The sequence below is a fragment of the Pannonibacter sp. Q-1 genome (genome assembly GCF_054073275.1).
Map to the genome: position 1 here is coordinate 508,423 of NZ_JBSXNB010000002.1, position 56,138 is coordinate 564,560.

Annotated in this window: 54 protein-coding genes and 1 tRNA gene (2 of these 55 only partly in view); 13 read left to right on the forward strand and 42 right to left on the reverse strand. The window is 62.9% G+C overall.

Going from position 1 to position 56,138, the window contains the following annotated elements; genetic code table 11:
* From ACVNHC_RS06300 to ACVNHC_RS06340, 9 genes are all read right to left on the reverse strand, one after another.
* Positions 1–53 carry the start of a DUF5615 family PIN-like protein gene (locus ACVNHC_RS06300; protein WP_058900118.1) on the reverse strand. Its footprint begins 373 nt before the window's first position, so the window shows 53 of its 426 coding nt (coding positions 1–53); its start codon is at positions 51–53; its stop codon lies off the left edge, out of view.
* The gene (locus ACVNHC_RS06305) at positions 50–700 is read right to left on the reverse strand and encodes a DUF433 domain-containing protein (RefSeq protein ID WP_457166751.1); all 651 of its coding nucleotides are present in this window, start codon (positions 698–700) and stop codon (positions 50–52) included. Before ACVNHC_RS06305 ends, ACVNHC_RS06300 begins: the two co-directional genes overlap by 4 nt.
* Before the next feature lie 204 nt (positions 701–904).
* Positions 905–1,186: a type II toxin-antitoxin system ParD family antitoxin gene (locus tag ACVNHC_RS06310; protein ID WP_050471823.1), complete on the reverse strand. Its 282-nt coding sequence runs from the start codon at positions 1,184–1,186 to the stop codon at positions 905–907.
* 194 nt (positions 1,187–1,380) lie between these two features.
* Complete coding sequence (locus tag ACVNHC_RS06315; protein ID WP_457166752.1) at positions 1,381–2,781, reverse strand: L-serine ammonia-lyase; 1,401 nt, start codon at positions 2,779–2,781, stop codon at positions 1,381–1,383.
* Positions 2,782–4,047, reverse strand: coding sequence for a serine hydroxymethyltransferase (gene glyA, locus ACVNHC_RS06320; protein ID WP_457166753.1), 1,266 nt, complete (start codon positions 4,045–4,047; stop codon positions 2,782–2,784).
* A gap of 73 nt (positions 4,048–4,120) precedes the next feature.
* Entirely contained in the window at positions 4,121–4,657 is a 537-nt protein-coding gene (locus ACVNHC_RS06325; RefSeq protein ID WP_122519865.1) for a sarcosine oxidase subunit gamma, read from the reverse strand.
* A 10-nt stretch (positions 4,658–4,667) separates the two neighbouring features.
* Positions 4,668–7,658 carry a sarcosine oxidase subunit alpha gene (locus ACVNHC_RS06330; protein ID WP_457166754.1) on the reverse strand — a complete coding sequence of 997 codons (2,991 nt, stop codon included), beginning with the start codon at positions 7,656–7,658 and terminating at the stop codon, positions 4,668–4,670.
* Positions 7,655–7,954 (reverse strand): sarcosine oxidase subunit delta, encoded by a 300-nt coding sequence (locus ACVNHC_RS06335; protein ID WP_123194057.1) that lies wholly within the window; start codon positions 7,952–7,954, stop codon positions 7,655–7,657. Before ACVNHC_RS06335 ends, ACVNHC_RS06330 begins: the two co-directional genes overlap by 4 nt.
* A gap of 10 nt (positions 7,955–7,964) precedes the next feature.
* A complete protein-coding gene (locus ACVNHC_RS06340; RefSeq protein WP_457166755.1) occupies positions 7,965–9,218 on the reverse strand; it encodes a sarcosine oxidase subunit beta family protein in 1,254 nt (417 codons plus the stop codon).
* A 95-nt stretch (positions 9,219–9,313) separates the two neighbouring features.
* Between ACVNHC_RS06340 and ACVNHC_RS06345 the strand changes: the two genes are divergently transcribed.
* A complete protein-coding gene (locus tag ACVNHC_RS06345) occupies positions 9,314–10,324 on the forward strand; it encodes a GlxA family transcriptional regulator (protein ID WP_457166756.1) in 1,011 nt (336 codons plus the stop codon).
* Here ACVNHC_RS06345 and ACVNHC_RS06350 read toward each other — a convergent pair.
* From ACVNHC_RS06350 to ACVNHC_RS06375, 6 genes are all read right to left on the reverse strand, one after another.
* Positions 10,308–11,381 (reverse strand): hybrid-cluster NAD(P)-dependent oxidoreductase, encoded by a 1,074-nt coding sequence (locus ACVNHC_RS06350; RefSeq protein ID WP_058900125.1) that lies wholly within the window; start codon positions 11,379–11,381, stop codon positions 10,308–10,310. The two genes, ACVNHC_RS06345 and ACVNHC_RS06350, sit on opposite strands and share 17 nt — an antisense overlap.
* 7 nt (positions 11,382–11,388) lie before the next feature.
* Positions 11,389–12,627 (reverse strand): aromatic ring-hydroxylating oxygenase subunit alpha, encoded by a 1,239-nt coding sequence (locus tag ACVNHC_RS06355; protein ID WP_058900864.1) that lies wholly within the window; start codon positions 12,625–12,627, stop codon positions 11,389–11,391.
* A 461-nt stretch (positions 12,628–13,088) separates the two neighbouring features.
* The gene (locus tag ACVNHC_RS06360) at positions 13,089–15,650 is read right to left on the reverse strand and encodes a GcvT family protein (protein ID WP_457166757.1); all 2,562 of its coding nucleotides are present in this window, start codon (positions 15,648–15,650) and stop codon (positions 13,089–13,091) included.
* A gap of 98 nt (positions 15,651–15,748) precedes the next feature.
* Positions 15,749–16,651, reverse strand: coding sequence for a bifunctional methylenetetrahydrofolate dehydrogenase/methenyltetrahydrofolate cyclohydrolase FolD (gene folD / locus ACVNHC_RS06365; RefSeq protein WP_457166919.1), 903 nt, complete (start codon positions 16,649–16,651; stop codon positions 15,749–15,751).
* Between the two features lie 5 nt (positions 16,652–16,656).
* Positions 16,657–17,589 carry an electron transfer flavoprotein subunit alpha/FixB family protein gene (locus ACVNHC_RS06370; RefSeq protein WP_457166758.1) on the reverse strand — a complete coding sequence of 311 codons (933 nt, stop codon included), beginning with the start codon at positions 17,587–17,589 and terminating at the stop codon, positions 16,657–16,659.
* Positions 17,590–17,606: 17 nt separating this feature from the next.
* A complete protein-coding gene (locus tag ACVNHC_RS06375) occupies positions 17,607–18,356 on the reverse strand; it encodes an electron transfer flavoprotein subunit beta/FixA family protein (RefSeq protein WP_457166759.1) in 750 nt (249 codons plus the stop codon).
* Positions 18,357–18,576: 220 nt separating this feature from the next.
* Here ACVNHC_RS06375 and ACVNHC_RS06380 point away from each other — a divergent pair, with 220 nt between their 5' ends.
* Complete coding sequence (locus tag ACVNHC_RS06380; protein ID WP_058900129.1) at positions 18,577–19,611, forward strand: GlxA family transcriptional regulator; 1,035 nt, start codon at positions 18,577–18,579, stop codon at positions 19,609–19,611.
* 51 nt (positions 19,612–19,662) lie between these two features.
* On the opposite strand, the gene ACVNHC_RS06385 is transcribed toward ACVNHC_RS06380, so the two are convergent.
* Entirely contained in the window at positions 19,663–21,198 is a 1,536-nt protein-coding gene (locus tag ACVNHC_RS06385; protein WP_244284763.1) for a BCCT family transporter, read from the reverse strand.
* A 603-nt stretch (positions 21,199–21,801) separates the two neighbouring features.
* Between ACVNHC_RS06385 and purU the strand changes: the two genes are divergently transcribed.
* The gene (purU, locus tag ACVNHC_RS06390) at positions 21,802–22,686 is read left to right on the forward strand and encodes a formyltetrahydrofolate deformylase (RefSeq protein WP_457166760.1); all 885 of its coding nucleotides are present in this window, start codon (positions 21,802–21,804) and stop codon (positions 22,684–22,686) included.
* Between the two features lie 92 nt (positions 22,687–22,778).
* Here purU and clpA read toward each other — a convergent pair whose 3' ends face one another.
* The 3 genes from clpA to ACVNHC_RS06405 all read right to left on the reverse strand — a co-directional run bounded on the left by clpA (position 22,779) and on the right by ACVNHC_RS06405 (position 26,596).
* Positions 22,779–25,211 carry an ATP-dependent Clp protease ATP-binding subunit ClpA gene (gene clpA, locus ACVNHC_RS06395; protein WP_050474740.1) on the reverse strand — a complete coding sequence of 811 codons (2,433 nt, stop codon included), beginning with the start codon at positions 25,209–25,211 and terminating at the stop codon, positions 22,779–22,781.
* Positions 25,212–25,224: 13 nt separating this feature from the next.
* The gene (gene clpS, locus ACVNHC_RS06400; protein WP_026355966.1) at positions 25,225–25,554 is read right to left on the reverse strand and encodes an ATP-dependent Clp protease adapter ClpS; all 330 of its coding nucleotides are present in this window, start codon (positions 25,552–25,554) and stop codon (positions 25,225–25,227) included.
* Positions 25,555–26,263: 709 nt separating this feature from the next.
* Positions 26,264–26,596: a phasin family protein gene (locus ACVNHC_RS06405; protein WP_050474739.1), complete on the reverse strand. Its 333-nt coding sequence runs from the start codon at positions 26,594–26,596 to the stop codon at positions 26,264–26,266.
* Positions 26,597–26,950: 354 nt separating this feature from the next.
* Here ACVNHC_RS06405 and ACVNHC_RS06410 point away from each other — a divergent pair, with 354 nt between their 5' ends.
* Positions 26,951–28,573: a serine hydrolase gene (locus tag ACVNHC_RS06410; RefSeq protein ID WP_457166761.1), complete on the forward strand. Its 1,623-nt coding sequence runs from the start codon at positions 26,951–26,953 to the stop codon at positions 28,571–28,573.
* 15 nt (positions 28,574–28,588) lie between these two features.
* Here ACVNHC_RS06410 and ACVNHC_RS06415 read toward each other — a convergent pair whose 3' ends face one another.
* Positions 28,589–29,272 carry a DnaJ domain-containing protein gene (locus ACVNHC_RS06415; protein ID WP_186393702.1) on the reverse strand — a complete coding sequence of 228 codons (684 nt, stop codon included), beginning with the start codon at positions 29,270–29,272 and terminating at the stop codon, positions 28,589–28,591.
* Between the two features lie 110 nt (positions 29,273–29,382).
* The gene (locus ACVNHC_RS06420) at positions 29,383–29,817 is read right to left on the reverse strand and encodes a DUF1489 family protein (protein ID WP_122519855.1); all 435 of its coding nucleotides are present in this window, start codon (positions 29,815–29,817) and stop codon (positions 29,383–29,385) included.
* Positions 29,818–29,969: 152 nt separating this feature from the next.
* Between ACVNHC_RS06420 and ACVNHC_RS06425 the strand changes: the two genes are divergently transcribed.
* Positions 29,970–30,887: an NAD-dependent epimerase/dehydratase family protein gene (locus ACVNHC_RS06425; protein WP_457166762.1), complete on the forward strand. Its 918-nt coding sequence runs from the start codon at positions 29,970–29,972 to the stop codon at positions 30,885–30,887.
* A gap of 89 nt (positions 30,888–30,976) precedes the next feature.
* On the opposite strand, the gene ACVNHC_RS06430 is transcribed toward ACVNHC_RS06425, so the two are convergent.
* Positions 30,977–31,111, reverse strand: coding sequence for a hypothetical protein (locus ACVNHC_RS06430; RefSeq protein ID WP_256387621.1), 135 nt, complete (start codon positions 31,109–31,111; stop codon positions 30,977–30,979).
* 263 nt (positions 31,112–31,374) lie between these two features.
* Between ACVNHC_RS06430 and ACVNHC_RS06435 the strand changes: the two genes are divergently transcribed.
* The gene (locus ACVNHC_RS06435) at positions 31,375–32,133 is read left to right on the forward strand and encodes a DUF599 domain-containing protein (protein WP_186393704.1); all 759 of its coding nucleotides are present in this window, start codon (positions 31,375–31,377) and stop codon (positions 32,131–32,133) included.
* Here ACVNHC_RS06435 and ACVNHC_RS06440 read toward each other — a convergent pair.
* Entirely contained in the window at positions 32,016–33,260 is a 1,245-nt protein-coding gene (locus ACVNHC_RS06440; RefSeq protein ID WP_457166763.1) for an adenylate/guanylate cyclase domain-containing protein, read from the reverse strand. The two genes, ACVNHC_RS06435 and ACVNHC_RS06440, sit on opposite strands and share 118 nt — an antisense overlap.
* A 96-nt stretch (positions 33,261–33,356) precedes the next feature.
* On the reverse strand, positions 33,357–34,235 hold the full coding sequence (locus ACVNHC_RS06445) for a YdcF family protein (protein WP_348769915.1): 879 nt from the start codon (positions 34,233–34,235) through the stop codon (positions 33,357–33,359).
* Positions 34,236–34,425: 190 nt separating this feature from the next.
* On the opposite strand from ACVNHC_RS06445, the gene ACVNHC_RS06450 reads away from it, so the two are divergent.
* Positions 34,426–34,833 carry a globin domain-containing protein gene (locus tag ACVNHC_RS06450; protein WP_122519852.1) on the forward strand — a complete coding sequence of 136 codons (408 nt, stop codon included), beginning with the start codon at positions 34,426–34,428 and terminating at the stop codon, positions 34,831–34,833.
* Between the two features lie 71 nt (positions 34,834–34,904).
* Here ACVNHC_RS06450 and ACVNHC_RS06455 read toward each other — a convergent pair whose 3' ends face one another.
* The 12 genes from ACVNHC_RS06455 to ACVNHC_RS06510 all read right to left on the reverse strand — a co-directional run bounded on the left by ACVNHC_RS06455 (position 34,905) and on the right by ACVNHC_RS06510 (position 43,351).
* Complete coding sequence (locus tag ACVNHC_RS06455) at positions 34,905–35,519, reverse strand: ATP-dependent Clp protease proteolytic subunit (protein WP_174235459.1); 615 nt, start codon at positions 35,517–35,519, stop codon at positions 34,905–34,907.
* 149 nt (positions 35,520–35,668) lie between these two features.
* On the reverse strand, positions 35,669–36,919 hold the full coding sequence (locus ACVNHC_RS06460) for a GGDEF domain-containing protein (protein ID WP_457166764.1): 1,251 nt from the start codon (positions 36,917–36,919) through the stop codon (positions 35,669–35,671).
* Between the two features lie 161 nt (positions 36,920–37,080).
* A complete protein-coding gene (locus ACVNHC_RS06465) occupies positions 37,081–38,253 on the reverse strand; it encodes an isovaleryl-CoA dehydrogenase (RefSeq protein WP_457166765.1) in 1,173 nt (390 codons plus the stop codon).
* 36 nt (positions 38,254–38,289) lie between these two features.
* On the reverse strand, positions 38,290–38,739 hold the full coding sequence (locus ACVNHC_RS06470; RefSeq protein WP_050474729.1) for a GNAT family N-acetyltransferase: 450 nt from the start codon (positions 38,737–38,739) through the stop codon (positions 38,290–38,292).
* 25 nt (positions 38,740–38,764) lie between these two features.
* Positions 38,765–39,211: a PaaI family thioesterase gene (locus ACVNHC_RS06475; RefSeq protein WP_050474728.1), complete on the reverse strand. Its 447-nt coding sequence runs from the start codon at positions 39,209–39,211 to the stop codon at positions 38,765–38,767.
* 26 nt (positions 39,212–39,237) lie between these two features.
* The gene (locus ACVNHC_RS06480; protein WP_094462906.1) at positions 39,238–39,636 is read right to left on the reverse strand and encodes a MerR family transcriptional regulator; all 399 of its coding nucleotides are present in this window, start codon (positions 39,634–39,636) and stop codon (positions 39,238–39,240) included.
* A 91-nt stretch (positions 39,637–39,727) separates the two neighbouring features.
* A complete protein-coding gene (gene mgtE, locus ACVNHC_RS06485) occupies positions 39,728–41,143 on the reverse strand; it encodes a magnesium transporter (RefSeq protein ID WP_058900141.1) in 1,416 nt (471 codons plus the stop codon).
* Positions 41,144–41,374: 231 nt separating this feature from the next.
* On the reverse strand, positions 41,375–41,692 hold the full coding sequence (locus ACVNHC_RS06490) for a YARHG domain-containing protein (RefSeq protein WP_050474725.1): 318 nt from the start codon (positions 41,690–41,692) through the stop codon (positions 41,375–41,377).
* A gap of 191 nt (positions 41,693–41,883) precedes the next feature.
* A tRNA-Leu gene (locus ACVNHC_RS06495) sits at positions 41,884–41,968 on the reverse strand.
* 168 nt (positions 41,969–42,136) lie between these two features.
* The gene (locus ACVNHC_RS06500) at positions 42,137–42,706 is read right to left on the reverse strand and encodes a PIN domain-containing protein (protein WP_457166766.1); all 570 of its coding nucleotides are present in this window, start codon (positions 42,704–42,706) and stop codon (positions 42,137–42,139) included.
* Complete coding sequence (locus ACVNHC_RS06505; RefSeq protein ID WP_050474753.1) at positions 42,703–43,167, reverse strand: helix-turn-helix domain-containing protein; 465 nt, start codon at positions 43,165–43,167, stop codon at positions 42,703–42,705. The genes ACVNHC_RS06500 and ACVNHC_RS06505 overlap by 4 nt, the downstream gene beginning before the upstream one ends.
* A 19-nt stretch (positions 43,168–43,186) precedes the next feature.
* The gene (locus tag ACVNHC_RS06510) at positions 43,187–43,351 is read right to left on the reverse strand and encodes a hypothetical protein (protein ID WP_457166767.1); all 165 of its coding nucleotides are present in this window, start codon (positions 43,349–43,351) and stop codon (positions 43,187–43,189) included.
* Here ACVNHC_RS06510 and ACVNHC_RS06515 point away from each other — a divergent pair.
* Positions 43,314–43,523 carry a pentapeptide repeat-containing protein gene (locus tag ACVNHC_RS06515; RefSeq protein ID WP_457166920.1) on the forward strand — a complete coding sequence of 70 codons (210 nt, stop codon included), beginning with the start codon at positions 43,314–43,316 and terminating at the stop codon, positions 43,521–43,523. The genes ACVNHC_RS06510 and ACVNHC_RS06515 overlap by 38 nt on opposite strands.
* Here ACVNHC_RS06515 and ACVNHC_RS06520 read toward each other — a convergent pair.
* Positions 43,462–43,728, reverse strand: a complete 267-nt coding sequence (locus ACVNHC_RS06520) for a FliM/FliN family flagellar motor switch protein (protein ID WP_050474723.1) — start codon at positions 43,726–43,728, stop codon at positions 43,462–43,464. The genes ACVNHC_RS06515 and ACVNHC_RS06520 overlap by 62 nt on opposite strands.
* 143 nt (positions 43,729–43,871) lie before the next feature.
* Between ACVNHC_RS06520 and lipB the strand changes: the two genes are divergently transcribed.
* The 3 genes from lipB to ACVNHC_RS06535 all read left to right on the forward strand — a co-directional run bounded on the left by lipB (position 43,872) and on the right by ACVNHC_RS06535 (position 47,717).
* Positions 43,872–44,600, forward strand: a complete 729-nt coding sequence (gene lipB / locus ACVNHC_RS06525; RefSeq protein ID WP_457166768.1) for a lipoyl(octanoyl) transferase LipB — start codon at positions 43,872–43,874, stop codon at positions 44,598–44,600.
* Positions 44,601–44,756: 156 nt separating this feature from the next.
* Positions 44,757–46,772, forward strand: a complete 2,016-nt coding sequence (locus ACVNHC_RS06530) for a bifunctional metallophosphatase/5'-nucleotidase (protein WP_457166769.1) — start codon at positions 44,757–44,759, stop codon at positions 46,770–46,772.
* Positions 46,773–47,072: 300 nt separating this feature from the next.
* The gene (locus tag ACVNHC_RS06535) at positions 47,073–47,717 is read left to right on the forward strand and encodes a hypothetical protein (protein ID WP_457166770.1); all 645 of its coding nucleotides are present in this window, start codon (positions 47,073–47,075) and stop codon (positions 47,715–47,717) included.
* Between the two features lie 179 nt (positions 47,718–47,896).
* Here the strand turns inward: ACVNHC_RS06535 and ACVNHC_RS06540 are convergent, their stop codons facing one another.
* The 5 genes from ACVNHC_RS06540 to ACVNHC_RS06560 form a co-directional block, all read right to left on the reverse strand.
* Positions 47,897–49,315: an aldehyde dehydrogenase gene (locus ACVNHC_RS06540; protein WP_457166771.1), complete on the reverse strand. Its 1,419-nt coding sequence runs from the start codon at positions 49,313–49,315 to the stop codon at positions 47,897–47,899.
* Positions 49,316–49,330: 15 nt separating this feature from the next.
* On the reverse strand, positions 49,331–49,765 hold the full coding sequence (locus ACVNHC_RS06545) for a GlcG/HbpS family heme-binding protein (protein ID WP_050474718.1): 435 nt from the start codon (positions 49,763–49,765) through the stop codon (positions 49,331–49,333).
* Between the two features lie 62 nt (positions 49,766–49,827).
* Positions 49,828–50,490: a glutathione S-transferase family protein gene (locus tag ACVNHC_RS06550; RefSeq protein WP_457166772.1), complete on the reverse strand. Its 663-nt coding sequence runs from the start codon at positions 50,488–50,490 to the stop codon at positions 49,828–49,830.
* A gap of 63 nt (positions 50,491–50,553) precedes the next feature.
* A complete protein-coding gene (locus tag ACVNHC_RS06555) occupies positions 50,554–52,041 on the reverse strand; it encodes a carotenoid oxygenase family protein (RefSeq protein WP_050474716.1) in 1,488 nt (495 codons plus the stop codon).
* A 32-nt stretch (positions 52,042–52,073) separates the two neighbouring features.
* Positions 52,074–53,255 (reverse strand): MFS transporter, encoded by a 1,182-nt coding sequence (locus tag ACVNHC_RS06560; RefSeq protein WP_457166773.1) that lies wholly within the window; start codon positions 53,253–53,255, stop codon positions 52,074–52,076.
* A 318-nt stretch (positions 53,256–53,573) separates the two neighbouring features.
* On the opposite strand from ACVNHC_RS06560, the gene ACVNHC_RS06565 reads away from it, so the two are divergent.
* Together ACVNHC_RS06565 and ACVNHC_RS06570 are read left to right on the forward strand one after the other, a co-directional pair.
* Positions 53,574–54,497 (forward strand): LysR family transcriptional regulator, encoded by a 924-nt coding sequence (locus ACVNHC_RS06565; RefSeq protein WP_457166774.1) that lies wholly within the window; start codon positions 53,574–53,576, stop codon positions 54,495–54,497.
* Positions 54,498–54,707: 210 nt separating this feature from the next.
* A protein-coding gene (locus ACVNHC_RS06570; RefSeq protein WP_457166775.1) for a methyl-accepting chemotaxis protein crosses the window boundary here: on the forward strand, positions 54,708–56,138 show its 5' portion. The gene runs 531 nt beyond the window's last position; only the first 1,431 of its 1,962 coding nucleotides appear in the window; it begins with the start codon at positions 54,708–54,710; its stop codon lies beyond the right edge, outside the window.

Sequence of the window (56,138 nt, forward strand, 5' to 3'; positions counted from 1 at the left end):
CGCGCGATTTTCGCAAGTTCCGGGCTCAGGCATTCATCGACAAGCAGCTTCATCCCGCCTGCCTGCGGGGCATGCGGCGGTCGGTAACAATGGTGGCGCCCTCCGGCAGGGCACCGGACATGCGCGGGCGGCCCCGCAGCGGGTTGGCCTGGGCATAGATTGCGGCGAGGCGGACTTTTTCAGCATCAAGGCTGGGCCAGGCTTCGAGAACGCGTTCCATCGTCTGTCCTGCCTTGACTGATGCTGCAACATCATGGACGGGAACACGGGTACCACGGATGACCGGCGTGCCGCCGAGGATCTCCTGCGAGACCGTGACATTCTCCCGGGCTGCCACCAAATCCTCGAGCCGCTCACCGGTGGCCTTGATGAAAGGCAGAAGATCAATCGTCAGGAAGCCGTCGCGCATGGTCCAGTCCTCCTCCAGCAGCGCAGGCCAGCCTTCCTCCCGTAAGCGCTCCAGACGATGGCCTGCAGCCTTGATTGTGAGCAGCCGCTCCTCGGAAGTGAGCCTGCCCGCGCTCTCGAAATAGAAGGAAATCAGAAAGCAGGCAGCTTCAAAAACACGCCGTCCGTTTTCAAGCGAAACAGAGCCTTCCGGCAGTATGTGCTCATCAATGACACGGTTCACATCGCGCAGGCTGACACGCGCCACCACCGCAGCCTCACTCGCCCTGAGCATTCCGGCAACCGCAGGCATGTGACCCTCACGAAATATTCCGACCCACCGGAATATATATCCGGATATACCGAAATACAAGCTGAGGCTCGGCGAAAGCCGACCCAATCAGACACCCATGGCTCAGAGCAAAACCGCAAAATCCCGACGGCTTGTGGCTGCTCTCGGCCTATACTCACAAATATGGCTTTCACATCGGCCCGGGCTTTTGGTGTCCAGACAAGCCTAGCCGCCATGGCGCTTGCTCAGAGCCAGTTCCTCGCGAGCCTCGGCAAGCATGCCGTCGAAGTCCATGTCAGAGGCGCTGCCGCTGGCCTTGCCCTCCTGCCAAAGGCTTTTCAGGTGCTCGATATCGCCGCGCCGCTGTGCCCATTTGGCGGACCAGTCGCGCAGGGCCTCGCGGATGACCTCACTGCCGCTGGCATAGGCGCCGCTGGCAACAGCTTCGCGCAGCAGGTCGGCCTGCTGCGGCGTCATGGAAACGCTGATTTTTTCGACATTGGCCATGAAGCATCTCGCCGTTGGATTGGTGGTAAAGATTACCACCGCACATGGCAGGCTTCAAGTTTCCACACATGAGGGATGGCAAGACTCCCGACCTTGAAGGATAGCGCCTCGCAAAGGCTCACAGCCGCAAGAAGATGCCGGTTCCCGGGGAGCTGGCCCGTCCGGGAACCGGAAGACTGCAAGCCATCAGCCGGTCAGCATTCCGGCAAGTTGACGGCGATGCCGCCCTGGGATGTTTCCTTGTACCTGTCGTTCATGTCCCGGCCGGTATCGCGCATCACGCGGATGCAATTGTCCAGCGGCAGGAAATGCGTGCCGTCGCCGCGCAAGGCAAGGCTTGCGGCTGAGACGGCCTTGATCGCGCCGAGGGCATTGCGCTCGATACAGGGAACCTGCACGAGGCCTGCGGCAGGATCGCAGGTCATGCCGAGGTGATGCTCCAGCGCAATCTCCGCCGCATTCTCGATCTGCGCATTTGTGCCCCCCAGAACCGCACAAAGGCCCGCCGCCGCCATGGCCGAAGCCGATCCGACTTCTCCCTGGCAGCCGACCTCGGCGCCCGAGATCGAGGCATTGTGCTTGATCAGGCCGCCGATGGCGGCTGCCACCAGCAGATAATCCCGGATCTTCTGCTGGTCCGCCCCGACGCAGTGGTCGATATAGTAGCGCCCCACCGCAGGCACGACGCCGGCCGCACCATTCGTGGGCGAGGTCACAACCCGGCCACCGGCCGCATTCTCCTCGTTGACGGCCATGGCATAGACGCTGAGCCAGTCATTTGCCTGATGGGGCTGGCTGAGGTTCTGCCCGCGCTCCCCTTCCAGCTGCCGGTGGATCGAACGGGCTCTGCGGCGCACCTTGAGGCCGCCCGGAAGGATGCCCTCCTGCGTCAGCCCGCGGGTGATGCAGCCGTTCATGGCGGCCCAGATCACGTCGAGCTTCTCGTCCAGCTGCGCGCCAAGCCGAGTCTCCTCGTTGGCGCGCTTCATCTGGGCGATCGTCTTGCCGGAAGCAGCGCCCATCTCCAGCATCTGTGCCGCCGTCTCGAATGGGAATGGCACGGCAGCACCGTCCTGGACGGGCGCTTGCCCCGCCTGGGCCGCCTCCAGCTCGGCGCTGGTGACGACGAAGCCGCCGCCAATCGAGTAATAGGTCTGCTCGTGGCAAACCTCCCCCTCAGCATCAAAGGCCTTCAGGATCATGCCGTTCGGATGGCCCGGCAGTGCCGGGCCATAGTCGAAGACGAGGTCACGGTCCGGCTCGAAGACCAGGCTGCCAAGCCCCTCGGAGCTGACACGGCCAGTGCGGCGCACCTCAGCCTCAATCCCGTCGGCGCTGTTGGGGTCCATCGTGTCCGGACGCAGCCCGCACAGGCCCAGGATCACCGCACGGTCCGTCGCATGCCCCTTGCCGGTGAAGGCCAGGCTGCCATGCAGGCTTGCATAAAGCCGGTGCGGCCGGGCCGTGCCGGAGATCTTCCCGGCCCCGCCGCGCAGGTCGTCGAGGAAGCGCGCAGCGGCAGCCATCGGGCCCATCGTATGCGAGGACGACGGGCCCATGCCGATCTTGAAGATGTCAAAGACCGAGAGGAACATTCATGCCCCGTAGATTGGAAAGCGGTCGCACATTGCCTTGACTTCGGCACGGATGGAAGCTTCGAGAGCCGCGTCCCCCTCCGGATTTTCACCCAGAGCGCGCAGGACACGCAGGATCATCTGCCCGATCTGCCGGAACTCGGCCTCGCCAAAGCCGCGCGTGGTGCCGGCCGAGCTGCCGAGACGGATGCCCGAGGTCACGAAAGGCTTTTCCGGATCAAACGGAATGGCGTTCTTGTTGCAGGTCAGGCCCGCCCGCTCCAGGGCGATTTCTGCCGCCTTGCCGGTGACGCCGAGCGGGCGCAGATCGCACAGGACCATGTGGCAGTCCGTTCCGCCCGAGACGATGCCGACACCACCCTCAATGAGCGCATCAGAAAGCGCGCGTGCATTGGCGATGACCGCCTTCGCATAGTCCTTGAACGAGGGCTGCAGCGCCTCGCCGAAGGCAACGGCCTTGGCCGCGATCACATGCATCAGCGGGCCGCCCTGATTGCCGGGGAATACGGCGGAGTTGAACTTCTTCGCCAGATCGTCGTCATTGGTCAGAATGACGCCGCCGCGCGGGCCGCGCAGGGTCTTGTGCGTGGTCGACGTGGTCACATGCGCATGCGGCACCGGGTTCGGGTACTCGCCCGCAGCAATCAGACCTGCGTAATGGGCCATATCCACCATCAGATAGGCGCCAATCTCATCCGCAATGGCGCGGAAGGCGGCGAAATCCATGTGGCGCGGATAGGCAGAGGCGCCCGCCACGATCAGCTTCGGCCGCTCGGCCAGCGCCTTATCACGGACCTTGGCCATGTCGATGAGATGCGTGTCTTCTTCAACCTCGTAGGAGACGACGTTGAACCACTTGCCCGACATGGTGACCGGCGAACCGTGGGTCAGGTGCCCGCCATGAGCCAGCGACAGGCCCATGATCTTGTCCCCCGGCTGCAGCAGCGCAAGGAAAACGGCCTGGTTGGCCTGAGCGCCGGAATGCGGCTGCACGTTGACATGTCCGGCCCCGAACAGCTGCTTCAGGCGGTCGCGGGCGATATCCTCGACCTCGTCCACGAATTCGCAGCCGCCGTAGTAGCGCTTGCCGGGATACCCTTCGGCGTATTTGTTCGTCAGAACAGACCCCTGAGCCACCAGAACGTCAGGCGAAACAATGTTCTCCGAGGCGATCAGCTCGATCTGATCCTGCTGGCGCACCAGTTCGCGGGAAATGGCACCGGCGATGGCCTTGTCCGAAATCGCCTGGATATTGGTGTCGAACATGCGAAATCCTTTCTAGAGAGCGTGATGGCCCGCGGCCGGCAGGCCGCAGAAGCACATGTCAATGTGGTACGGCTCAGAGGCCGGCCTTGAGCTCGGCCGAGACCTTCGCCAGGATCGCCCGGACATGGGGCAGGAAGCTGCGCCACACGTCCATGCGGAAACTGTCCGGCCCGTCGCGCCACAGGATCACGGTCGCGCTGTCGAACAGCGTGCGCACAGCGCGGCCGGCCGGCAGCGCATCCACGTCACGCGGACAGGCCGCCGTCAGTGCGGTCAGCGCCTGCGGCCCGGACAGGCGCAGCGTGATCTCGCGGTCGCTGATCTCGACGAGGCTGTGCGGGATCCGGGCATAGGCCTCAGCTCCTGCGGCAATCAGGGCCTGGCGCCCGGCTTCGGGCACAAGGATCACCCATTCGTCAGGGCCGGTGCACAGAACCTCGGTTCCCCCGGCACCGGACTTGTGGCTGACACGGTCCGGCAGCTCCAGCCCGAGGGCCGCAGCAAGAGCCGCGCGGTTCTCCTGCTTGACCCGCAGGGAGAACCGGGGAGACGAGCCCAGCTCTTCCAGCAGGAAAGGTCCGTTGGTGAAGTCATGGCGTTGTATGGTCATGTCGCGCTCCTCAGGCCTTCAGCCGTTCGCCTTCAGGGTCGTAGAAGTCCGTCGAAGTGATCGTAGCGCGCACCGTGCCATGCGGCATCGGAATATGCACCGTCTCACCCATACGGCCATGCCCGCCCGCAATCAGTGCCATTGCAATGGGCCGCCCGAGCGCAACCGAGTCGTAGGATGAGGTGACGTGCCCCACCATCGTCATCGGCAGCTTCTGGTTCGGATCCAGCACGATCTGCGCGCCCTCTTCCAGTCTGGAGCGGTCCTCGGTCAGAAGACCGACCAGCTGCTTGCGGTTCGGCGCGACGATGTCGGGACGGGCGAGCGAGCGCTTGCCGACAAAGTCCTTCTTGGCCTTGCCAACGGCCCAGTCGAGGCCCGCATCCTGTGGCGTGACCGTTCCATCCGTGTCCTGCCCCACAATGATGTAGCCCTTCTCGGCACGCAGGACGTGCATCGTCTCCGTGCCGTAGGGGCAAATGCCGTAAGGCTGCCCGGCCTCGAAGATCGCCTTCCAGAGCGCCAGCCCGTGGCGGGCGGGAACGTTGACTTCAAACCCAAGTTCGCCGGTGAAGCTGACGCGGAAAAGACGCGCCGGGAAGCCTGCGACGGTGCATTCGGCCACCGACATATGCGGGAAAGCCGCGTCGGACATGTCCAGCCCCTTGACCAGCGGCTCAAGCACCTTGCGGGCATTCGGGCCGTTGACCGCAACGGTTGCCCATTGCTCGGTCGTGGAGGTCAGCCAGACGTTCAGGTCCGGCCACTCGGTCTGAAGGTAGTCCTCCATCATGTTCAGGACACGGGCGGCACCGCCCGTGGTGGTGGTGACGTGGAACAGATCATTCGAAAGCCGCCCGATCACGCCGTCGTCCCGGATGAAGCCATCCTCGCCCAGCAGCAGGCCATAGCGGCAGCGGCCCGGCTGCAGCTTGGTCCAGGGGTTGGTGTACATGCGGTTCATGAACTCCACCGCATCGGGGCCAGCGACCTCGATCTTGCCGAGGGTCGAGGCATCGAACATGCCGGCGGAGGCCCGTGTCTCGCGGCATTCGCGTGCGACGGCGGCGTGCATGTCTTCGCCCGCTTTCGGGAAGTACCAGGCCCTGCGCCACAGCGAGACCGGTTCGAACACCGCGCCTTTCGCCTCGGCCCAGGGATCGATGGGCGTCTTGCGGGTCAGCTCGAAGGTGTCACCCTTGTGATAGCCCGCAAAGGCACCGAAGCTCGTCGGCGTATAGGGCGGACGGAAGGTGGTCAGCCCCACCTCGGGCGGCGCCTTGCCCAGCGCATCGGCGGCAATCATCAGGCCGTTGATGTTCGACATCTTGCCCTGATCGGTTGCCATGCCGTTCGTGGTGTAACGCTTTACATGCTCGATCGAGCGCATGCCCTCCCGGACGGCCAGACGGATGTCCTTGGCCGTCACGTCGTTCTGGTAGTCGACGAAAGCCTTGGCCTTGCCCGCACTGCGGTCGGTCGGAAGCTCGGTCTGGCTGGAGCCTGTTCCAGGACGGTCGCCCTCGACCCTTGCCGCCAGCGGCTGGCCGGTCCGGCCCAGCGCCTCTGCCACGGCAAGCCCGGCGCGCGCGCCGTCTTCCAGCACCGGGCCGTAGCCCCAGAGCCCGCGTCCCGCACCTGCGATCTGGCAGGCTTCGGTCTTGTGGCCCGGCAGGAAGGTGCGGCTCTCCTTGTCCCAGCTCAGCGAGCCTTTGGTGTGGGAGAAGAGATGCAGCGAGGGCGTCCAGCCGCCTGAAATCAGCAGAGCATCACAGGCAATCTTGCGGCCAGCTCCGGCCTTGCCATTGTGGACCGGGTTCACGCGCACGCCGCTGACGCGCAGGCGGCCATAGGTGGCGGTGGCGGTGTGGCCGGTCAGCACCTCAATGCCACGGCGGCGGGCGGCCTCGACAAGGTCGGGACGGATCTGGTCACGCGTGTCGGCAATGGCGGCAATCCGGCAGCCTGCCTCCGCCAGATCGAAGGCGGCATACCAGGCGCTGTCGTGGCTGGTCACCACGGCGGCGCAATCACCCACCTTCACGCCATAGCGGTTCAGGTAGGTCTGTGCAGCGCCTGCCAGCATGACGCCCGGGCAGTCGTTTCCGTCAAAGACCAGCGGCTTTTCCAGCGCGCCCTGCGCCAGCACGACCTGACGGGCGCGAACCCGCCACATCCGCTCGCGGGGAGCCCCTTGCGGAGGCTGGTCCAGATGATCGGTCAGCCGCTCGGCCAGACCAACCATGTTCTGATGATAGTAGCCGATGGCCGTTGTCCGCGTCATCAGCGTGACACCCGCCGCACGCAGCTGCGAAAGCTGCTCGGAGAGCCAGGACCAGGCGCTCAGCCCTTCGATCTGCACGGCAGGATCCGACAGCAGAGAGCCGCCCATTTCCGGGTTCTCGTCCACCAGCACGACCTTGGCGCCGGACTTCGCGGCGGTCAGCGCTGCCGCGATACCGGCCGCACCGCCACCGACAACAAGCACATCCGTATGCAGATAGCGCGAGGCATAATTGTCCGGATCCGGCTCGGACGGCGATTTGCCGAGGCCGGCGGCCGCGCGGATGAAGGGCTCGTAGACCTTGTCCCAGAAGCTGCGCGGCCACATGAAGGTCTTGTAGTAGAAGCCCGCGGAAAAGAGCATGTAGGCGCGGTCGTTCACCGCCCCGATGTCGAACTTCAGCGACGGCCACTTGTTCTGGCTTTCCGCCACCAGCCCTTGGCGCAGTTCCTGCACGGTGGCGCGGGTGTTCGGCTCGAACCGGCCAGGACCGCGCGAGGTGCCGATCAGGGCGTTCGGCTCTTCGGAACCGGCGCTCACCGGTCCGCGAGGCCGGTGATACTTGAAGGAACGGCCCATCAGATGCACGCCATTGGCCAGCAGCGCCGACGCAACCGTATCACCGCGAAGACCTTCATAACGGCGGCCGTCAAACGTGAAGCTGACAGGCTCGGCAGGATCTGTCCGGCCCAGGCCGGGGACGCGATAGCGGCTCATTCCACGCCCTCCAGTTCGGTCTCTGCCGGACGCTCTTCGCCGGCCTTGTAGGTCTTCAGGAACCTGTCGCTAACCGTGTCGCGGCAGGCGTTGAAAAAGCGGCCGCAGCCATGGACATGGCGCCAGCGTTCAAAGTGCTTGCCGCGCGCATTCGTGCGGATGAAGAGGAAATCACGCCATTCCTCGTCCGAGAGGGCCGAGGGGTCTGCCGGGCGCGCGATATGGGCCTCTCCCGCATAGGCAAACTCGAGCTCGGGCAGGGTTTCGTCGCAATAGGGACAATGGATCAGAAGCATCGGAAACCTCTCAGTGCGCGACGGCGGCGGCAGCGGCCTCGTCGATCAGACGGCCGGTGGTGAAGCGTTCCAGGGTGAAGGGTGCATTGACCGGATGCGGCTCATCCTTGGCCACGGTCCAGGCCAGCGTGTGGGCAGCGCCCGGCGTCGCCTTGAAGCCACCGGTGCCCCATCCGCAGTTCACATAGAGCCCCTTGACCGGCGTCTTGCCGAGGATGGCGCTGCGGTCGGGCGTGACGTCCACGATGCCGCCCCACTTGCGCAGCATCCGCATCCTGTTGAAGATCGGGAAGACCTCGCAGATTGCCGCCACCGTGTGCTCGATCAACGGCAGGCCGCCGCGCTGGCTGTAGCTGGTGTACTGGTCGGTGCCCGAACCGATCACCAGCTCGCCCTTGTCGGACTGGCTGATATAGGCGTGGACCGTGTTCGACATGACAACGCACGGGAAAATGGGCTTGACCGGTTCGCTGACCAGAGCCTGCAGCGGGTAGCTTTCCAGCGGCATCCGCACACCGGCGCTGTCCATGACGACACTGGTGTGACCGGCGGCCGAAATGGCGACCTTTTTCGCCTTGATGAAACCCTTGGCAGTTTCCACCCCGATGACGCTGCCATCCGGCCCGCGGCGGATCGCGGTCACCGGGCAGTTCTGGATGATATCCACCCCGCGCGCTGCCGCCGCCCGCGCATAGCCCCATGCCACCGCATCGTGCCGCGCAGTGCCCGCCCGCATCTGCAGCGCCGCACCCATGACCGGATAGCGCGCGTCCGGGCTGATGTTCAGTGGCGGACAGAAGGCCTTGGCTTCGGCCGCCGTCAGCCAGCGGTTGTCCACCCCGTTGAGCCGGTTGGCGTGAATGTGGCGCTGGAAGGACTGCACGTCATGAACATTGTGCGCCAGCATCATCACGCCGCGCTTGGAATACATGACGTTGTAATTGAGTTCCTGGCTGAGGTTCTCCCACAGGTCCAGGGCATGATCGTAAAGCCGGGCGCTTTCGTCATAGAGATAGTTGGAGCGGATGATGGTCGTGTTGCGTCCGGTGTTGCCGCCGCCCAGCCACCCCTTGTCGATCACCGCGACATTGGTGATGCCGTGTTCCTTGGCAAGGTAATAGGCCGCGCCCAGACCGTGCCCGCCTGCCCCGACGATGATGACGTCATACTCGGCCTTGGGCTGGCTGTCCGGCCATTGTTCGCGCCAGTTCTTGTGGCCTGTCAAAGCGTTCTCGAGCAGGGACAAGGCAGAGAAACGTTGCATGGCGGGATCCTCTTAATCGCAGCTGAGTGTCACATTATGGTCTTGGATCGCACCTTGAATGTAGATTTGCGCCAGGTGTCATGTAGGATCGCGTCATGACAGCTGCCCGCACCATCCCCCCTGCCCGCCTGCGTGTTGCCTTCCTGCTGGCCGACCAGTTCACCCTGTCGGCCTTTGCCAATTTCGTGGATGTCCTGCGGCTGGCGGCGGATGATGCGGACAAGTCACGGCCGATCTTGTGCGACTGGACCGTGCTGGCCGACCGGATGGATCCGATCCGGTCCAGCTGCGGCGTCCGGGTGCAGCCGGACACGCCGCTACGCCGGGCGGCGGCCTTCGATTACCTGGTGGTGGTCGGAGGGCTGATCAGCGACCGGGCAGCCTTTGGCCCGCAGGCGCTCGCCTTCATCGCGGAAACGGCGGCGCAGGGCGTGCCGCTGGTCGGGCTTTGCACCGGCGTGTTCACGCTGCAGGCTGCGGGTCTGCTGCAGGGCTACCGGTGCTGCGTCAGTTGGTTCCACCATCAGGACTTCATCGACCGTTTCGACAATGAAACACCGATCTCGGATCAGATCTTCGTGGTGGACAGGGACCGGCTGACCTGCTCGGGGGGGCACGGCGCGGCGCATCTGGCGGCGTTTCTGGTCCAGCGCCACGTCGGGCAGTCTGCCGCCACGAAAAGCCTCAACATCATGATGATCGAGGATGCGCTCAGCGGCCAGCGCGCCCAGCCCGGCCAGATGCTGGCAAGGCAGGCAAGGGACGAGCTGGTCAAGCGTGCCGTCTTGAAGATGCAGCAGAATATCGAGCAGACGCTGAGCATCGACCAGATCGCAGCTGCGCTCGGGACGGCCCGCCGCACGCTGGAGCGCCGGTTTCAGGCCGATCTGGGCCAGTCGCCCCGGCGCATCTATCTGGAAATCCGGCTGGACCGCGCCTCGGCCCGGCTGCGCCGGACCGAACAGTCAGTGACAGAAATTGCGCTCGCCTGCGGCTTCTGCGACGCGCCGCATCTGGCGCGTGCACTGAAGACTGAGCGCGGGCTCACACCCGGTGAGATCCGCAGCGGCAGGCTGGCAGACGCCGGCCCTACGCCTCAAGAGTAACGGTGCCGCGCGGGTTCGAGCAGCAGGCAAGGATGTAGCCTTCCTCGATCTCGTCGTCGCTGATCCCGCCATTGTGGACCATGTGCACTTCGCCCGACAGCTTGCGGATGCGGCAGCTGCCGCACACGCCCATGCTGCAGCCGAAGGGAATGGCCACACCGGCCGCGCGCGCCGCGTGCAGCACAGTGTCCATGGAACTGCAGTCGTGGGTGACGCCGGACTCCTCGAAGACCAGCTTTGCCGTCTCAACCGGCGTATCGGCGCTCGTGCCGGTCTCGACCACGGGAAGTTCACCAGCCTCAGGCGCGCCGAAGCTCTCCTGATGGTAATGCGCCATGTCGAAGCCAAGGCCTGCCAGCGCCTCGCTGACCGCCTGCATGAAGCCGTCCGGCCCGCAGCAGAACACCTCCCGCTCAAGGTAGTCAGGCGCCATCAGGCCAAGCATCAGCTGGTTGAAGCGCCCCTGGTAGCCGGTCCAGGGCTGATAGATGTCGCTCTCCCTCACCACCCATTTCAGGTCCAGGCCCTCGATCCGGGAGGCCATGTGCTCAAGCCGGCGCTTGAAGATGATCTCGGACGGGCGCCTTGCGCAGTTGACGAAGACGATGTCGCAGTGCCGGCCAAGATCATAGATCTCGGTCGTCATCGACATCATCGGCGTGATGCCCGAGCCCGCCGAGATGAAGAGATACTTCTTCGCCGGGAAATGGGTGGACGTGAAGCGTCCGGCCGGCCCCCTGACCTTCAGTCTTGTCCCGGGCCGCACATTGTCCATGATCCAGCGTGTGCCGACACTGCCCGGCTGTGCCTTGATCGTGATCGTCAGCGACTTGGGCCGCGTCGGCGCGGATGAGATCGTGTAAGTCCGGTAGATCGGGCCACCCGGGACCGGCAGTTCCAGCGTGAGGAACTGGCCGGCCAGAAATTCGAAGGGGCGGCCCGACGGAGCCTGAAAGCAGACCGTCACGACATCAGGGGCTTCCGGCAGGATCGAGACGCACTCCAGAGGTTCGTCATCGGTCCATTTTGCCGTCACGGTCTGCTGGGCATCAATCATGTCAATCTCACTCCGCCGCGACTGCAAGGCCCGGCTGACGGGCCTTGAGGCGGTCCAGGTACCAGTTCACGAACTGGATAACACCGTCCTCGTGCAGGGTCGAATAGGGACCCGGTTCGTAAGCGGGCGAGCAAATGCCCTGCTGATTATGCTCGACGACGCGGCGGTCCTCGTCGTTCGTGTGCTCCCAGACCGTGGTCAGGTTCTTCAGGTCGTAATCGACGCCTTCAACCGCATCCTTGTTGACGAGCCAGGTCGTCTGGACCTCGGTTTCCATCGGGCTGATCGGGGTCACGCGGAAGGTGATCGAGTGATCGGTCAGGAAGTGGTTCCAGGTCGTCGGATAGTGGAACAGCAGCAGCGTGCCTGCATCCAGGAACGGAACCCGGCCAAGCCGCTTCTGCACCGCGATCTTGCCGTTGATCGTGTAGCTTTCCGCCCCATCAAGCAGCGGCATCCGCGCCACCCGGAACTGCCCGTCCGGCGCAATCTTGAAGCGCGAAGGGGCACCGGCGCCTTCCATGCGGTTGAAGTGATTCTCAACCTTTTCGGGGAAGGTGCCATCCGGGCTCACGCCGGTGATCGAGGGGTCTTCCGGGTAGGTCCGGCAAAGGTCGGGGTGGTTGCCCGCGCAGTGATAGCACTCGCGGTTGTTCTCCCAGACCAGTTTCCAGTTGCCGTTCTCGATGATCGTGGACTGGAACGCGACCTTGGCATCGCTCAGATCGTGAACGCCAAGATAAGGCGTCACGGTGCTGGCAAATTCATCGAAATCGGGCGCATTGGCCGCAAGGCAGATATAGACCAGCCCCGACACGACGCGGCAATGAACAGGCTTCAGGCTGTGCTGGGAGGGGTCGAACTCCTCGCCCATGTCACGCGCCCAGACCAGCTTTCCATCGAGGCCATAGGTCCACTGATGATAGGGACAGGTCAGCTTGGCCAAACGTCCCTTCGACGACGTGCAGATGACCGAACCGCGGTGCCGGCAGGAATTGTGGAATGCCCTGATCTCCCCCTGGTTGTCGCGCAGCACGACAACATCATAGGCGCCGATCCGCAGCCGCTGGAAGCTGCCTGCCCTGTCCAGCAAGCAGGCCGGAAAGGCAAAGAGCCAATCGCGGTAGAAAATCGTCTCCATGTCCTCGGCAAACACCTCGGCCGAAGTGTAGAAGGCCTGCGGCAGGCCATAGCCGGGCTTGTGCTGGGCGATCAGATCGGAAAGGGGCTGGGAATGTCCTGGCATGATGGCATCCTGAAAAGCCGGCAGGTTGATCATTTGCGGCGAAGCCAGTCCGGCGGCTTCTTGGCAAGAGGATTAAATCTCAACTGGAGTTAGCCCTGTTAAGGGCTTTCCGCATCGTCACAACAGCGACCGTTCCTGTGCCGGATGCGACATCATTCCCAGGCCCTGCAACCTTCCCCGATCCGGCTGTCCTGCCTGCCCTGAGGCTGCGGTCCGGCACCTGCATTTCAAGCACGCCCCGTCCGGAGCACACGCGTCTCAAACCAGAGACCAGTCACCGCATCAGGGCACTGGAGAAGGACGCGAATCCCCCGCATTTCCTCAGTTTCCGGCAGGGTCCGCCGCAGCAGACCCTGAACAGCGCAAGCCCGATGAAGCCGCTTTCAGGGGGGCAAGAGCAGCATCATTGGCCTTGCGCCCGCAGGCGTAAGGTCAATGACTTTTGCACAGCGCTCCTCCGCTCAGCTTCTCGGCTTGAGGTTCTCCGGGTCATAGAGGGGCGCGTAGCCGATGCCGGCAACTTCGACTGGGTAGAGCTCGTCGAAATAGCTGACCTGCAGCTTGCGGCCCAGCTGGCAGTAGTCCCAGGGCAGATAGGCCAGCGCGATGTTCTTGCCGACGGTCGGGCCATAGGCAATCGAGGTCGTGTAGGAGCGGCGGCCGAGCGCATCGACCAGCACCTTGCCCGTGTCCGGATCCATCACCGGCAGGGTGCCGACGGGATAGCGGGCGGTGCCTGTGCTGTCGGTGTTTTCGGTCATCACCAGCGTGCAGAGCATTGCCGGCTGATGTTCGCGGGCACGGTATTCGACGTGCTTTGCCTTGCCGACGAAATCCGGCTCCTTGACCTTGGGACGGGCAAGGTCGGCCTCGAAGAGGTTGTATTGCGTCAGAAGGTCGGCGTTCTGCAGGCGCAGCGACTTTTCCAGCCGGCGCGAGTTGGCATAGGTTTCGACGCCGACGGCCATCACCCCTGCCCCGCGCAGCGCATCCCAGACGGCCAGACCGTCGGAATAGCGCATGTGCAGTTCCCAGCCCTGCTCGCCTACATAGGAGATGCGGAAAGCCATGACCTTGCAGCCCGCGATCTCGATCTGCCGGATGGCCGCGAAGGGGAAGTTCGCCACATCCAGCGCATCAGGATCGGCGACGACCTTCTTGAGGTTCTCGCGTGCGTTGGGGCCCCAGATGCCGATGGTGGTGTAATCTTCGGTCACATCCGTGATGGTGACGTCGAAGCCCTTGTCCTGCGCAACGCGGCGCATGTACATCTGATCGCGCGGCCCCGCATCGGCGCCGTTCACCAGACGGCAGCGGTCCTCCATGCGGAAGACGGTGAAGTCGGCGCGGACCATGCCTTCCTCGTCCAGCATGTGGGTGTAGATGCCCTTGCCGATATTGGCATCACCGCCGATCCTGGCCGCGCAAAGCCATTCCATCAGCGCCACATGGTCCGGGCCCGAAATGTCGGTCATGTGGAAATGCGACAGGTTGATGATGCCGCAATCGGCGCTCATCTCCAGCTGCTCGGCGTTGGACACGCGCCAGAAATGGCGGCTGTCCCATTCGTTCTCGCGCTGCGGAACCTGATCTGCATATTTCTCGAGAAGATGCTCGTTGGCCGCGTAGCCATGAGCACGTTCCCAGCCGCCCAGCTCCATGAAATAGCCGCCCAGCTCCTTCTCGCGCTCGTGGAACGGCGAACGGCGGATGCCACGGGCATTGGCGAAGGGCTCACGCGGATGAACCGGCGGGTTGTAGATCTTGGCCGCGGTTTCCTCACAGCGGCCCCAGATGAAGTCCTCGGTCAGCTGGAAGTCGCTGAAACGCGCATAGTCGATGCGGTTGTGATCGATATCCGTGCGGCCCTTGGTCATCCAGTCCGCGATCAGCTTGCCCATGCCCGGGCCGTCCTTGACCCAGATCGCGACGGCGTACCACAGGCCCCGCAGCTTGCGGCTTTCGCCCATGGAAGGCCCGCCGTCGGTCGTCGTCTGAAGCAGGCCGTTGAAGGAATGGCTTTCGTTGAAGCCCAGCTCGGCCAGGATCGGCGTCAGTTCCATCGCCCGCTCAAGCGGCTCGATCACATCTTCCAGCACCAGATCGCGCTGCGAGGGCGACAGCCGCGCTTCGTGCTTTTCAAGAAGATCGCGCGGATGAACCATTCGCACGTCCTTTTCATAATAGTAGCCCCACTCGATCTGGCCGCCTTCGGTGGTGTTGGGATCACCGGTGTCGCGCAGATAGGCCGAATTGCCCTGATCGCGCAGCAGCGGACGGCCGATCTCAAGACCGGTGCCGGCAAATTCATTGTAGGGGCCGAAGAAGGTCAGCGGGTGATCGACCGGCATCACCGGCAGATCCTCGCCCGCCAATCCGGCAATCAGGCGGCCCCAGAGGCCGGCACAGACGACGACATAGTCGGCCATGATCGTGCCGCGTGACGTGCGCACGCCGGTGACGCGGCCGTCCTCGTGCAGAAGCTCGAGCGCCGGGGTGTTGGCGAAGATCTTCAGCTTGCCCGCCGCCTCGGCCATGTCCACGAGCTTGGCAGCAACCGTCTGCGAACGCGGCACGACAAGACCGGCATCAGGGTCCCACAGCGCGCCCTGAATCTGGTCTTCTTCCAGAAGCGGGAACTTCTCCTTGGCTTCCGCCGCCGAAATCATGGTCACGTTGGTGCCGAAGGCGCGGCCGGAATCCACCTTGCGCTTCAGTTCGGCCATGCGGGCATCATCGCCCACCCGCGCGACTTCAAGCCCGCCGATGCGCTGGTAGTTGCCGAGCTTCTCGTAGAAGTCCATGGAATACATGGTGGTCCAGCAGGACAGGAAGTCATGGCTGGTCGCATAGCAGAAGTCGGAGGCATGGGCGGTCGAACCGATGTCCGTCGGGATGCCCGACTTGTCGATCCCCACGATGTCATCCCACCCGTTTTCGATCAGGTGATGGGCGACAGAGGCACCGACAATGCCCCCAAGACCGACAATGACAACGCGGGCACGGGACGGAAACGTGGACATGTTCTTGTATCCTCAAAGGCTGCGGCCATACGGCGGGGCCGCGGGTCATGGGTCTAGGTCATGGTCCCGCCGCCCAAGGCGGCAGGAAAGTCGTCGTGTCAGTTGAACGCAGGAAGGCCTGCGCGGCGGCAGGCGGCAATCAGCGTGTTGTGCATCAGCGTCATGATGGTCATCGGCCCCACCCCGCCCGGTACAGGCGTGATCGCCCGTGCGCGCAGACTGGCACCGGCAAAATCGACGTCTCCAACCAGATGGTTCTTGCCGTTCAGGGGCACGCGGCTGGTGCCGACATCGATCACCGTTGCGCCCGGTTTGATCCATTCTCCGCGGATCATCCCGGCTGAACCGACGGCGGCCACAACGATATCTGCCCGGCCAACCTTGCCGACCAGATCAACGGTCCGGGAATGCGCCAGCGTGACGGTGCAGTTTGCAGCCAGCAGCAGTTGCGCCATCGGCTTGCCGACGAGGATCGAGCGGCCGACAACGATCGCGTCCAGCCCGGCGAGATCCCCGAGGCTTTCCTTCAGCAGCATCAGGCAGCCGAGCGGCGTGCAGGACACCAGCCCCGGCAGACCCGAGGCAAGATAACCAGCGTTTACGGGGTGCAGACCGTCCACGTCCTTGGCCGGATCAATCGCCTCAATCACGGCGAGGCTATCAAGGCCCTGCGGCAGGGGCAGCTGCACGAGAATGCCATCGACAGTATCGTCACCGTTCAGTTGTTCCACGAGCGCAAGAAGACCAGCCTGCGACACCGTTTCAGGCAGCACATGCTCGAAGCTCTCCATCCCCAGCTTGCGGGCCATGCGCCCCTTGCTGCGGACATAGACCTCGCTGGCGGGATCCGTGCCGACGAGCACCACGGCAAGGCCGGGCCTGCGGCCGGTATGCCGGGCGAAGTCTTGCACCTGCTGCGCGATGCGCGCACCAAGCGCATCGGCATGAGCCCGGCCGTCGATGATCGCAGCCCTCGCAGGCTGGTGTTCGGCAGCAGTCATGGTGCTCACAGGGCGCGCTCCAGCTCGGGCAGGACGTCGAAAATGTCACCGACAATGCCGTAATCGGCAACCTGGAAGATCGGCGCCTCGGCATCGGTGTTGATGGCGACGATGATACGGCTGTCCTTCATGCCCGCAAGATGCTGGATAGCACCGGAAATGCCGCAGGCAATGTAGAGATCCGGCGCGACGACCTTGCCGGTCTGACCGACCTGGAAGTCGTTCGCAGCGTAACCTGCATCCACCGCAGCGCGGCTAGCTCCCACAGCGGCGCCCAGCTTGTCGGCCAGCGGATTGATGACCTGCTCGAACCGCTCTTTGGAGCCAAGCGCACGGCCGCCCGACACAACAATCCTGGCCGAGGAGAGATCGGGACGGTCGCTGACCGACAGAAGATTCTCGCGGAAGACGGACAGGTCCGGTGCGGCAGGCATGTCGACGGGAACCACCGGAACGGGAACAGTGCCGAAGGCGGCCGGTGCGAAGCTGGCTGTGCGGATGGTCAGCACGCGGACCGGTCCCGGCGCCTGTACGACCTCGATGGCATTGCCGGCATAGACCGGGCGCTTGAAGGTGTCAGGCGCAAGGATGGCGGTCACGTCGGAGACCTGCATCACATCGAGAAGCGCGGCGGCACGGGGCAGCACGTTCTTGCCGCTGCTGGTCGCGGGCGCAAGAATGGTGTCATAGCCGCTCGCCAGCGAGAGGATCAGCGCGGCCGTTGGTTCCGCCAGCCGCTCGGCGAGCGCGCCGCTTTCCGCCAGAAGGACGCGGCGGACGCCTGCAAGGGCTGCAGCAGACTGCGCTGCGGGCCCGGCGTTCTGGCCCGCGATCAGAATGTCCACCTCGCCGCCGATCTGCAGCGCCGCACTCAGGGCACGGGCGCTGTGTTCGGACAAGGAGGCATTGTCGTGGTCGGCAAAGAGAAGAATGGCCATGTCGTTGTCTCCCGGGGTCAGATGACGGCGGCTTCGGTTTTCAGCTTGTCGAGAAGCTCGGCGACGGTGGCGACCTTGATGCCGGTGGCGCGGGTGCCCGGCTCTTCGACGCGCAGGACACGAAGACGCGGGGCAATGTCCACACCCAGTTCTTCGGGCGTCTGCTGGACAAGCGGCTTTTTCTTGGCCTTCATGATGTTGGGAAGGCTGGCATAGCGCGGCTCATTGAGACGCAGGTCAGCGGTGACGACGGCGGGCAGCGTCACCTCGATCTGCTGAAGGCCGCTGTCGATCTCACGCGTGACGATGGCCTTGCCGTCCGCCAGTTCGATCTTCGAGGCAAAGGTGGCCTGGCTCCAGCCCAGCAGTGCCGACAGCATCTGGCCGGTCTGGTTGCAGTCATCATCGATGGCCTGCTTGCCCAGAATCACGAGCCCCGCCGCCTCAGCCTGCGCCACCTTCTGCAAGATCTTTGCGACAGCCAGAGGCTCGACGCGGCCCTCGGCAAGGATCAGGATTGCCCGGTCGGCGCCCATGGCAAGGGCGGTGCGCAGCACCTCCTGTGCCTGCGCCGGGCCGACCGATACGGCGACAATCTCCGACGCCTGCCCGGCTTCCTTCATGCGGATGGCCTGCTCGACCGCAATCTCGTCGAAGGGGTTCATCGACATCTTCACATTGGCCAGATCCACGCCCGTACCATCGGGTTTGACGCGGATCTTGACGTTGTGATCAACCACCCGCTTCACCGGGACAAGGATCTTCATGGCGCTTCCCTTCTGTCAGCCACCTAAAGGAGTGGCATGTCCGATTGCGGCCCCTGCCGCCGCTCCGCCCGCCCGGTTGTGACAGGGGCAAGAGATGGCAGCAGGCGCTTCTGCTTATGCCCGACTTTGCCGGATCGATGCTCTGCGCAACAGGACATTTGCGTCATCAAAGGATTAGAGCTACGACATGAGTGCGACACTTTGAACCACAGGCCCCATCATGAGCCTTGCCCCCACCCAGCCGAGCCCCCCGCCGCCACGGCCCGCCCCGCATCCGGTGCGCCGCCAGCAGGGCAACACGCGCCTGTCCGTCGGTTTCATCCTTGCTCGGCGTTTCACGCTCTGCGCCTTTGCCAATTTCGTTGACGTCCTGCGCCTTGCCGCGGACGAAGGCGACCGCAGCCGGCCGATCCTGTGTAACTGGACAGTGCTGTCGGACACGATGGAGCCGGTCACCTCAAGCTGCGGAATCAGTGTCCAGCCCAAGGAGCGTCTGGGTGACCCGGCCCGCTTCGATTACATCGTCGTCATTGGCGGACTGATGGAGGATGAAGCGGTGCTGCCGCCGGGCTATCACCGCTTCCTGCACGAGGCGGCTGCGGCGGGCGTGCCGCTGGCCGGCGTCTGCACCGGGGCCTTCCTCCTGCACCAGGCAGGACTGTTGAATGGCTACCGCTGCTGCGTCAGCTGGTTTCACCATGCCGACTTCCTCGAGCAATTCGAAGGGCTTAACCCCGTCACGGACCAAATCTTCGTCGTCGACCGCGACCGGCTGACCTGCTCCGGCGGGGTCAGTTCCGCCCATCTGGCGGCCTATCTGGTCGACAAGCATGTCGGCCGCGCCCAGGCCAGCAAGAGCCTGCACATCATGATCATCGACGAGGCGCTTCAGGCGGACAAACCGCAGCCCGGGATCACGATGGACTTCAAGACCCGCGACCCGATGGTGCTGCGCGCCCTTCTGATGATGCAGCAGAACATCGAGCAGCCCTTCACCGTGGCCGAGATCGCCAGCCGGATCGGTCATAGCAAGCGGCAGCTTGAACGGCACTTTCAGGCTGCGCTCGGCACGTCGCCGCAGTCAGCCTTTCTGGACATGCGCCTGTCTCTTGCCCATCACCTGATCGTCACCGGCGAGCGGCCCATCTCCCAGATCGCGCTGGAGTGCGGCTTCTGCGACAGTTCGCATCTGAGCCGGATGTTCCGCCGCCGCTACGGGCAGACCCCGCAGGGCTTGCGGCAGGCCCGGAGCTGACAAAAAAGCGCCCGCAGCATGTGCGGGCGCTTTCTCTTGCGATCCAGAAGTTCAGCGCGGCTCGCTGGCCAGGCCCTTCCAGATTGCGACGCACATCAGCAGCAGCAGCACCGTGAAGGGCAAGCCGGTCGAGATGACCATCGACTGCAGAGAAGACAGGCCTCCCGCAGACATCAGGAGCACGATCGCGACGATCCCCTCGAACACGCACCAGAACACGCGCTGCGGGACCGGGGCATCCACCTTGCCGCCTGCGGCGATGGTATCGATCACCAGCGAGCCCGAGTCCGATGACGTCACGAAGAAGACGATCACCAGCACGATCCCGATGAATGAGGTGATCTGGGCCAGCGGCAGTCCGTCTAGCATCGTGAACAGCTGCAGCGGCAGAGCAGAGTCGCGAACGGCGCCATAGCCGTCACGGACCAGCTGGCTGATCGCCGTGCCGCCAAAGATCGACATCCAGATCACGCAAACGAGTGACGGGATCAACAGGACACTGATCAGGAACTCACGCACGGTGCGGCCGCGCGAGACACGGGCAATGAACATGCCGACAAAGGGTGACCAGCTGATCCACCAGGCCCAGTAGAACGAGGTCCAGCCCTGCATGAAGTTCACATCATCGCGCCCAACCGGGTTCGACAAGGCAGGCAGATACTGAAGATAGGCCAGAAGAAAATCGCCCATATCCGTCATCAGCAGCAGCGTCGGCCCGGCGAACAGAACGAACATCAAAAGCCCGAAGGCCAGAACCATGTTCAATTCGGACAGGCGCTTCACCCCGGCTTCGAGCCCCCGGATCACCGAATAGAGCGCGATTGCCGTGATCCCGATGATCAGAATGACCTGAGATGTCTCATTGACCGGCATCCCGAACAGCTTGTTGAAGCCGGCGTTGGCTTGAACGGCACCCAGGCCGAGCGAGGTCGCCAGCCCGAACAAGGTCGCAAAGACTGCAAGAATATCGATGACGTGCCCGGGCCAGCCCCAGACACGCTCGCCGAAGATCGGATAAAAGGCAGAGCGGATCGTCAGCGGCAGACCCTTGTTGTAGCTGAACAGCGCCAGGCTGAGCCCCACCACCGCATAGATCGCCCAGGGGTGCAGCGCCCAGTGGAAGATTGTGGCAGCCATGCCCAGCCGGATCGCCTCCTGCTCGCTCGCCGCAGCGCCAAGGGGGGACCAGTCCGTGCGGACCCCGTCAGCGCCCGCCTGTATGCCGCCTGCCGCCGAACCGAAGTGACTGAGCGGTTCGCTGACGCCATAGAACATCAGACCGATGCCCATGCCGGCGGCAAAAAGCATCGAGAACCAGCTCAGATAGCCAAAATCAGGCACTGCGGCCGCCCCGCCAAGCCGGATCTTCCCAAAAGGGCTGACCACCAGCACGAGGCAAAGGATGACGAAAACATCCGCCGCCCCGATGAAGAACCAGTCGAAGCCCTTCGTTACACTGGAAAAAACAGCCGAGAAAACATCCCCTGCGAGCGACGGCAGCGCCAGAGTGAAAACGACGAAGGCTATGACGCAAAGGGCGGAGATCAGAAAGACGGGATTGTGAACACTGTAGCCCAACGGCCCCAGCCGCCCGTCTATATTGTCCTGACCGACCTCGTAGCCGGTCTGTATTGCACTTTCGGGCGGATGATTTCTAATCCGCTCTCCGGCGTGTTCGCCGTTCTTTGTCACATTGGTCAAGCTTCCATCCTCCTAAAGTTGGCACAGTGCCTGCCTGAAGGGGAGTCTCGCCGACGAACGCCGTCTTGATTTTTGGCATGAAACAAAGCGTCCCCTGCGGCCGGAGCGCAAAGCACCGCCCGTTCAGGAAGGAGGAAAACCCTCCGGCGTTTTTTTTCATGCGATTTGCGGCTGGCTCGAACGAGAGACGAGACAAGCAACTGGTACCCGTACGGTTATGGGTCGAAGTGACGCAGTTCCGCAGAACGGGAACGACATTCCACCAGTAGTATTGCGTCCTGCGGACAATACACCGAAAGGCGTTCCGCCTTGTGAACTTGCAGAGACCAGCAGGCCATGGCGGCCTGACGCAAAGCTGCTGGTCCTGCGTCGCAAATCTTCACGCCCGGACCTGCCGCAACGGCTACGGCTAACAAACAGGCCGGAGCCCTCTTCGCAACTTCCCCGGCCCCCGTCCCCTGTTCAGCGGCCGCGAAAAGGAAATTGCCGATGTCCCAGCTTATCCTGACATTATCCTGCCCCGTACGGATCGGGGTTGTCGCGACGATCTCGTCCTTCCTGGCGAACGCGGGCTGCAATATCCATGACAGTTCGCAGTTCACCGACGTGCAGAACAACCGCTTCTTCATGCGGCTCAGCTTCGTCTCCGAGCAGGGCCGCACGCGCGAGGAGCTGGACGAGGCATTCCGCGCAGAGATAGCGGGCTCGGACATTGTCCATTCCTTCCATGATCTCAACAAGAAGATGAAGGTCGTGATCATGGTCAGCCGTTTCGGGCACTGCCTGAACGACCTGCTCTACCGCTGGCGGATCGGGGCTCTGCCCATCGACATCGCGGCCGTCATCTCGAACCATATGGATTATCAGAAGGTGGTGGTGAACCACGATATTCCGTTCCACTGCATCAAGGTGACCAAGGAGAACAAGGCACAGGCCGAAGCCGAGCAGATGAAGATCGTCCGCGATACGGGCGCCGAGCTGGTGGTTCTCGCCCGTTACATGCAGGTTCTGTCGGACGAGATGTGCACCAAGATGTCCGGCCGGATCATCAACATCCATCACAGCTTCCTGCCCAGCTTCAAGGGTGCCAACCCCTACAAGCAGGCCTTTGACCGCGGCGTGAAACTGATCGGGGCAACCAGCCACTATGTGACGGCCGATCTGGATGAAGGCCCGATCATCGAGCAGGACACGGTGCGCGTGACCCATGCGCAAAGCGCCAACGACTATGTGAGCCTCGGACGTGACGTCGAAAGTCAGGTTCTCGCCCGTGCAATCCACGCGCATATCCACCGCCGCGTCTTCATCAGCGGCGACAAGACCGTCGTGTTCCCGGCAAGCCCGAACGAATATGTATCCGAGCGCATGGGCTGATCATCCAGCCATACACTTGCCACTGCCAAAATGAAAAACGCCCTGCAGCTCCTTATCCGGGAACTGCAGGGCGCATTGTTTTAAAGGGCCGGTCAGTCGGCCAGCGGCACCTTGGGAACGCTGGACTTCTTCGGGCCGGCCTTGGGTGCAGGCTTTGCCGCAGGCTCGGCGGCCTTGGCGGCGGGAGCCTTGCGCTTCTTCTTGGCCGGCAGCGTCTCGGGTTCCGGCGCGGGAGCCGCCTTGCGCTTTTCCTCGACGGTTTCGAGCAGAAGCCCTGCCCCGTCCTCGCTGACGGTGACCTTGACCGTGCCGCCCTTCTGCAGCTTGCCGAACAGCACCTCGTCGGCCAGCGGCCGCTTGATGTGCTCCTGGATGACGCGGCCAAGCGGGCGCGCGCCCATCTGGCTGTCGTAGCCCTTGTCCGCCAGCCATGCGACGGCTTCCGGTGTCAGTTCGAAGGTCACGCCGCGGTCGGCGAGCTGCGCCTCCAGCTGCATGACGAACTTCTCCACCACCTGATGGATCACCTGAACCGGCAGATTGCCGAAGGGAATGACCGCATCGAGACGGTTGCGGAATTCCGGCGTGAACAGCTTGTTGATCGCCTCCTGATCATCCCCTTCCCGCTTCAGCTTGTTGAAGCCGATGGGGGCTCTGGCCATGTCGGACGCACCGGCATTGGTGGTCATGATCAGGATGACATTGCGGAAATCGACCTGCTTGCCGTTGTGGTCGGTCAGCTTGCCGTGATCCATCACCTGCAACAGGATGTTGAAGAGGTCCGGATGGGCCTTCTCGATTTCATCCAGCAGCAGCACGCAATGGGGATGCTGGTCGATGCCGTCGGTCAGCAAGCCGCCCTGATCGAAGCCGACATAGCCCGGAGGCGCGCCGATGAGGCGGCTGACCGTGTGGCGCTCCATATATTCGGACATGTCGAAGCGCAGCAGCTCAACGCCAAGCGAGGCGGCGAGCTGGCGGGCGACTTCCGTCTTGCCGACGCCGGTGGGGCCGGAGAACAGGTAGCTGCCGATCGGCTTGTTCGGCTCGCGCAGGCCCGCACGGGCCAGCTTGATGGCGCTGGAGAGCGTTTCGATGGCCTTGTCCTGGCCATAGACCACGCGCTTCAGGTCTTCCGTCAGGCTCGACAGCACGGCTGCATCACTCTTCGACACCGACTTGGGCGGGATGCGGGCCATGGTGGCAATCGTCGTCTCGATTTCCTTGACGCCGATGGTCTTGCGGCGGCGGCTTTCCGGCAGCAGCATCTGCGAGGCGCCGGTTTCATCCAGCACGTCGATGGCCTTGTCCGGCAGCTTGCGGTCATTGATGTATTTGGCCGACAGTTCCACCGCCGTCTTGATGGCCTCGTTGGTGTACTTGACCTTGTGGAAGTCCTCGAAATAGGGCTTCAGGCCCTTGAGGATCTCAATGGCATCCGGCACCGAGGGCTCGTTCACATCGATCTTCTGGAAACGGCGCACGAGAGCCCGGTCCTTCTCGAAGAACTGGCGGTATTCCTTGTAGGTGGTCGAGCCCATGCAGCGGATCGCGCCCGAGGCCAGCGCCGGCTTCAGCAGGTTGGAGGCATCCATCGCCCCGCCAGAAGTCGCGCCCGCGCCGATCACCGTGTGGATTTCGTCGATGAAGAGCACCGCGCCCGGATACTCCTCGATCTCCTTCACCACCTGCTTCAGGCGCTCCTCGAAGTCGCCGCGATAGCGGGTGCCGGCCAGCAGCGCGCCCATGTCGAGCGAGAAGATGGTGGCATCCTGCAGCACTTCGGGCACGTCCTTGTTGACGATACGCCGCGCCAGGCCCTCGGCAATCGCAGTCTTGCCCACGCCCGGGTCGCCGACGAAGAGCGGATTGTTCTTCGAGCGGCGGCACAGGATCTGGATCGTGCGCGTCACTTCGGCGTTGCGGCCGATCAGCGGATCGACCTTCCCGGCCTTGGATTTCTCGTTGAGATTGACGCAATAGGCCTCGAGCGCGTCATTCTTCTTCTTCGGCTTGGATTCAGCTTCTTCCGGCATGGCAGCTTCATCCTCCACGCCCTGGACCGGGCGCGGCTCAGACAGCCCCGGCCGCTTGGCAATTCCGTGAGAGATGTAATTGACGGCATCATAGCGCGTCATGTCCTGCTCCTGCAGGAAATAGGCGGCATGGCTCTCGCGCTCGGCGAAAATCGCGACAAGCACGTTGGCTCCCGTCACCTCTTCCCGTCCCGAGGACTGGACATGGATGACGGCACGCTGAATGACCCGCTGGAAGCCGGCAGTCGGCTTGGCATCCTCCTCGCCGCCCGTGACGAGGTTTTCCAGCTCGGTCTCGATATAGTCGACAAGATTGCGGCGCAGGAGATCGAGGTCAACGCTGCAGGCGCGCATCACGGCTGCCGCGTCCTGATCATCAACCAGCGCCAGCAGCAGGTGCTCAAGCGTCGCATATTCCTGCTGCCGCTCGTTGGCGAAGGCCAGAGCCTGATGCAGGGCTTTTTCGAGGCTTCGGGAGAATGACGGCACGTGTCTGGTTCCCTTACTTTTTCTCCATCACGCATTGCAGCGGATGTTGATGCTTGCGGGCGAAGTCCATGACCTGGGTCACCTTCGTCTCGGCCACCTCATAGGTGTATATTCCGCACTCCCCGACACCATGGTGGTGCACGTGGAGCATGATCCGTGTCGCTTCCTCCCGGTTCTTCTGGAAGAAGCGCTCGACCACATGAATGACGAACTCCATCGGGGTGTAGTCGTCATTCAACAACAGCACCCTGTACAGATTGGGCCGTTTTGTGACCGTCTTCGTCTTTGTGACGACGACCGTCCCGGCATCTCCATCCTCATTCCGGCGCGATCCGCTTGCCATTCCCGTGCCCATCTTGTCTTTTCTGCCGCTCAACTCCCTGCGGAGGAGCGGGCTGCCCCGCAGGCCGGTTCACGGCATTGTGAGCAGCTGTCATTCAATCCCAATGCAGCTTTCTGCAAACCCTGTACCAAGGCCTGCCGGACCATGATGTCCATCAGCCTACACCGCCGTATGTTACCACAGTCTCACCGCCACACCGGGCAGGAGGCCATGTGCCCCATACTATAATGACTCATGCCAGAGCCCCATAACAGATCCTGATCCTGACGCCGTTACGGCGCCCGTGCAATGGCCTGTTTTGCAGATGGCGCCAAGTCCGGTCCTGTCAAGCCCTGCAGCGGCCTCCGGTCTTATACCAAGGCTCTGAGATGCTGACGCATCACGCCTTGAAAATGCTCAAGCGCCGCACGGGCTACCGGCGCTCGAAGAGTCAAGCTCATCGAGCGCCGGTCTTAACCAATGTAGGGATGGCATCGCATTATGGAAGAGGCTGCCTGCGCCAGGCTGGAGCGCGGCCCGTGCGGAAACCATCGCACATGCGGACATGTTCCTGGGTGCCCTCCCTGGCACCTGCGCAAAGAACAGGCAAAAAGGCAGCGGCGGCCGCCTCCGGACCCCTGGTATTTTTTGCGATGCAAAAAGGCCTGACTGCCGGGCAGCCAGGCCTTTTCATATTTCACAGGCGCGGCGCTTCAAAGCGCCGGAAAGCTCACTTGCCGAGCTTGGAGAACATGCCTTCGTAAGGCTTGTACAGATCCTTGGCCATGTCGGTGTACATTTCACCGATCTTGGTCATCTCGCTGACAACGCCTTCGTAGCTGGTCTTGAAGAACTCGCTCTGAGCTTCAAAAGCCTTGTCGAGGGACTTGGCGGACACGATCTTTTCCATGGCGGCAGAGCTTTCCTCGAAGGACTTCTTCTGGAAGTCTGCAATCTCGGCAGCAATCGCCTGCAGGGACTTGCTCATGTTGCCAGCAGCCTGCATGGCCTGGTCCATGTTTTCCTTGCCCAGCTTCTGGATGTCGTCAAAATTGTTCATCATGTCCTGCCCTCGCTCGTGAACCCGCTATGGGAAATCTTGCTCGGCGCGTTTCGCGTCGGGTTGCCTAATAATGACGCAATGCACAAGAATGTCAACGTTCTTTTTTGCACCGCAATATAACGGAGACTACGTAGACGCGCTGTTAGGGTTCACGAGCGATTAAAATTGACCCTGCTTTACTGATTTGTAACCGCGTTCCGGGCAAGGTGGCTTCACGGGGAGCGTTGGGACGATTGCTCGCGTCATGCGCAGATGCTGCGTGACGGGGACCGATCCCTTCCGGCTTGGTTGAACCCAGAACGGGAAGTTGAGAGTTCGGTTAGTATGCCTGATTTGCACGCAGCATCCTCTTTCATGAGATTTGCAAGACGAGCCCTTGGTGCAGTTGCCATTGCACTGAGCCTTTCGGTCACTCCGGCCTCAGCCCAGCAGAATCCGAGATATGCCGGGATTGTGGTCGACGCCAAAACGGGAAAGACGCTCTATTCCGCCTCGGCGGACGAGTTGCGCTTCCCTGCGTCGCTGACCAAGGTCATGACGCTTTATATCGTGTTCGAGGAACTTGAGGCGGGGCGCCTGCGCATGGACACGCCCCTCAAGGTCTCGGCCTATGCGGCGGCCCGCCCGCCCTCAAAGCTTGGCCTGCGGCCGGGCTCCACGATTCAGGTCCGGGATGCGATCCTGGCGCTGGTGACGAAGTCTGCCAATGACGTGGCGGCCGTTGTCGCGGAGAATATCGGCGGCTCCGAAGCGCGCTTTGCCGACCGCATGACCCGCACGGCCCGCCAGATCGGCATGAGCAAGACCACCTTCAAGAACCCGCATGGCCTGCCGAATGCCGGTCAGCGCACCACTGCGCGCGACATGGCAACCCTCGGCCGCGCCATCCAGGACCGTTTCCCGAAGCATTTCGAGTTGTTCAAGACCCGTTCCTTCACCTACCAGGGCCGCACCCACGGCAACCACAACCGCCTGCTGGGCGCTGTTCCGGGCGTGAGCGGCATCAAGACCGGCTACATCAACGCCTCCGGCTTCAATCTGGTCACCTCCGTGGAACGTGATGGCCGTCAGATCGTCGCTGTCGTCATGGGTGGCACCACCGGGCGCTCGCGCGATGCGCAGATGGTGAAGCTGATCAACGAATATATGCCCAAGGCGAGCCGCGGCCCGCGGACGGCACCGCTCCTGGTGCACAACACCTCCTCGGCCATCGTGGCCGACGCCAAGCCGACGGCTCCGATCCGCGTCAACGCACCGCTGCGCGCACCTGTGCCCAACAGCAAGCCTGACTCCGAGCCGGCCGTCCTGCCCTTTGCCGTGGCCTCTGCCGCGGATGCTCCGGCGCCAGTTCCGGCACCTGCGCCGCAGGCACCGGTTCAGGCCGCTGCTGCAGCTCCGGCCCCTACCCCTGTTCCGGTTCCCGCCCCGGCTCCGGCTGTTGCCGCAGCCCGCACGGTCGTGCAGCCGCAGCAGGAGATCCAGATCGCATCGGCCGATGGCAATGTCGCCCTGCCCTCACCGGCCCCTGCGATTGTCGTCGAAACCTCGACCATCACGCCGGGCATCAGCCCCAAGCCGTCTCCGCGCGTGGCCGCTGCCTTTGCCGTGATCGAGGCAGCTCCGGTGGAAACCGTGCCGGCGCCTGAAACGGTTGCCCACACTCCGGCGCGCGCCACTGCCGCGGAAAAGACGACCGTGACCGTGGCCACCAACAACACCGCTGATGCCGCTCCCGGCTGGCAGGTTCAGATCGGTGCAGCCGTGTCGGAAACGGCGGCCATCGGCCTGCTGAAGAAGGCACAGGCGGCGACGGGCTCTGCCCTGCGCAACCGGGATCCTTACACCGAGGAAGTGACCGCGAAAGGCCAGACCATGTACCGTGCACGTTTTGTCGGCTTCCAGGACAAGAACCAGGCACAAGCCGCCTGCCAGTCGCTCAAGCGTGCGAAATTCAATTGCTACACCATCTATCAGTAACTGCGTGGGGTGGGATCAATGTCCTCTGAGAAGCTTGTCTTTAGCCTCGTTGAGTTTCGCAGCCAGGAAGCTCGTCCCGCCGTGGTCGGGATGGAGCCGCTTCATAAGCCGGCGGTGCGCAGCTCGGATTTCCGCTTCGCCGGCGCCGGGCGCAAGCCCCAGGATCTGGTAGGCCTCCTCATCTGTCATGGCGCCCGGGCGCGCCGTGCCGCGATGCCGGTTTGCGGCATCCGCCTCGAAGTGTACACGCCAGCCGGGCAGCCGGCCGTCGAGGTAAGCTTCAAATAATCTGCGGCTGGCGGGATCTGCCGCCAGCTCTGCCCACAAGTCCCTGAGCTCGCCGGACTGAAGCGAGTTCAGGGCGCGTCCGGCGAACCGCCCGGCCTTTACCGCCCCCCGCACCTCCCCGCTCTGCCCATCCCGCTCCATGACGAGCCAGGGCGTTTCCTGCCGTCCGATGCGCAGGCCGCCCCTCTGCCAGGGCAAGGCCCAGCCGAGCAACGGGGCGCCCAGACTGGCCGCAACAGCCGCCAGCCCGATCCGCCCGGTGAGCGCCAGGATAACGGCAATGGCAAGCAAGGTGATGCCGCCCACAGCGCGGGTTCTGCGCGCCAGAAGCTTCGGCGAGGCCGAGGTGAAGGATTTTCCGGCGAGCAGGAAAACAGCGAGCAGCAGAAGGCCAAGCAGCAGATACGGCATAAAGGGATCCCGGGTGCGTCACTGCCGGACTATCCGGCCCTGCCCCATCCTGCAAGACCCTCTGCCGCCTGCGCAAGCCCGGAGCCCGCAAGCCCAACTGCCGCGATGACCTAGAGGAGCCCGAGTTCGGCCAGTTCCCGGCGCATTTCCTCGGGCATGTCGCCGCCCGTGCGGGTGCCCTTGATGTCGGCGGGGGCTTCGTTGTCCTTGAGATAGCGCCAGCCCTGGAACGGGCGGCGGGGCTGCATCTGGGTCAGAATCAGCCTTGGCTCCAGCACCAGATCGCAGCGGTTGACACCTGCCTCGTCCGTGAAGGGGCGGATATCCGTCAGAATCTGCCGCACCTGAACGAAGCCCTTGATCACCCAGTAAAGCGAGCCGCCATCCAGCAGCTCTTCCTTCCGGGTCGGGATCATCCGCGTCGTATGGGTCTGCTCGGCCGGCAGCCCGGCTGCGCGCAGCTGATCCATGCGGAAATCGATCCACGCCTGAAGGTCCTCGACGCTGTCGGCGCCGACACAGAGCTTTACCAGATGAAGTGCCATGCCCCGTGCCTAGCAGAGCCTCCCGCCCCCGGTAAAGAGGCAAAAAACCACCACCGGGGAGCATGGCCAGAAGAGGCTGCCAAAGAGGGGCTTTTGCACAGGCAGGATGAACAGGCTTGCCATCCCCCGGCGAAGCAGCTTCACTGGTTCACATGGATGTGTTCCTTACCGGTGCGACCGGCCTCATCGGCAGCGCGATCCTGCGGCGTCTCCGCCAGGACGGGAGACGTGTTGCGGCGCTTGCGCGTTCCAGCGCCAGCGCGGAAGAAATCGACAGCCTCGGCGCCGTTCCCGTGCCGGGTGATCTTGAAGAACCGGAAACGTGGATCCACAGCGCCTTGTCCTGCAAGGGAATCATTCACGCGGCTGGCGGCCCTGCGGCTGCGGAGCGGCACTTTGCTGCCGTCATGCGGCAGGCCTGCCTGCAGGCCGCAGCACCGCCGCGGCTGGTCTACACGGGTGGAATCTGGCTTTTTCCGCCCTCCGGTGAAGCGGTGCTGAGCGAAAGCACCGCCTTTGAACCGCTGCCCGCCTTCGGTCATTCGGCCGAGATCATCCGGTCCCTGCAGAATGTGCAGCGCATGGGTGTCGCCGTCATTCATCCCGCTCTCGTCTGCGGCCCGGACGCCGGGCCCCTGGCGGAGATGGCTGCGGCGGCCTGCAGCTCAGAACCCTTCCGCACGAAAGCAACGGAAGACACGCTCTGGCCGCTTGTGGATGCGGATGATCTGGCGGAGCTCTACCTGCTGGCACTCGATTCAACCCAGTTCCGCCTCAGCCTGTTCGGTGCTGGCATCGGCTCGGCCCGGGTTGGCGAGATTGCCGGACTGGTGGGCGAAGCCTGCGGAGCACCGGTCACGCTTGAGGGGCTGAGCGGGACCCCGGAGGACCCGCGGCTCGACTGGCAGGCAGGCTATGGCCGCTCGCAGACCGTCTCCCCCGCAAGAGCGGTCAAGATGCTGGGCTGGGCGCCGAAACGCACCAGCCTTGAAAGCCTCGTCGGCATTGCGGCAGGTCCCCTGCCCTCCCCGCTGCCCAGGCGGGAGACGCCCGGGCCGGCCACCGGCTGAATGCAAGGCACATGAAGTGCTCATGAAAGAGTGCCCATGAAAAAAGGCGCGGTGTTGAGCCGCGCCTTCTTTCTGGACATCTGGGGCTGTTATCCCGCGATTGCGACCGCCGTCTTGGCAGTTTCTGCATCAGCGAACAGCATGACCAAAGCCAGCATGCCCCCGAGAACGATCACCGTCCACGCGGTGACGCCCCAGCAGGACTTCTGTACGTTTTCGTCCATGAAAACCCTTGTCTGTGGGAACGCCATAAGGCACTTGCCTCAAATATGGCGTCTTTGCGGCATGATATTTAATGAAGGGCTAACGCCTTCGCAAGCGCAAAATCGCCATAGCTGCTGTGCCGGCTATGCATTCCTGGGAATTTCCGTGACGGGCCATGGACTTGCACCGCCCGCTCATGCATCTGATAGTTCTGGATAATCCGGACCACTGTCTGATTCCGGTAAGGTTTTGGCAAGGTTCCGGAAACTTTTAGGAAAATTTCATGGCAGCGCTGTCCACAATGGATCTCATCGCCCTTGGCATTTTTCTGGCCACCTGGCTCAGCTTCAACATCCTTGTGGAACTGTCCCCCTTGCGGGAACGCACCTTGTCCAAAATGATGGAGGAGTACCGCTTCGCCTGGATGCGGACCATGGCACTGCGGCAGGTGCGGATCATGGACACGGCGATCCTGACCGGGCTGCAGCAGGGTACCAGCTTCTTTGCCTCCACCGCCCTTCTGGCGATCGGCGGCTCCTTCACTCTGCTGAATGGCACGGAGCGTATCCTGCAGGTCGCAGGCGATCTCTCGGTGCCGATCGAATACAATCGCACCGTCTGGGAAATCAAGGTGATCGGCCTGATGCTGATCTTCGCCTATGCCTTCTTCAAGTTCGGCTGGGCCTACAGGCTTTTCAACTACTCCAGCATCGTCATGGGGTCGGTGCCGGACGCGGTCACGGGCGACAAGGACGTGATCCTGAACACCTCCTACAAGGCCGCCCGGCTGAATGCGCTGGCAGGACGGCATTTCAACCGGGGTCAGAGGGCTCTGTTTTTCTCCATCGGCTTCCTCGGCTGGCTGGCAGGCCCGTGGGGCCTGATCATCACCACTGTCTCCGTTGTCGCCGTGCTGCTGCGCCGTCAGTTCGCGTCGAATGCCCGCACGGCCGTCATGGCATCGCTGCAAGGGCTGGCGCAGGGCGAACCGCCCAACGGCGGAGAAAAGACCGAAACCGGCTCGTCGAACCCCTTCACATAATAGGTGCCGACCTTTCCGCTCTGGCACCCCAGCATTCCGGCAACCGCCTCCGAGGCGAGGATTTCCCGGTCGAGAGCCTTGGCAAGGCCGGCAATGCGCGAGGCGAGATTGACGGCCGGGCCGACGACAGTGAAGTCCAGCCGCGTTTCGCTGCCCACATTGCCGAAGAACACATCACCGGCATGCAGTGCGATGCCCACCTTGATTTCCGGATTTTCCGCGCAGCAGTTGTGGTTCACTTCGGCAATGCGCATCACGGCTTCCTGTGCCGCAGAAACAGCACGCCGCGAGGCCTCCTGCGCCTCATCCGCGGACACATAGGGGAAGATCGCCATCACCTCGTCACCGATGAATTTCAGCACTTCACCCCCTTGCGCCTCGACGGCAGATGCCATCGCGCCAAAATAGGTGTTGAGCAGTTCGATCAGCTTTTCACCCGGCAGCCGGTTGGAAAGGGTCGTGAAGCCGCGCAGATCGGCGAAGCTGATCACGGCGGAGATCAGTTCGCCGCCGCCGCGCTTGATACTGCCCTGCAGCACCCGGGACCCGGCGCGCGGCCCGACATAGGTGTCGAGCAGCGTTGACGCCGTGCGGCGCAGGGTGTTGAGCTCGCAGATCAGCCCCAGCGGCCGGGCGATGGACTCAAACACGGCAAGATGGGCGGGCGTAAACCCGGCTTCAGAACGCGTTGCCAGCGTAAGGGCTTTGTTGGTGCCGTCCGAGAAGGGCAGCGGCATGGCGATGTAGTCCTTGAAGCCCCCGTCCCGCAGCTCAGGAAGAATGCCGTATTCGCCCTCTTCCGGCTCCGGCGTGACCCGGATACGGACGGAACGGCCTTCCACATAGACAACCTTCAGCGGGCTGCGGTCATAGGATGCCTGCAGATCCGGCGCTTCCATGTAGCGGCGCAGCTCCGTTTGGCCGTCACTGGTCCACAGGGCGCTCTCCGCCCGCACATTGGGATGCAGCAATGCAATGCCGGTGCTGATCCTGTCGACCGGAATGCGCGCTTCCCGCAGGCGCTGGCCCAGATGGCGGACCAGCTCCTGGCTGTCCTGCACCTCGACCGCTTCGCCATAAAGCCACTGAATGATGTCAGCCGCAGCAAGCGGCGCCTCGAAAGACATCGGAGTCTCCGTATCCGGCTATCAAGTCTTGAAGATAGGAGCCCGGGGCCGCGTTGGGAAGATGGCTTGTGCTTTACCAGTGCGTTCACACCGGCTCTACAGATCCTCAGGCGAGGGGAACAGGGACGAACTGCGCCCGCTCATCCAGTAGACGGCGAGGCCAACCCATTCCTTGACGGCGATATCCACCCGCAGGAACCCCTCGGACGAGGACCCGAACGGGCGCCAGATGTCCTGCGGGCCACGGGTGCGCCAGTCGACCGGATAGGCGATGACACCTTCCCAGCCCGCCTGCCGGAACACGCCCATGGCGCGCGGCATGTGATAGGCTGACGTCACCAGCAGGAATTTTTCGCCCGGCTGCGGCGACAGCAGAGCGCGCGTTTCCACCGCGTTCTGCCAGGTGTTGCGCGAACGGTCTTCCATCACGATCCGTTCCGGATCGATGCCGAAGCCTTCAAACACACGCTCCGCCGCAACGGCCTCGGTGGTGGCACTGGCAAAGAGCAGGCCCTCCCCGCCCGAATGGACGACCTTCGCCTGCGGATAGCGCCGCGCCAGTTCCGGCACCACGGTGAGCCGTTCCGCCGCCATGGTGATGCCCGGATAAGGCCGGGAGCTTGAAACCGTCGTGTCGAGGGCACCGCCCAGAACGATGATGGCGCTCACCTCGTCCGGCAGCGTTTCAGGTGCGGGAAATCTGTCCTCCAGCGGAACGGTGATCATGTTGCCGAAGGGCGAAAGGCCAACCAGAACATAGAGGAGGATGCCAGTCCCACTGAGAAAAATCCCGAACTTGCGCAGGCGGGAGACGAGCAGGCAGAGAAAACCGGCGCCGAAAACGAGCAGGATGAAATTCGACGGACGCATGAAGAAGAAGGCAATCTTGGAAAGATAGAAAAATACGTTCTCAGCCAGTTCCATGTCCGCGTCCGCCTCGCTCCTGTTGACCGCCCCGCGCCGCTTGTAGCGCATCACACCGGCCGCTGCATGGCAAAAACCTCAAGACGAGGGGTGATCCCCGGCCCCGGCGCGTCTCAGCCTGTCATTTCTTACAATTTCGATGGATTGCTGCAAGCCGTGACCCAGATCACAGGCCCGTGAAGCCGCCTGACGCACTCTGACACCCGGCTGGAGACAGGGCATTTCAGCAAGGGGCAGAGACATGACACTTTATATCGAACTGGGCGGACGTTCCGTCATCGAGCGCGCGGTGCGGCAGGTCGTGAACGCACGCAGCGGGAGCCAGTCAGGCATCAGCGGCATGTTCACGCCACAGCAGACTGCGCAAGCCAGCGAAGATCTGACCGAGTTCCTGACCTTTCTCTTCGGCGGCTCGCCATTCTATGAGGGCCCGGCCATTCATCTGTCCTTTTCCTGCCTCTGCACGTCCCATGCGGCCTTCGATGAGGTAAGGGACCTGTTCACGCGGGAGCTGACGCTGCGCCCGCAAACGGCCGGATTGCGGCCGCAGGTACATGCCGCGCTGGAACAGATCCGCCATCATGCCGTGCGCCAGCCGCATCCAGCGCGTGCGCAGGAGAGGCCGCAGTTTCAGGCGCGATCCTTCTGACCTTTTGTCCGCAATGCAAAAAGCCGCCGGCAGAACCGGCGGCTTTCGCATGTCAGGGGCATAAGTCCGGATTACTTCACTTCATCAGCGCTGCTGACGACCTTGCCGACGAGGCCATAGGCGATGCCCTCTTCCGGGCTCATCCAGTAGTCGCGGTCGGTGTCCTTTTCGATGCGCTCGATCGGCTGGCCGGTGGCATCGGCAAAGATCTGGTTCAGGCGGTCGCGCATCTTGATGATTTCGCGGGCCTGGATCTCGATGTCGGTCGCCATGCCGCCGGCACCGCCGGACGGCTGATGCAGCAGGAAACGGGTGTTCTTGGTGCAGTAGCGGCGCTCTTTCGGCACCGACACGTAGATCAGCGCACCAGCGCTTGCCACCCAGCCCATGCCGAGGATACGCACCTGCGGACGGATGAAGCGGATGGTGTCGTGGATCATGTCGCCGGATTCGACGTGGCCGCCGGGCGAAGAGACGATCACCGTGATCGGGTCGCCGGAAACCTGAGCCAGAGCCAGCAGGCGTGCGCAGACGTCACGGGCCAGTTCCTGGGTGATCGGCCCGGTGATGAGGACGGTGCGCGCATCGAACAGATGCTTGTCGACCTGAACCGACTGCGGCGTCTTGGTCTTCTCGTCCTCGTCGTCATCGAGGCGGGCCGGCACCGGATTCATATAATTGCTCATGCGCAGGAAAGCTCCATTGTCACGGTGCGCCGGCAAGGCCGGCACAGGTTCTCATAGGCCCATACTTAAGCGAAGCGCTGCCGCCCCGCAATGAAGACACGCATTTAGACACACAAGGGTTATCAACTGGGCAACAACAGCGGCCGTCTTCAGGATTGCGCGCCTGGCGCATAGTCACCGGCACCGGCCGCGGCGATGGCTGGGGACGGCGCGGCGCCCTTGCCGCCTGCAGCATCTTTGCCGTGCAGGCCCTCCACCTCGACACAATCGCGCCCCTTGCGTTTTGCGGCATAAAGCGCCCAGTCCGCGCGCTGCAGCAGCCCATCCACATCGGCGGCGGTCACCGGCATGATGCCTATTCCGGCGGAGACGGTGATCCTGAAATCGGGGTTGCCGCCAAGCATGGACAGAACGCGCGTATGCACGCGAAGCCCTTCGGCCAGGCCATATGCTGCAAGTGCGGCATCCCCCGTCAGCAGGCAGGCAAATTCCTCGCCGCCGATCCGGCCGGTCAGCCCGTGCGGCCCCAGACGGTCCCGCATCAGCTGGCTGAAGGCCTGCAACACCGAATCTCCGCCCGCATGGCCGAAACGGTCGTTGACGGCCTTGAAGTGATCAAGGTCGCACAGGATCATGCAGACAGCCGTGCCATCCCGGCGGGCCGTCTCAAGGGCAACCGCGGCAGCACTGCGGAATGCCCCCCGGTTCAACAGGCCGGTGAGAACGTCCTCCTCCGCCTCACGCCGCAAATTCTGCAATTGCCCGTCGCGGAAGAGCATTGCGCTGGCCAGAATGGCAGCGGAGGACAGGAGGATCGCCACCAGAAACTGCAGGACACTGCCCTGTGCGCCAAGGCTGGAGAAATACTCCGTGGTTTCCGGCGCGCTGATCAGGAGCACCATGCGGGAGGCGTGCATCAGCGAGGCACCAGCGAAAAGAATCGCGAAGATCAGCCGCACCGGCTTTGACAGAAGCAGCGCACGCTGGAACTCGAAGGCCGTGACGGCGGACACGAACATGAGAATGAAAGACAGGGACGTCAGGCGCAGCGTGGTGTTTTCGAGGAAACCCGGGACGATGCAGAGCCCGTTCCACAGGATGATCGGGGTGAGCATGGCCAGCAGAGAAGTGTGGCGGCCCGAAAAATGGCGGGTCGCAGCGTAACCAAGACCTGCCCCCAGACAGAGAAGGGAATGGCCCAGATGCAGCACCCAGAGCCCCGTGAGGCTTTCACGCGAGGCCAGCAAGACAAAGCCGGGCACCCGCACAAGCAGGCTGACGGACCAGAGCAGAATGCCGGCGTGCTCTCGCTCAAGCCGCCATTGGCGGAAGAGCTGAAGCCCGCCGGCTAAAAAAAGGCAGGCGAACACAGCCAGCATTGATGGAGTATCAATGGTCAAACCAATCCCCTGCACCTTCCCCGAAGCCACGTTAGGCTGACAGGATTTAGCGGGAAGTTAAATCAGTTCAGTCGCTTGAGGTTTTTTCATCACACGGTGTTTCAAGACCGGGCGCCCGCTTTCTGAATATTCTCAAAAGCGGGCGCCCCCGACTCAACCGCTCAGGCGGTCTTGTTGAAGATCTCGCGGCCGATCAGCATGCGGCGGATTTCGCTGGTGCCTGCCCCGATCTCGTAAAGCTTGGCATCGCGCAGCAACCGGCCTGTGGGATAGTCGTTGATATAGCCGTTGCCGCCCAGAAGCTGGATCGCATCCAGCGCCACCTTCGTCGCGTTTTCGGCGGCATAGAGGATGGCACCGGCTGCGTCTTCCCGCGTGGTCTCGCCCCGGTCGCAGGCCTGCGCCACCGCATAGACATAGGCTTTGGTGGCGTTCATGGTCACATACATGTCCGCCACCTTGCCCTGCACCAGCTGGAAGGTGCCGATGGGCGCACCAAACTGCTGGCGCTCGTGAACGTAAGGAATGACCACATCCATCGCCGCCTGCATCAGGCCGATGCAGCCTGCCGCCAGCACGGCGCGCTCATAATCCAGCCCGGACATGAGCACGTTGACGCCCTTGCCCACCTCGGCCAGCACGTTTTCTTCGGGCACTTCGCAGTCTTCGAAGACGAGTTCGCCGGTCTCCGAGCCGCGCATGCCCAGCTTGTCCAGCTTCTGCGCCACGGAGAATCCCTTGAAGCCCTTTTCGATCAGGAAGGCGGTGATGCCGCGTGACCCTGCTGCCGGATCGGTCTTGGCATAGACGATCAGCGTGTCGGCGCAGGGGCCGTTGGTGATCCACATTTTGGTGCCGTTCAGCACATAGCGGTCACCCTTCTTGTCGGCCCTGAGCTTCATCGACACCACATCCGAACCGGCACCCGGCTCGGACATGGCCAGCGCGCCCACATGCTCGCCGCTGATCAGCTTGCCGAGATAGCGCTTCTTCTGATCCTCACTGCCCCAGCGGCGCAACTGGTTGACGCAGAGATTGGAATGGGCGCCGTAGGAGAGGCCAATCGAGCCGGAGGCCCGGCTCACCTCTTCCATGGCGATGCAGTGCTCCAGATAGCCAAGCCCTGCCCCGCCCCAGTCCTCTTCCACCGTGATGCCGTGCAGGCCGAGTTCTCCCATCTCGGGCCACAGTTCACGCGGGAACCAGTCGTCCCGGTCGATGCGGGCGGCCAGCGGCGCGATGCGGTCCTGGGAATAGGAGCGCACGCTGTCGCGCAGCATGTCTGCCGTTTCGCCGAGGTTGAAGTTGAATGACGGAAAGTCATTGCGGATCATGGGCTTTTCCTCCAGTCGCCCGGCCCTCCCGGCCGTTCAGCGGGTGTATTTGATGAAAGGGGTAACCTTGCCGACACGGTCGTAGAGCTGGCGCGCCGTGGCGTTGAATTCCTGCGTCAGCCAGTAGACGTAAGGCGCGCCCTTCGCATCGGCGGCGGCATAGACCGCCTCGATCAGCGCCCGGCCCACGCCGCGCCCGCGCACGGACGGGTCGGCATAAAGATCCTGCAGGTAGCAGTAAGGACCTTCGGTCCAGCAGGACCGGTGAAAGATATAGTGGACGATGCCGACCAGCCGGCCGGTCTCATCGACTGCGCAGAGCCCATGCGGATCTTCATCCGGGGTCATCAGCCGCGACCAGTTGAGATCATATTGCGACTGGGGCTTTTCGGTCTCGTAGAAGACGAGATAGGCCTTCCACAGCGCCGCCCATTCGGCATGGTCCTGCGGCTGAAGCGGGCGGATGGTGATGGCTGCTTGCGTCATGGGTCCTCACTTGCCTTGCAGATCTTCAGTCCTCGACGCCCTCAAGGCAGATCATCGAGAACAGGCCGGTGGCCACGTGGATTTCCCTGTCCCCGGTCACGCCATAGACATCCGAGCGGCAGATGGTCAGCGTGCGGCCCGGCTTGATGACACGGCCGCGCGCCACCAGCTTCTCGCCCTTGCCGGGATTGAGCAGGTTGATCTTGAATTCTGTGCTGAGCACGCCGGTGCCGGCCGGATAGAGCGACAGGGCGGCATAGCCGGCAGCGCTGTCGGCAATCGACGTGGTGGAGCCGGCGTGGAAGAAGCCGTGCTGCTGGGTCAGTTCGGCCCGGTGCGGCATCTCGATGTCCACCTCGCCGGGGGCCAGATGACTGAGGCTTGCCCCCAGATGGCCCATGAAGGGCTGGCGGGCGAAGCTTCTGCGGACCCTCTCCTCCCAGTTCGGATCACGCGGCTCGAATGCTGTCATGGTTCCCTCCTCCCCGGTGCAGCGCCTCAGCCGTTTTCCCGCGGCACACCCAGTTCATCCAGCCGCGCCAGACAGCCGCGCTCGACGTCGGCGAGTTCGGCCAGCGTCAGCTCGATGTCATTGCGCTTTTCTTCGAGTTCGGCGCGCCGTTCGGCGATCTTGCGCATGAGCAGCTGCAGCTGCCCCGCCTCCCCCGGCGCCTTGCCATACATGCCGATGATCTCGCTGATCTCGGTCAGCGAGAAGCCGAGGCGCTTGCCGCGCAGGATCAGCTTCAGCCGCGTCCGGTCCGCAGGCTTGTAGAGCCGCTGGCGGCCGCGCCGCTGCGGCGTGATCAGCCCCTGCGCCTCATAAAAGCGCAAGGTCCGGGTGGTGATCCCGAATTCCTGCGTCAGCTGGGTGATCGTATAGAGCCGCGGTTCCATGAAGCCTCCATCCTGCGGCCAGCTTCATAGACTTTTACGTTAAAGTCAATCAGATGATTTATATCTATATTTTTCAGTTAGTTAGTTTAAATCAGAGCGGCAGGCGGAACCAGAGCGCAGCAATGCCGAGGAAGGCGAAGAAACCGATCACATCCGTCACCATCGTGACGAACACGCTGGAGGCGATGGCAGGATCTGCCTTCAGCTTGTCGAGCGTGACCGGGATCAGCAGGCCGCCCAGCCCCGCACAGACCAGATTGACCATGATGGCGGCCGCGATGACGACGCCAAGGCCGGGCATCTCGAACCAGATGGCTGCGGTGGCCCCCATCAGGGCCGCCAGCGCCATGCCATTGAGGACGCTCACCATCACCTCACGGCGCAACACGCGCCAGATGTTGCGGGTGTCCAGTTCCTGGGTGGCCAGAGCGCGCACGGCAACCGTCATGGTCTGCGTGGCCGCATTGCCGCCCATGGAGGCAACGATGGGCATGAGCACTGCCAGCGCCACCATGGCCTCGATGGTATCTTCAAACAGGGAGATCACGCTGGCCGCCAGAAGCGCCGTGCCCAGATTGACGATCAGCCAGACAATGCGCGAGCGGGCGATGGTGATCACCGTATCCGAAATCTCTTCATCACCCACACCGCCAAGGGCGCGCATGTCCTCTTCGGCTTCTTCCTGGATGACGTCCACGATGTCATCGACCGTCAGCACGCCGACCAGCCGGCCGCTTTCGTCCACGACGGCAGCGGAGACCAGGTTGTAACGCTCGAAGAGGCGGGCCACCTCTTCCTGATCATCCGTGGCGCGCACGCGCTTGAGATCTTCCTCGAAAATGTCGGAAATCTTCGCAGCGCGCTGTGTGCGCAGGATCCTGTCCAGCGACACGGCACCAGCCAGCCGGAAGCCGGGATCGACCACATAGATTTCGTAGAATGTGTCCGGGAGATCCTTGTCCTCGCGCAGATAATCGATGGTCTGCCCCACCGTCCAGAACGGCGGCACGGCAATGAAATCGGACTGCATGCGCCGGCCGGCGCTGTCTTCCGGGTAATCAAGGGCGCGTTCCAGCTGGACACGTTCGGACAGCGGCAGCTCATCAAGGATCGCCGCCTGATCTTCCGCATCAAGGTCTTCCAGAATGTAGACCGCGTCGTCCGAATCAAGCTCGCCAAGACCTTCGGCGATGTCGGCAGCAGGCAGCTCTTCCAGCAGGCGGACGCGCACCGCCTCGTCCATTTCCGTCAGGGCGGCATAGTCGAAGAGATCGCCCATGAGGCGGACGAAGACAGGGCGCTCGGCCTCGGGCAGAGCATCGATGAGTTCGCCCACGTCTGCTTCGTGCAGATCCCCGGCAAGCGTTCGCACCGCATCCTCATCCTGCGCCGCAACAGCTTCGGCAACAGCCCGGATGAAGGCCTCGTTCAGCCAGCCATCTTCACCATGAATGGGGATTCCGGCTTCCGCCGGCTGAGGTGTTTCTGGCCCCTCGCCGGGCGTCATCGGGTGCGGGGCAACAGGGGCAAGGTCAGGTCCTGCGTCGTTTTTGCCGGCGTCAGTCATGGCTCCCTCCTGTCATGCGCACCCAGTGGGCCGGAGGCAGCGGCCCGCGCCTCACACCTAGCTGTCTTACGCTGCTTTGGCTATTGAAAACCGGACGCTTCCGGCCTCCCGGCACGAGTTTTCACATGCCGGTTGCGGCACCGCACCATCACGGCTTCGCAGGCGGCAGACTCAGCCCGGCTGACAGCCCTTCAGGGCTTCCACCTGACGGACCGCGGCCAGATAATCGCGCACCTGAGAGGGCAGAATCCCCTCATCCGGCGACAGACATCTCCTGTTGCGGAAAAAGGCGCGCTGCTCGCGCTCGCCGCGCGGACAGATGCCGCCATCGGCCCGGATCTTCTCGCGCAGATACCAGAGCTGATCGCAGGCAAGGCGTTCCAGCTCCTCGGGGGACTTCTGCATGTTGCGCCGCTGCTCGGCCGAAACAAATCCGGCCAGCATGCCGCCAAGCGCCACGATCAGGATGGCAAAGCCTATGCGCCGCATGGAGGACCTCCCCTGTTGCCCGGTTACCCGTCCAGACACACGGGTTTTGTGGCAAGGGTGCGGCGGCAGCCAAAGACAAGGAGGAACCGTTGCACCAGCCGGAAAAGCATAAAGCCGCCGAGGTTTCCCACCGGCGGCTGTCAGCCTTTTGTTGAAGAGCGGCAAATGCTTGCAGCATCTTCTTGAAGAAATGGTGCGGTCGAGAAGACTCGAACTTCCACGGGTTGCCCCACAGCGACCTCAACGCTGCGCGTCTACCAATTCCGCCACGACCGCGATTTCTTCATTTCCCCGGCGCAATCAGCGTCGAGGCGCCCCATGTAGCAAATCGGATTCTGGGGCGCAAGGGGCTTCTCAGCTTTATTTTGAAACTCCCTGAAATTGCCGCGAGCCTGTGGGTAACTTTTCACCCAAGCCCCGGAAACTCAAGGGATTTCGGGCGTTTCAGATCGAGCTGGCAAAGGTCTCCAGTCCGGCTGCCGTTTCGATCAGCCCCTGACGCCTCAGAACCGCTAGATATTCATCAGGATCCAGCGGCGGCGTCTTCAGGCGTGACCGCACTTTTTTCACTGCAGCGCAGAACAGTCCCGGCACACGAGAAAGGTGCGCGAGCAGGAACTCGTCCGGATTTTGCGCTTCAATGCCATGAGGAGCCAGCGCCTCTGGCGGAAAATCCCTGGTGTTATGTGTCAGGATAACGCCACAGCGCCCGGCAATCGCCGCCGCAAGCACATGGCGGTCATCCGGGTCAGGCAAGACAAGCGAGGGGATAATTTTCTCGTATCCATGAATGAGGCAGTCGCTTATTGCCTCATTCATAAGGTCCCTTGTCCGCTCAAGCGCCCGGCGCTCGCGCCACGGCTGCCTGCGCAACAGCGCCTCAATCCACTCGCAGTGTATGCGTTCGGTCCATGCCGCAATAATAACGTCCGAAACGGCAAGCTGGAGCAACAGATCCCGCAGTGGGGCCGGGTAAAGAACATTTGCGTCGAGCAGAACCCGAGCCTGACTCACCTTGCGCCGTATCCCATGCCCTGTTCCTGCGCTTCGGCAACCAGTTGGTCGAGGATTTCCTCCCGCCTGCGATCCATGATGCGCTTGTAAGCAATCACGTCCTGCATGAGCGCCCGCCGGTGCTTCCCGACCTTGCGATGGGGAATTTTACCTTCCTCCAGGAGCTTGATCAGGAAGGGCCGGGACACATTCAGAAGCTCTGCAGCCTGTACCGTGGTCAACTCGGCATCATCGGGAACAACCGTCACCCCCTGCCCCGCTGCCATGGCCTTGAGAATTTCCATCAGCAGAGTAACTGCGCCTGCCGGCAGTTCCACCACCTCTGTCTCTTCGTGCCCCGTTACGCGCAATTTCAGCGGCGCTCCGTCACGCGCGTGGCAGGCAAGGGCCTGCTCGGAAACGCGTGCAACCGCTGCCTCCTGCCGGGTGGGCCTGCGCTGACTGTATACCGGGAATGTCATGGCATCATCCTTTTCTTTCTCAAGCAATTCCAGCAGAAACGGGAACCGTTTTGCAGCCGGATTGCGTGAAAACAAAGACGCAGAACACTCCCTGCAGCTCCATTTTCAACGGACGTGCTCTGACTTCAGGATAACGCTCAAATGCAATAAATGCAACGAACGAAACATTCGCAAGGGATTTCACGGACAGATCCAAAGACCCGGCAAACAGAAACGGCTCCGGTGACGGGCCCGCCTCACAAGGGCGCTTTACAAGTGCCAATCTTAGTGGGGCCGATCTTACAGGCGCCAGTCTTATAGGGGCCCGTCGGTGCGCATGGGCCGGGCTTCGGGCGGACGCATCAGGACCTCGGTGATGGAAATGCCGATCCGCTCCCCAAGAAGCACCACCTGCCCCTTGGCCACCAGCGTGTTATTGGCATAGATGCTGACGTCATCCTCTTCGGCGACATCCAGATCGATCACCGCGCCGCGCCCCATGCGCAGCAGCTGGTGCACCGGCATCTGTGTTGTGCCCAGCACCACGGAAATGTCGACGGTAATGTCATCAAATGTGGCCATTTTGCTTTTCCGTCCGGCCTTCCGCCTGTACAAGTCTGCAATCCTGACGCCGTGGACCTGTTCAGGCTCCTCCGGCATCTTGCCTTTCCCTCAGTTTAGCCTGACCACAGGGCGCAAAGCCACCGCCAATGCAGCCTGACCCCATGCAGATCACCGGCCGTTCCGAACTCGTCCCCGATTTTCATCCCCTGCCCGGCAGCCCGGCGGTGGAGTGGCGGATCTCTGACGAGCCCGTCCCCTATGAAGAGGCCATGGCCTTCATGGAGAAGCGCGTCGAGGCGATTGCGGCGGGTGAGGCGGATGAATGCGTCTGGCTGCTGGAGCACCCTCCCCTTTATACGGCCGGCACCAGCGCAAGACGCGAGGACCTGCTGATGCCGGACCGGTTCCCCGTCTATGACGCCGGGCGCGGCGGGCAATATACCTACCACGGGCCGGGCCAGCGCATTGCCTATGTGATGCTGGATCTGAAGCGCCGGCGGCAGGACATCCGCGCCTTCGTGGCAGCGCTGGAAGCCTGGGTCATCGGTTCGCTCTGGCAGCATCATGTGCGCGGCGAGCGGCGGGAAGACCGGGTCGGCGTGTGGGTGCGCCGCCCGGACAAGGGGCCGGAGGTGGAGGACAAGATTGCGGCCATCGGCATCCGCGTGCGCAAGTGGGTCACCTTCCACGGCATCAGCCTGAACGTCGATCCGGATCTGGAGCATTTTTCCGGAATCGTGCCCTGCGGCGTGGCGCAGCATGGGGTGACCAGCCTTGTCGATCTGGGCCTGCCGGTGACGCTTCCCGAGGTCGATATTGTCCTGCGGCAGGAATTCGAAAAGCTGTTTGGCGCTTCAGCCAGCGCATCCGGCGAGTTGAAAGCCGTCTAACCAAATAAATCCAACGGATAGATGTGATATTTATTTAATTAGAAAAATATATTAGAAAACCAGAACTTCAGCAAACTTGTCACATTAAGTTCAATCATAGATCATAGCTCTTCGCGGCCCGCTATTTCGCGAGTACTACCCAGGAGAGTAGATCTCATGTCTACGACTAAACAAAACATGAGCCGCCGTGACTTCCTCAAGTCGACAACGGCCGCGGCAGGCCTTGCCGCACTGTCCACGATGATCGTCTTCCGCGCCAATGCCGCTGCGGGTCCCGGCGAACTGCTGATGAGCCCGGCGACCCCGAACCCTCAGGGCGCATTCGAGCGCCTGTTCCTGCTCAAGGGCGATCCCTTGGCCGGTCCTGTCCGCGCCATCGTCACGGAGACCGGCAATCCGGTGCCTGCCCCATCGCTCGCTCCGGGCGAACGCCGTGTGCTGCGCCTGATGCATTTCAACGACATGCACAACCATCTGACCGACCAGCACAGCAAGAAGGGCGACACCCACCGCCTGTCCCAGATGGTCAAGATGGTTCGCGAGACCCGCGCCGCAGCCGGCGACTCGGAAGCTGTGTTCTTCGTATCCGTTGGCGATGATCACACCGGCTCGGTGTTTGATGAACTTGTCGGCTGGTCCCCGGAAGACTTCGTCACCGATCCGGCATACCGCGCCTATTCCGCCGCCGGCCTCGACATCGCCGTTCTTGGCAACCACGAGTTTGACCGTGGCGCGGAGCTGCTGCGCATGGGGCTGAAGCGCGATGCCACCTTCCCGGTGCTCTCGGCCAATGTGCATGGCTCGGCCTTCCTCGCCCGCGATGAGGACTATGTCTGCGCCGCCATTGCCGAGGCCAAGGGCCTGCGCGTCGGCTTCATCGGCCTGACCACCGCCGTGGACACCCGCGTTGGCCAGCCCTCCGACCCCAGCCTTGCCGTCGCAAGCCCGGTGGAGGCCATCCGCAACGTGCTGCCTGCTGTCGCCGAAGTCTGTGACGTCGTGGTGATCCTGTCTCACTGCGGCTTTGGCTCAGGCTCGCACCGGTCGGGCAAGGCCGGTGCGGCACGCATGATCGGCGAAGGCGACCTGGACATTGCGGCTGCGGCCGGTCCTCTGACCAGCAAGCCGATTGTGCTGCTGGGCGGCCACTCGCACACAATGCTCAACAGCGGCGGCATCGACACGGACAATGTTGTCGAGGGCGTTCTCATTGCGCAGGCCGAAGCCAACGGCAAGTTCCTGGGCGACATCAGCATGTCCATCGCGGCCGAGAACGGCCGCAAGGCCTGGTTCTCATCCGTCAGCCTGCATCCGGTCAAGAACCGCGACGACCGGGTCAAGGCGGATGAGCCGACCTATGCCGCTCTGGAGCATGAGGGGGACTATGACGCAGCCTTTGAGGCAGAAACCATTGCACCGCTGCTGAAGGCCCTCGATTCCAAACTGGCCGAGGAGATCGGTCAGGTTGCCAGCGATGAACTCGTCTCGACCGAGCGCACCCTCGCAGACCGCTATATCCGTGAAGTGGCCATCGCCAATTTCATGAATGACGCTCTGGTCCAGCGCTCCTCGACGTTCCCGGGAGGCCAGATCGACATTGCTCTCTTCAATGCCACCGGCCTGCAGACCGGCATCAGCCAGGGGCCGCTGACGTTCAAGGCCTGGTATGATGTCATGCCCTATGCCGACAATGTGCATGTGGCCACCATGACGGGTGCGCAGATCCTCGAGATGCTGGACAACAATGCCAAGCGCTTCGTCCGGCCAGAGGAACTGGCGGCAGGCACGCTGGACCTCACCCAGTTCGTGTCCCGCGGTCTTCTGCATTTCTCCAGCGCCCTGCGCTACCGGGTTGACCTTGGGGCCTCGGCCGCGCAGGCCAAGGCCGTGGATGTCACGATCGCCGGCACACCCATCGGGGAGGTGCTCGACAAGACATACAAGGTGGCATTCAACACCTATGTCTCGCTCGGAGCCTTTGGGGAAGCCTGGAATGGCAAGCCGGTCTCCGGCGGCGTTCCCGGCGATATTCCCAGCATGGATCTGCGCAAGCTCGATTACGACCATACGGGCCTCGTCTACCGCAACGAGATCATTGCCCATATCCGTGATCTGAAGGTCATTTCAGCGGAAACCGGCGCCCGCCTGGACGGGCGGCTTGCCATCGGCTGACGCATAGGGCTTGAAATGCTCAAGCCCCGCATTCCAACAAGCTGTCCGGGAGCTCCCCGGACAGCACATGCGGCGCCTCATCGCTCTCAGGGCATGATGCCCTCGCGCCCGGCCCTTCGGGCCTGCACCGGACAAAGCATGCCCTTGTGCAAAACACCGGAAATCCGGGCTGCGGCGCAAGCCTGCCGCAAGGTTCATCAGCATATATAGCAAGGGTCTGCTGAATCTCGTTCCGGCACCTTTGGGGGCGGGCACAAATTTACGCTGCCTGCGACCTCTTTACGGAGATCTTTGCCGCTCATGGACCTGGTGTCACCAAGCCCCACGCGTACCGAATACATCCATGATGACCGGACCCAGACGCGCGTCGCCATGGTTATCATCGGGTTCGGAGCGGCTGCCTGTGTGGTGGGAAGCCTGATGGCCAACAGCATCTGGCCGGCGGCTCTCGCCAGTCTGATTTCCGGCTCCATCATTCTGCGGCTGCACCTCCAGACAGCCCGCACCCGGGTGATCTTCGATACCCATGGCAACAAGCTGCTGCTGGAACACCGCACTCCCTCGGGCCGGCTGCTGGGCAGTGGCCGGTACGAGCTGTCCAGCCTGGAAAATGTCGTGGCCGAGAAGGCCGGTCCCTTGCACAACTTCATGTCCCGCAAGGTCTGGCAGCGCCCGGTCATGATCATTGCGGGCCAGCGCGTCCCCCTCACCTACCGCAGCTTCGAAACCGGCAGCGGCACAGCAGAAATCGTCACGCAGCTGCGTGACCGCTTCGGCCTGCCCCGCTCCGCCCGTTCCATGGCGGAACAGGAGGACACCGGCTTCATTGAGGTGAGGCAGCCCCGTGCCAGCCGTGCGGCCAAGGGCGAGGAGGACGAAGACAACCTCACCGCCATCGCCAAAAAAGCCCGCGCGATCCGCGAACAGAGCGTCGGAGACGCCTAAGGTCCAAGGCTTTCGATGCTGACGCATCACGCCTTGAAACTGTTCGAGCGCCGCACGGGCTTGAACAAGGTTCCGGGATTCACTGTCCCTGAAGGTCATCATGGGCTGGCCCGCTCCGCTTATCCCTCTGGACAAACAAGAACAGGCCAGGCCTGTGAGACCCTGCCACTTGGAGAGCTTCAGATCGGATAACGGCCCGGCAGGGTTTCCATCGTCAGCCAGCGCAGGTCGGTGAACTCGTCGAGCCCTGCCTTGCCGCCGAAGCGGCCATAGCCGGAGGCCTTGACGCCGCCGAAGGGCATCTGCGCCTCATCATGCACCGTCGGGCCATTGATATGGCAGATGCCCGACTGAATGCGCCGCGCCACCCGCAGGCCGCGTGCGGCATCCCCGGTGAAGACGGATGCCGAAAGTCCATATTCGGAATCATTGGCCAGTTCGATGGCATGCTCCTCATCACGGGCACGGATCAGAGCGACAACGGGGCCGAAGCTCTCTTCGCTGTAAAGGCGCATGTCTTTCGTGACATCAGCGATCACGGTTGCCGGAACCAGCACTCCCTCCGCCGGAGTGCCGGTGAGCTGACGGGCGCCCTTGGACAAGGCGTCCTCAACAAGGCTCTGGAGCTTTTCCACCGTTTCAAGGCCGATGACGGCGCCGAGCGGATTCTTGCCCTCCGCCGGATTGCCTGCCGTAAGCGTGGCTGCCTTGGCGCTGAACTTTTCCGCAAAGGCATCTGCCACCGCATCCACGACGATGATGCGTTCCGTCGACATGCAGATCTGGCCCTGATTGAAGAAGGCACCAAAGGCAGCGGCAGCAACGGCCGCATCCAGATCGGCGTCATCCAGCACGATCAGCGGCGCCTTGCCGCCCAGCTCCAGCAGGACCGGCTTGAGCTGGCTGGCTGCCCGCACGGCGATCAGTTTGCCAACGCCGGTCGAGCCGGTGAAGTTGATGTGGCGCACCGCCGGATGATCGATGAGGCCGTTGACGATCTCAGCCGCATTCTCCGGCGCATTGGTGACGGCATTGACCACCCCTTCCGGGAAACCGGCCGAAACGAAAGCGTCCGCAATCAGCGCATGGGTCGCCGGGCAGCGCTCGGATGCCTTGAGGATCACCGTATTGCCGCAGGCGAGCGCCGTGGCAATGGCACGAACGCCCAGAATGACCGGGGCATTCCAGGGTGCAATGCCGAGGCACACGCCCTTGGGCTGGCGCTCGGAAAAGGCAAAGCAGCCCGGCTTGTCGGACGGGATGACCTCGCCGCCCACCTGCGTCGTCAGGGATGCAGCTTCCCGGATCATATTGGCCGCCAGCATGACGTTGAAGCCGGCCCAGCTGGCCGTCGCACCGGTTTCCGCCGCCATGAGGCGCACGAAATCGTCCATCTTCGCGGCCAGCGCATCAGCGGCCTTCAGGAGGAGACGGCGGCGCTCGCCGGGCCCTGTCGCCGACCAGGCCGGAAAGGCGGCCTGCGCCTTTTCGGCAATCGCACAGGCAGCTGCCACATCCATTGCCTCGCAGGTGCTGGCCACAGCCCCTGTGACCGGGTTCAGCCTGTCGAATGACCCGTTGCGGGTGATCTGGTCCATTTCGTCCTCCTCGTTTCACACAACCGCGCCGGGCGCCGCCCGCAGCCCGGCGGCCTCGATGCCGGCAACGGCACAAAGTTCGTCATTCGGGCCAAGGTCGCCGGAAATACCGGCAGCCCCGATGACCTCTCCTTCGGCATTCAGGATCAGAACCCCGCCGGGCGAAGGCACCATCCGCCCGCCGCTGACGGGGACAAGAGCCGAGAAGAAAACCGGGTTTCCGCTCGCCCTTTCCGTCAGTTCGCGCGAGCCGAAGCCCATTCCGAGAGAGCCCCAGGCCTTGCCGAAGGCGATCTCGAACCGGACGATACCGGCACCATCCTCGCGCTTGTAGGCGACAAGATGTCCGCCCGCATCCAGAACGGCGACGGCCAGTGGCGCCAGATTCCGCGCCCGCGCTTCGGTCAGAGCTGCGGCGATGATGGCATCCGCTTGTGAAAGCCTGAGCATGTGTCTTCCTTGTCTTTCTGAAGAAAAAGGCGGCAGCAGCAGTCTGGCCGCTGCCGGGTTCATCACAGGAACATGGCCAGCATGTCGCGCTGGGAGGCTGGCCGGGGCACCTTGAAATTGACGCTCAGGCAATCGGCAGCGGCCGGACGGGCAAGGCATGCCTCCAGCCAGCGGGCCATGGATGGCCATCGTGAAATGTCGATACCGGCAACGGGCACCATGTGCATCACGGCCGCAACGTTGAGGTCAGCCGCCGTAAAGCGCTCCCCCACGAGGAACTCCCGGTCCTGAAGATAGCCGTCAAGGGCCGTCCAGGGCCGGGCAAGTTTGGCGAGCGCCAGTTCCAGTTCCTCGCCATCCGGCTCGTGCGGATCAAACAGGACGCGCAGGGCTGCGGCCAGCAGCTGCGGCTTTTCGATCTCCGTCACCACCCAGAACGACCACTGGGTCATCAGCGCATCTTCTTCAAGGCTGCGGGGCGCGAGAGGGCCGCCGTGTTTCTTGGCCAGATAGAGATTGATGGCGAGGGATTCGAACAATGCAAAGCCGCTGTCGGTCAGCGTGGGGCATTTGCCGTTCGGGTTAAGGGCCAGAAACTCGGCCGGCTTCGGCTGGCCGGGCCGGAAGGCGAAAGGCTGGCGCTCATGGGCAAGGCCCAGTTCCGCCAGCATCCAGCTGCAGCGGTTGGCGCGGGTCCGGCTCACATCGCCATAGAGCGTGATCATGCTTGTTGCTCCTCCTCCTCAGGGGCAGCAGCCGCACCTGCAGGATGCGGCCGCCGTGATGTGTCAGAAGCCCCGGTCCGCGCCCAGCGCGCTTCCCGGAACCCAGATGCCATGGAAGCCCTCATGCACCCGGCACGGAAATTTCAGGATGGCAACCGGCCCCTGCGACAGGTTGCGGGCATCGAGAATGACAAGATCCGTGCGGTTTTCGGCGCGGCGCCCCACCATGGTCATCAGCCAGCCGTCACCCTCCTCCGCATCGGGGCTGCGCGGCACAAAGCAGGGCTCTTCCGGAGAGGAATCGGGCCCGGCGTAGAACAGGCTGATCTTGCCCGTGTGCTCGTCGAAGTGGCCAAGACAGGTGAAGGGCGGCCCCTTGGGACCTGCCGGCAGCATCGGCCATTTCGCCGGATGATTGGTGCCGAACCAGAAGTGGCGCGTGCGGCGCATGGAGAAGCGGCCATCCACCACCGGCATCTCGCCAATGTGGTTGATGAAGCGTTCGATCTGGACATCACCACCCGCCGTGGACAGGTCCACGATCCAGCGCTCGCCGAAGGGCGGCAGTTCATCGGCATCCGGATTGTGAATGTCCGGGAACTGGCTCAGCCAGCCCGATTCATTGACGAAATGATCCAGCACCAGCCGGTTGCCATCGTCCCAGGCGTTGAACGTGTGGGTCTGCATCGCAATCTTGGGCGCGGTGTACCAGCGGATGGCGGAGACCCCCTGATCGCGCGGGATGACGGCAATGTAGGTTTGCTTCTGGCTGTCCCAGTGCCAGTAGGATTCGCCCTTCTTCACCCGGTCCCACTCGCAGACCATCGGGCAGATGACGAAGGCGATGAAATTGCGCGACACGAGGAAGTCATGCACCATCGAGCAGTAAGGCGCCTTGAACCGCTCGGTCTTCAGGAACTCACCGTCCTTGCCGATACGGTAGACCTCGATCTCGTCGCTGGCGACGCCTTCACAGTTATAGGCAAAGGCGATGCACTCTCCCGTCAGGGGATCGATCTTCGGATGGGCGGTGAAGGTCCGGCTCTTCAGCTGGCCGCCGAAATCCGTTTCGCCGCGCGTCGTCAGATCATTCGGATCGAGTTCATAGGGACGGCCGGATTCCTTCAGGGCATAGAGCTTGCCGTGGTGCCACAGCACTGAGGTGTTTGCCGTGTTGGCATCCTCACCGGCCACCTCGGGAGAGTCCGTGAACGGATTGCGGTAGGCTCCGAACATCGCCCGGCGGGCGGAGCGCTCAAGCTGGAACTTGCGCGTCCGCACATAGCGCATGGTCAGATCGGCATGGCCGTTCTGGATGCGGACCGAATGCACCATCCCGTCGCCATTCAGAAAGATGTCCTTGCCATGCAGCGGCGGATAGGCGTGGTCGGCGCTGTTGCGGATATACATGCCTTCAAGCTCGGGCGGTATCCGGCCGATCACTTCAAGATCATGCACTTCACCCTCGATGCGGACCGGCGCGGCATAGCCGTTGAAGACCACATCATCGGGAAACTGCAGGCCCGTAGATGTCATGACATGCTGGTTCATGGTCTCTCTCCATCTGGAACATGTTTTTGGGATCAGGCCACAGCAGGGGCAGTTTCCTGCGCCCTGCGGGCAAGCTCGCGCTGCGCCAGAAGCAGCAGCGCGACGGCGGTTGCGGCAATGCCCATTACCGCCCAGGCAAGGCCGGAATATCCGGCAGCCATCACCACCGTTCCGCCCAGCGCCGGGCCCATGGCGGAGCCGGACATCATCATCGCCGGAGTTGCGGCCACAGCCCTGCCGCTGGCATCCACCCGCGCCAGCAGGCCGAAAAGGAACGTGTGGCTGAAGATCACCAGCGACACATAGAAGGCGACGGGAACGGCGTAGAAATAGAAGCCCGCCGCCGAAGTGATGCTCAGGGCAAAGACGGCCTGCAGGATGGGACCGGCAATACCAACCGCCAGCGGCGGCAGGCGGTGCTGCAGCAGGGCAGCAAGGATGCCGGGAGCCAGATTGACGAAGCCCATGACGATCAGAACCGACTGGACACGCCCCTCACCATAACCGCTTGCCACACCGATCCGCTCGACGAAGGCAAAGACCGTTGCCTGGCTGAGGGCAAGGCAGATGATGGCGCCGATCAGAAACCAGGCCGCCCGTGGAAACCCGCCTGCGGCAGCAATACGGGCCTGCGCCTCTTCCCGTCCGCCCTCAACCTTCGGAAAGCACAACAGGGAAACAGCGGCTGCCACGGCCATGGTGATGGCGAAAGCCCGGAAGATCACCGGACCGCCGATGGACGCAATCATGCCCGGCAGCACCGCAAACATCGCGATCGCCAGCACACCCATGGCCACATTGACGATGCCGAACAGCCGGTGCGGATTGTTTGTCCGGCCAATGGCTCCGTGGGTCACGGAAAGCGCCGAACCAGCGCCGAAACCGGCCAGAAAATGCAACACGATCAACAGCGGCAGGCTCTCCGCCCCGACCGGCAATACCGAGTTGCCGGCGAATGCGGCTGCCGAGAGCAGAAAGCCGCCGGCTGCAAAACTGCGGTGCGGCAGGCGGGTGAAGCGCGGCGCAAAGACGATGCTGGCAAGAACGGCGGCGGCGAGAAAGGCGGTGACCGTCAATCCGGCCTGTTGCGGCTCAAGGCCGTAGTGGCTCATGAGAGCGCCGATCCACAGCGGCAGCGCGGCCAGATCGATCATTCCCGCCATATGGCAAATGCTGAGCGTCAGATAGCCGCCCACACTGTTCAGTCTGGTCATAATTCCCCTCCCAGGATGTGACCACGCAGCGGCAGGGGCCCTGACAGGCGTGCCGTGCGGGATATCTTCCGAGCGAAGAAGCTTCCGTCCCCTCCCCGCTCAGGGCTGACGCATCCAATCCCCCCGCATGACCATCAGGCCTGCCGCCAACCCCAGGGGTCTCTCTCCGGCAGCAGCCTGACGTGTCTCTCTTCCCTGCGGAGAGGTCTCAACTGCATCAGCACGGCGATGATAGGCTCGCCCAAACCACCAACAAAACAGATTGCATTGATATGAATCATCGATAGGATCAATACTTACGAAATTGCCGGGGCGGCCATGAGACTGGACAAGTTCGACCTCAATCTGCTCGTTGTGCTGGATGCCTTGCTGGAGGAACGCAACGTCACGCGGGCAGCCGAGCGGCTGCACATCGGGCAGTCGGCCGCCAGCGCGGCACTTGGACGCCTCAGGGACTATTTCGGCGACAGTCTCATGGTTCAGGTCGGCCGCCGGATGGAACTGACACCGCTTGCCCGAAGCCTCGCGCAGCCGGTCCGCGATGCGCTGCTGAGCGCCCGCACCGCCATAGCCATCCGGCCGGAGTACGAGCCTGCCGCTTTCAACCGGATCTTTTCGATCGCCGCCTCCGACTACATGCTGGATGTGATGCTCGCCACAGCCGTGCGCAGCCTCGCCTCCACGGCTCCCGGCATAAGGCTGAACATCAGACGGACTCCATATGACGTGATGGAAGCTTTCGAGCGGGGTGCGATCGATCTGCTGATCATGCCCGAGCAATATGCCAGCCGCCTTCAGCATCCTCAGGCCGGGATATTGCGGGATGAGCACGTCTGCATGATGTGCGCAGAGGCCGCCCGCGGCATCGAAACGCTGACACTTGAGGAATACTTCGAGAGAGGCCACGTGGCGATCCGCCTGGGAGATGACGGGACACTTGCCTTTGAGGAGTGGTTTCTACCGCGCTACGGCCGCCAGCGCCGCGTGGAATGCACAGTGGACCAGTTCAGCGTCGCACCACTGCTCGTAACCGGAACAGAACGCATCGTGACAATGCACCGGCGCATGGCGGAAGAAATGAGCCGCCGCTTTGCAGTCAAACTGTTCCCTGCCCCCTTTGCCATGGAACAACTCTGTGAGGTCATGGTGTGGCCGCGCTATCTGGATGAGGATCCGGCGCACCGGTGGCTCAGATTGGCGATCCTCAGCGCCGGAGAGCTGACAGACAGCCTCCAAGATTAGCCGGATCAGCATATTCCCGTATGCCGCTGAGTTTCATGCAGCACCATCCGCATATCTGGCTAATAAATACTACAAATCGGATATTCTCTTCACCAGAACAACAGGAAAATCGCTCACCGTTTAGAGCGTTTTAAGCATCCACCGATAAAAATCATCGGGGAGGAAAGAAGTGGAATAGCCTCATCCACCAGCCAGAAAGAAACTTCGACGATGACGCAGACCGCCCGCTCAGGCCGCCGCCGCAGTCTCATGACCAGGATCCTTGCGGCAACGGCCGCCTCGATCCTTGGGATTTTCGCCATCTTCGCCCTTTACAACGATGTCGTCATGCGCGAGCAGACGGAAGAGCGCGTGAACAGCAACCTGTCCATGGTTGGCAGTTCCGTTGCGAAAAGCGTGTCGAACTGGCTGACGGGCCGCACGATGCTGACCGAATTCGCCATGCAGTCGCTGGGGTCAAAGCCGGCTTCCGAAATGACGCCGGAACAGTTCAACGTTCCTCTGCTGACCTCCACCTTCCTGATGACCTATTACGGCAACACGGAGGGTGAGTTTTTCCAGTGGCCGCCGTCCACGCTTCCCGAAGGCTATGACCCGCGCAAGCGCCCCTGGTACAAGGCCGCTGCGGATCTTGGAAAGCTGACGCTGACCGAGCCCTATATCGCGGCTTCCTCGAACGAGTTGAACATCACCGCAGCCGCCCCGCGCTACATGAACGGCCAGCTGGTGGGCGTTGTCGGTTCCGATTTCTCCATCCAGATGCTTGATCAGATGCTGAAGGACGCCAATCTGGGCGACCTTGGCTACCTGTTCATCACCGACCGCTCCGGCAAGGTGCTGATCCACGCCAGTCAGGACCTGATCGGCAAGACCCTGGCCGATATTTATCCCGGCGCGCAGGTTTCCACCGGTGTCATGCAGGACGTGGACAGCGCCGAGGGCGCGCGCCTGCTTGGTTTCCAGCCGATTGCCGGCCTGCCGGGCGTGGACTGGTATGTTGCCATGTCCATCGACAAGGGCGTTGCCTTTGCCGAGCTGTCCGACTTCCGCCGGTCGACGCTGATTGCGACCCTTGCCGCCGTGCTCATCATGCTGGCGCTTATCGGCACCTTGTTCCGCAACTGGCTGGCCCGTCCGCTGTCGAGCATCACCGGCGCCATGAGCCAGATTGCCGACGGTGATCTGAGCGTTGCCATTCCCGGCCTTGGCCGCAATGACGAGATCGGCGCCATCGCCGGTGCCGTTCAGGTGTTCAAGGAGCATTCCCTGGAACGCGAGCGTCTGGAAGCAGCCCAGAGCGCCGAGCAGGAAGCCAAGCAGCGCCGCGCCGAGGCCGTCGACCGGATGATCAACGCCTTTGCCTCTGAAGTGGGCTCGGCCCTGCAGACGGTCAGTTCCGCCACGCAGAATGTGGTTTCAACCGCACGCCAGCTGACCCAGACGTCCGAGTCCAGTTCGGAAGGAGCAAATCTCGCCGCTGCCGCATCTGAGGAAGCTGCCGCAAACGTCCGCTCGGTGGCCGCCGCTTCCGAAGAGCTGAATTCCTCGATTGCCGAGATCGCCCGCCGGGTGGAGCACTCCAACGAGATTGCCAACCGCGCCTCGGATGCCGCCAGCGAGACCAACCAGACGGTTCAGAGC

Coding starts and splice junctions, on each gene's coding strand:
- folD (WP_457166919.1), bottom strand. CDS start 16,651: ATGACTGCTGCCGAACACCAGCCTGCGAGGGCTGCGATCATCGACGGC.
- ACVNHC_RS06360 (WP_457166757.1), bottom strand. CDS start 15,650: ATGTCCACGTTTCCGTCCCGTGCCCGCGTTGTCATTGTCGGTCTTGGG.
- ACVNHC_RS06435 (WP_186393704.1), top strand. CDS start 31,375: ATGGCAGCGCTGTCCACAATGGATCTCATCGCCCTTGGCATTTTTCTG.
- ACVNHC_RS06505 (WP_050474753.1), bottom strand. CDS start 43,167: ATGACATTCCCGGTATACAGTCAGCGCAGGCCCACCCGGCAGGAGGCA.
- ACVNHC_RS06340 (WP_457166755.1), bottom strand. CDS start 9,218: ATGCAACGTTTCTCTGCCTTGTCCCTGCTCGAGAACGCTTTGACAGGC.
- ACVNHC_RS06560 (WP_457166773.1), bottom strand. CDS start 53,255: ATGACCAGACTGAACAGTGTGGGCGGCTATCTGACGCTCAGCATTTGC.
- ACVNHC_RS06425 (WP_457166762.1), top strand. CDS start 29,970: ATGGATGTGTTCCTTACCGGTGCGACCGGCCTCATCGGCAGCGCGATC.
- ACVNHC_RS06470 (WP_050474729.1), bottom strand. CDS start 38,739: ATGACGCAAGCAGCCATCACCATCCGCCCGCTTCAGCCGCAGGACCAT.
- ACVNHC_RS06420 (WP_122519855.1), bottom strand. CDS start 29,817: ATGGCACTTCATCTGGTAAAGCTCTGTGTCGGCGCCGACAGCGTCGAG.
- ACVNHC_RS06565 (WP_457166774.1), top strand. CDS start 53,574: ATGAGACTGGACAAGTTCGACCTCAATCTGCTCGTTGTGCTGGATGCC.
- glyA (WP_457166753.1), bottom strand. CDS start 4,047: ATGTTCGACACCAATATCCAGGCGATTTCGGACAAGGCCATCGCCGGT.
- mgtE (WP_058900141.1), bottom strand. CDS start 41,143: ATGACGCCCGGCGAGGGGCCAGAAACACCTCAGCCGGCGGAAGCCGGA.
- ACVNHC_RS06350 (WP_058900125.1), bottom strand. CDS start 11,381: ATGATTGATGCCCAGCAGACCGTGACGGCAAAATGGACCGATGACGAA.
- ACVNHC_RS06540 (WP_457166771.1), bottom strand. CDS start 49,315: ATGGACCAGATCACCCGCAACGGGTCATTCGACAGGCTGAACCCGGTC.
- ACVNHC_RS06520 (WP_050474723.1), bottom strand. CDS start 43,728: ATGGCCACATTTGATGACATTACCGTCGACATTTCCGTGGTGCTGGGC.
- lipB (WP_457166768.1), top strand. CDS start 43,872: ATGCAGATCACCGGCCGTTCCGAACTCGTCCCCGATTTTCATCCCCTG.
- ACVNHC_RS06405 (WP_050474739.1), bottom strand. CDS start 26,596: ATGATGAACAATTTTGACGACATCCAGAAGCTGGGCAAGGAAAACATG.
- ACVNHC_RS06455 (WP_174235459.1), bottom strand. CDS start 35,519: ATGAGCAATTATATGAATCCGGTGCCGGCCCGCCTCGATGACGACGAG.
- ACVNHC_RS06355 (WP_058900864.1), bottom strand. CDS start 12,627: ATGCCAGGACATTCCCAGCCCCTTTCCGATCTGATCGCCCAGCACAAG.
- ACVNHC_RS06440 (WP_457166763.1), bottom strand. CDS start 33,260: ATGTCTTTCGAGGCGCCGCTTGCTGCGGCTGACATCATTCAGTGGCTT.
- ACVNHC_RS06310 (WP_050471823.1), bottom strand. CDS start 1,186: ATGGCCAATGTCGAAAAAATCAGCGTTTCCATGACGCCGCAGCAGGCC.
- ACVNHC_RS06475 (WP_050474728.1), bottom strand. CDS start 39,211: ATGACAGCATTCGAGCCGCGTGATCCGAACTGGGAGGAGAGGGTCCGC.
- clpS (WP_026355966.1), bottom strand. CDS start 25,554: ATGGCAAGCGGATCGCGCCGGAATGAGGATGGAGATGCCGGGACGGTC.
- ACVNHC_RS06375 (WP_457166759.1), bottom strand. CDS start 18,356: ATGAAGATCCTTGTCCCGGTGAAGCGGGTGGTTGATCACAACGTCAAG.
- ACVNHC_RS06550 (WP_457166772.1), bottom strand. CDS start 50,490: ATGATCACGCTCTATGGCGATGTGAGCCGGACCCGCGCCAACCGCTGC.
- ACVNHC_RS06305 (WP_457166751.1), bottom strand. CDS start 700: ATGCCTGCGGTTGCCGGAATGCTCAGGGCGAGTGAGGCTGCGGTGGTG.
- ACVNHC_RS06415 (WP_186393702.1), bottom strand. CDS start 29,272: ATGCCGTATCTGCTGCTTGGCCTTCTGCTGCTCGCTGTTTTCCTGCTC.
- ACVNHC_RS06450 (WP_122519852.1), top strand. CDS start 34,426: ATGACACTTTATATCGAACTGGGCGGACGTTCCGTCATCGAGCGCGCG.
- ACVNHC_RS06430 (WP_256387621.1), bottom strand. CDS start 31,111: ATGGACGAAAACGTACAGAAGTCCTGCTGGGGCGTCACCGCGTGGACG.
- ACVNHC_RS06545 (WP_050474718.1), bottom strand. CDS start 49,765: ATGCTCAGGCTTTCACAAGCGGATGCCATCATCGCCGCAGCTCTGACC.
- ACVNHC_RS06530 (WP_457166769.1), top strand. CDS start 44,757: ATGTCTACGACTAAACAAAACATGAGCCGCCGTGACTTCCTCAAGTCG.
- ACVNHC_RS06380 (WP_058900129.1), top strand. CDS start 18,577: ATGAGCCTTGCCCCCACCCAGCCGAGCCCCCCGCCGCCACGGCCCGCC.
- ACVNHC_RS06410 (WP_457166761.1), top strand. CDS start 26,951: ATGAGATTTGCAAGACGAGCCCTTGGTGCAGTTGCCATTGCACTGAGC.
- ACVNHC_RS06465 (WP_457166765.1), bottom strand. CDS start 38,253: ATGATCCGCAATGACTTTCCGTCATTCAACTTCAACCTCGGCGAAACG.
- ACVNHC_RS06335 (WP_123194057.1), bottom strand. CDS start 7,954: ATGCTTCTGATCCATTGTCCCTATTGCGACGAAACCCTGCCCGAGCTC.
- ACVNHC_RS06535 (WP_457166770.1), top strand. CDS start 47,073: ATGGACCTGGTGTCACCAAGCCCCACGCGTACCGAATACATCCATGAT.
- ACVNHC_RS06315 (WP_457166752.1), bottom strand. CDS start 2,781: ATGTTCCTCTCGGTCTTTGACATCTTCAAGATCGGCATGGGCCCGTCG.
- ACVNHC_RS06445 (WP_348769915.1), bottom strand. CDS start 34,235: ATGCGCTACAAGCGGCGCGGGGCGGTCAACAGGAGCGAGGCGGACGCG.
- ACVNHC_RS06330 (WP_457166754.1), bottom strand. CDS start 7,658: ATGAGCCGCTATCGCGTCCCCGGCCTGGGCCGGACAGATCCTGCCGAG.
- ACVNHC_RS06370 (WP_457166758.1), bottom strand. CDS start 17,589: ATGGCCATTCTTCTCTTTGCCGACCACGACAATGCCTCCTTGTCCGAA.
- ACVNHC_RS06345 (WP_457166756.1), top strand. CDS start 9,314: ATGACAGCTGCCCGCACCATCCCCCCTGCCCGCCTGCGTGTTGCCTTC.
- ACVNHC_RS06325 (WP_122519865.1), bottom strand. CDS start 4,657: ATGACCATACAACGCCATGACTTCACCAACGGACCTTTCCTGCTGGAA.
- purU (WP_457166760.1), top strand. CDS start 21,802: ATGTCCCAGCTTATCCTGACATTATCCTGCCCCGTACGGATCGGGGTT.
- ACVNHC_RS06555 (WP_050474716.1), bottom strand. CDS start 52,041: ATGAACCAGCATGTCATGACATCTACGGGCCTGCAGTTTCCCGATGAT.
- ACVNHC_RS06480 (WP_094462906.1), bottom strand. CDS start 39,636: ATGGAACCGCGGCTCTATACGATCACCCAGCTGACGCAGGAATTCGGG.
- ACVNHC_RS06490 (WP_050474725.1), bottom strand. CDS start 41,692: ATGCGGCGCATAGGCTTTGCCATCCTGATCGTGGCGCTTGGCGGCATG.